The organism is Amycolatopsis minnesotensis (assembly GCF_039529815.1).
In the GTDB taxonomy this organism is placed as follows: Bacteria; Actinomycetota; Actinomycetes; order Mycobacteriales; family Pseudonocardiaceae; genus Amycolatopsis; species Amycolatopsis minnesotensis.
Genome location: NZ_BAAANN010000013.1, coordinates 1 through 56640, shown reverse-complemented (window position 1 = coordinate 56640; position 56640 = coordinate 1). Strand labels below are relative to the sequence as shown.

At 70.0% G+C, this 56640-nt stretch carries 51 protein-coding genes and 1 pseudogene (1 of these 52 only partly in view); 22 read left to right on the top strand and 30 right to left on the bottom strand.

Annotated elements, in window-relative coordinates:
• Together ABD256_RS17700 and ABD256_RS17695 are read left to right on the top strand one after the other, a co-directional pair.
• Positions 1 to 929, top strand: the 3' portion of a protein-coding gene (locus ABD256_RS17700; RefSeq protein ID WP_344419371.1) for an NAD-dependent succinate-semialdehyde dehydrogenase. It extends 535 nt beyond the left edge of the window; the window shows 929 of its 1464 coding nt (coding positions 536-1464); its start codon lies off the left edge, out of view; the stop codon is at positions 927 to 929.
• Positions 926 to 1981: a tartrate dehydrogenase gene (locus tag ABD256_RS17695; protein WP_344419368.1), complete on the top strand. Its 1056-nt coding sequence runs from the start codon at positions 926 to 928 to the stop codon at positions 1979 to 1981. Before ABD256_RS17700 ends, ABD256_RS17695 begins: the two co-directional genes overlap by 4 nt.
• Positions 1982 to 2184: 203 nt before the next feature.
• On the opposite strand, the gene ABD256_RS17690 is transcribed toward ABD256_RS17695, so the two are convergent.
• Positions 2185 to 2760, bottom strand: coding sequence for a dihydrofolate reductase family protein (locus ABD256_RS17690; protein WP_344419365.1), 576 nt, complete (start codon positions 2758 to 2760; stop codon positions 2185 to 2187).
• 433 nt (positions 2761 to 3193) lie between these two features.
• Here ABD256_RS17690 and ABD256_RS17685 point away from each other — a divergent pair, with 433 nt between their 5' ends.
• Entirely contained in the window at positions 3194 to 3688 is a 495-nt protein-coding gene (locus tag ABD256_RS17685; RefSeq protein WP_344419362.1) for a DUF4262 domain-containing protein, read from the top strand.
• A gap of 123 nt (positions 3689 to 3811) precedes the next feature.
• Here the strand turns inward: ABD256_RS17685 and ABD256_RS17680 are convergent.
• The 3 genes and pseudogenes from ABD256_RS17680 to ABD256_RS17670 form a co-directional block, all read right to left on the bottom strand.
• Positions 3812 to 4498: pseudogene (locus ABD256_RS17680) on the bottom strand (GntR family transcriptional regulator); the annotation flags it as partial.
• Entirely contained in the window at positions 4495 to 5214 is a 720-nt protein-coding gene (locus ABD256_RS17675; protein ID WP_344419360.1) for a maleate cis-trans isomerase family protein, read from the bottom strand. The pseudogene ABD256_RS17680 and the gene ABD256_RS17675, both read right to left, overlap by 4 nt.
• A gap of 93 nt (positions 5215 to 5307) precedes the next feature.
• Positions 5308 to 6048: a maleate cis-trans isomerase family protein gene (locus tag ABD256_RS17670; RefSeq protein ID WP_344419358.1), complete on the bottom strand. Its 741-nt coding sequence runs from the start codon at positions 6046 to 6048 to the stop codon at positions 5308 to 5310.
• Positions 6049 to 6202: 154 nt separating this feature from the next.
• Here ABD256_RS17670 and ABD256_RS17665 point away from each other — a divergent pair, with 154 nt between their 5' ends.
• From ABD256_RS17665 to ABD256_RS17655, 3 genes are read left to right on the top strand one after another with little or no spacing between them, the layout of a single operon-like run.
• Positions 6203 to 7120 carry a D-2-hydroxyacid dehydrogenase gene (locus ABD256_RS17665; RefSeq protein ID WP_425546468.1) on the top strand — a complete coding sequence of 306 codons (918 nt, stop codon included), beginning with the start codon at positions 6203 to 6205 and terminating at the stop codon, positions 7118 to 7120.
• A gap of 56 nt (positions 7121 to 7176) precedes the next feature.
• The gene (locus tag ABD256_RS17660) at positions 7177 to 8589 is read left to right on the top strand and encodes an amidase (protein ID WP_344419354.1); all 1413 of its coding nucleotides are present in this window, start codon (positions 7177 to 7179) and stop codon (positions 8587 to 8589) included.
• Positions 8590 to 8637: 48 nt separating this feature from the next.
• Positions 8638 to 9612, top strand: coding sequence for an aldo/keto reductase (locus ABD256_RS17655; protein WP_344419351.1), 975 nt, complete (start codon positions 8638 to 8640; stop codon positions 9610 to 9612).
• Between the two features lie 52 nt (positions 9613 to 9664).
• Here ABD256_RS17655 and pqqB read toward each other — a convergent pair whose 3' ends face one another.
• The 5 genes from pqqB to pqqA form a co-directional block, all read right to left on the bottom strand.
• Entirely contained in the window at positions 9665 to 10555 is an 891-nt protein-coding gene (gene pqqB / locus ABD256_RS17650; RefSeq protein ID WP_344419349.1) for a pyrroloquinoline quinone biosynthesis protein PqqB, read from the bottom strand.
• Positions 10552 to 11637, bottom strand: a complete 1086-nt coding sequence (pqqE, locus tag ABD256_RS17645; protein WP_344419346.1) for a pyrroloquinoline quinone biosynthesis protein PqqE — start codon at positions 11635 to 11637, stop codon at positions 10552 to 10554. The genes pqqB and pqqE overlap by 4 nt, the downstream gene beginning before the upstream one ends.
• A complete protein-coding gene (gene pqqD, locus ABD256_RS17640; RefSeq protein ID WP_344419343.1) occupies positions 11628 to 11882 on the bottom strand; it encodes a pyrroloquinoline quinone biosynthesis peptide chaperone PqqD in 255 nt (84 codons plus the stop codon). Before pqqD ends, pqqE begins: the two co-directional genes overlap by 10 nt.
• Before the next feature lie 2 nt (positions 11883 to 11884).
• Positions 11885 to 12601: a pyrroloquinoline-quinone synthase PqqC gene (gene pqqC / locus ABD256_RS17635; protein WP_344419340.1), complete on the bottom strand. Its 717-nt coding sequence runs from the start codon at positions 12599 to 12601 to the stop codon at positions 11885 to 11887.
• Positions 12602 to 12670: 69 nt separating this feature from the next.
• The gene (pqqA, locus tag ABD256_RS17630; RefSeq protein ID WP_215542011.1) at positions 12671 to 12769 is read right to left on the bottom strand and encodes a pyrroloquinoline quinone precursor peptide PqqA; all 99 of its coding nucleotides are present in this window, start codon (positions 12767 to 12769) and stop codon (positions 12671 to 12673) included.
• Between the two features lie 195 nt (positions 12770 to 12964).
• Here pqqA and ABD256_RS17625 point away from each other — a divergent pair, with 195 nt between their 5' ends.
• Positions 12965 to 13219 carry a hypothetical protein gene (locus tag ABD256_RS17625; RefSeq protein WP_344419333.1) on the top strand — a complete coding sequence of 85 codons (255 nt, stop codon included), beginning with the start codon at positions 12965 to 12967 and terminating at the stop codon, positions 13217 to 13219.
• A 258-nt stretch (positions 13220 to 13477) separates the two neighbouring features.
• Here ABD256_RS17625 and ABD256_RS17620 read toward each other — a convergent pair whose 3' ends face one another.
• Positions 13478 to 14842, bottom strand: a complete 1365-nt coding sequence (locus tag ABD256_RS17620; RefSeq protein ID WP_344419331.1) for a WS/DGAT/MGAT family O-acyltransferase — start codon at positions 14840 to 14842, stop codon at positions 13478 to 13480.
• 140 nt (positions 14843 to 14982) lie between these two features.
• On the opposite strand from ABD256_RS17620, the gene ABD256_RS17615 reads away from it, so the two are divergent.
• Genes ABD256_RS17615 through ABD256_RS17580 form a run of 8 tightly spaced genes read left to right on the top strand, consistent with a single transcriptional unit; the run spans position 14983 to position 25000 of the window.
• Positions 14983 to 15981 (top strand): glutathione S-transferase family protein, encoded by a 999-nt coding sequence (locus ABD256_RS17615; RefSeq protein ID WP_344419329.1) that lies wholly within the window; start codon positions 14983 to 14985, stop codon positions 15979 to 15981.
• Entirely contained in the window at positions 15978 to 17135 is a 1158-nt protein-coding gene (locus ABD256_RS17610) for an NAD(P)/FAD-dependent oxidoreductase (protein ID WP_344419328.1), read from the top strand. The genes ABD256_RS17615 and ABD256_RS17610 overlap by 4 nt, the downstream gene beginning before the upstream one ends.
• 44 nt (positions 17136 to 17179) lie before the next feature.
• Positions 17180 to 18793 (top strand): thiamine pyrophosphate-binding protein, encoded by a 1614-nt coding sequence (locus tag ABD256_RS17605; RefSeq protein ID WP_344419326.1) that lies wholly within the window; start codon positions 17180 to 17182, stop codon positions 18791 to 18793.
• On the top strand, positions 18790 to 20832 hold the full coding sequence (locus ABD256_RS17600) for a hydantoinase/oxoprolinase family protein (RefSeq protein WP_344419323.1): 2043 nt from the start codon (positions 18790 to 18792) through the stop codon (positions 20830 to 20832). The genes ABD256_RS17605 and ABD256_RS17600 overlap by 4 nt, the downstream gene beginning before the upstream one ends.
• Positions 20829 to 22541, top strand: a complete 1713-nt coding sequence (locus ABD256_RS17595; RefSeq protein ID WP_344419320.1) for a hydantoinase B/oxoprolinase family protein — start codon at positions 20829 to 20831, stop codon at positions 22539 to 22541. The genes ABD256_RS17600 and ABD256_RS17595 overlap by 4 nt, the downstream gene beginning before the upstream one ends.
• Complete coding sequence (locus ABD256_RS17590; protein ID WP_344419318.1) at positions 22541 to 23326, top strand: SDR family NAD(P)-dependent oxidoreductase; 786 nt, start codon at positions 22541 to 22543, stop codon at positions 23324 to 23326. The genes ABD256_RS17595 and ABD256_RS17590 overlap by 1 nt, the downstream gene beginning before the upstream one ends.
• A 10-nt stretch (positions 23327 to 23336) precedes the next feature.
• A complete protein-coding gene (locus ABD256_RS17585; protein ID WP_344419315.1) occupies positions 23337 to 24029 on the top strand; it encodes a GntR family transcriptional regulator in 693 nt (230 codons plus the stop codon).
• On the top strand, positions 24026 to 25000 hold the full coding sequence (locus ABD256_RS17580; protein ID WP_344419312.1) for an ornithine cyclodeaminase family protein: 975 nt from the start codon (positions 24026 to 24028) through the stop codon (positions 24998 to 25000). Before ABD256_RS17585 ends, ABD256_RS17580 begins: the two co-directional genes overlap by 4 nt.
• Here ABD256_RS17580 and ABD256_RS17575 read toward each other — a convergent pair.
• Positions 24990 to 26972: an NPCBM/NEW2 domain-containing protein gene (locus ABD256_RS17575; protein ID WP_344419310.1), complete on the bottom strand. Its 1983-nt coding sequence runs from the start codon at positions 26970 to 26972 to the stop codon at positions 24990 to 24992. The two genes, ABD256_RS17580 and ABD256_RS17575, sit on opposite strands and share 11 nt — an antisense overlap.
• 152 nt (positions 26973 to 27124) lie before the next feature.
• Between ABD256_RS17575 and ABD256_RS17570 the strand changes: the two genes are divergently transcribed.
• The gene (locus ABD256_RS17570; RefSeq protein ID WP_344419308.1) at positions 27125 to 28312 is read left to right on the top strand and encodes a CaiB/BaiF CoA transferase family protein; all 1188 of its coding nucleotides are present in this window, start codon (positions 27125 to 27127) and stop codon (positions 28310 to 28312) included.
• On the opposite strand, the gene ABD256_RS17565 is transcribed toward ABD256_RS17570, so the two are convergent.
• Entirely contained in the window at positions 28303 to 29073 is a 771-nt protein-coding gene (locus ABD256_RS17565; RefSeq protein WP_344419306.1) for an IclR family transcriptional regulator, read from the bottom strand. The two genes, ABD256_RS17570 and ABD256_RS17565, sit on opposite strands and share 10 nt — an antisense overlap.
• 392 nt (positions 29074 to 29465) lie before the next feature.
• Positions 29466 to 30182: a TetR/AcrR family transcriptional regulator gene (locus ABD256_RS17560; RefSeq protein ID WP_344419303.1), complete on the bottom strand. Its 717-nt coding sequence runs from the start codon at positions 30180 to 30182 to the stop codon at positions 29466 to 29468.
• Positions 30183 to 30271: 89 nt separating this feature from the next.
• On the opposite strand from ABD256_RS17560, the gene ABD256_RS17555 reads away from it, so the two are divergent.
• Entirely contained in the window at positions 30272 to 31795 is a 1524-nt protein-coding gene (locus tag ABD256_RS17555) for an FAD-dependent monooxygenase (protein ID WP_344419300.1), read from the top strand.
• A gap of 425 nt (positions 31796 to 32220) precedes the next feature.
• Here the strand turns inward: ABD256_RS17555 and ABD256_RS17550 are convergent, their stop codons facing one another.
• Both ABD256_RS17550 and ABD256_RS17545 read right to left on the bottom strand, forming a co-directional pair.
• The gene (locus tag ABD256_RS17550) at positions 32221 to 33477 is read right to left on the bottom strand and encodes an HNH endonuclease signature motif containing protein (protein ID WP_344419297.1); all 1257 of its coding nucleotides are present in this window, start codon (positions 33475 to 33477) and stop codon (positions 32221 to 32223) included.
• Positions 33478 to 33571: 94 nt separating this feature from the next.
• Positions 33572 to 33874, bottom strand: coding sequence for a hypothetical protein (locus tag ABD256_RS17545; protein WP_344419294.1), 303 nt, complete (start codon positions 33872 to 33874; stop codon positions 33572 to 33574).
• A gap of 829 nt (positions 33875 to 34703) precedes the next feature.
• On the opposite strand from ABD256_RS17545, the gene ABD256_RS17540 reads away from it, so the two are divergent.
• The gene (locus tag ABD256_RS17540) at positions 34704 to 36302 is read left to right on the top strand and encodes an alpha/beta hydrolase (protein ID WP_344419291.1); all 1599 of its coding nucleotides are present in this window, start codon (positions 34704 to 34706) and stop codon (positions 36300 to 36302) included.
• 265 nt (positions 36303 to 36567) lie between these two features.
• Positions 36568 to 36759: a hypothetical protein gene (locus tag ABD256_RS17535; protein WP_344419289.1), complete on the top strand. Its 192-nt coding sequence runs from the start codon at positions 36568 to 36570 to the stop codon at positions 36757 to 36759.
• Here ABD256_RS17535 and ABD256_RS17530 read toward each other — a convergent pair.
• The 4 genes from ABD256_RS17530 to ABD256_RS17515 form a co-directional block, all read right to left on the bottom strand.
• Positions 36756 to 37409 carry an LbetaH domain-containing protein gene (locus ABD256_RS17530; protein ID WP_344419286.1) on the bottom strand — a complete coding sequence of 218 codons (654 nt, stop codon included), beginning with the start codon at positions 37407 to 37409 and terminating at the stop codon, positions 36756 to 36758. The two genes, ABD256_RS17535 and ABD256_RS17530, sit on opposite strands and share 4 nt — an antisense overlap.
• Entirely contained in the window at positions 37409 to 38326 is a 918-nt protein-coding gene (locus ABD256_RS17525; RefSeq protein WP_344419284.1) for a glycosyltransferase family 2 protein, read from the bottom strand. Before ABD256_RS17525 ends, ABD256_RS17530 begins: the two co-directional genes overlap by 1 nt.
• Position 38327: 1 nt before the next feature.
• Positions 38328 to 39395 (bottom strand): hypothetical protein, encoded by a 1068-nt coding sequence (locus ABD256_RS17520; RefSeq protein ID WP_344419281.1) that lies wholly within the window; start codon positions 39393 to 39395, stop codon positions 38328 to 38330.
• 193 nt (positions 39396 to 39588) lie between these two features.
• Positions 39589 to 39924, bottom strand: a complete 336-nt coding sequence (locus tag ABD256_RS17515; protein ID WP_344419278.1) for an ArsR/SmtB family transcription factor — start codon at positions 39922 to 39924, stop codon at positions 39589 to 39591.
• 75 nt (positions 39925 to 39999) lie between these two features.
• Here ABD256_RS17515 and ABD256_RS17510 point away from each other — a divergent pair, with 75 nt between their 5' ends.
• On the top strand, positions 40000 to 40812 hold the full coding sequence (locus tag ABD256_RS17510; RefSeq protein WP_344419275.1) for a DUF2804 family protein: 813 nt from the start codon (positions 40000 to 40002) through the stop codon (positions 40810 to 40812).
• A 25-nt stretch (positions 40813 to 40837) separates the two neighbouring features.
• On the opposite strand, the gene ABD256_RS17505 is transcribed toward ABD256_RS17510, so the two are convergent.
• The 4 genes from ABD256_RS17505 to ABD256_RS17490 are packed head-to-tail and all read right to left on the bottom strand — an operon-like array spanning position 40838 to position 42920.
• Positions 40838 to 40996: a maleylpyruvate isomerase N-terminal domain-containing protein gene (locus tag ABD256_RS17505; RefSeq protein ID WP_344419272.1), complete on the bottom strand. Its 159-nt coding sequence runs from the start codon at positions 40994 to 40996 to the stop codon at positions 40838 to 40840.
• A 36-nt stretch (positions 40997 to 41032) separates the two neighbouring features.
• Positions 41033 to 41365 (bottom strand): YciI family protein, encoded by a 333-nt coding sequence (locus tag ABD256_RS17500; protein WP_344419268.1) that lies wholly within the window; start codon positions 41363 to 41365, stop codon positions 41033 to 41035.
• Between the two features lie 17 nt (positions 41366 to 41382).
• Positions 41383 to 42027 (bottom strand): CPBP family intramembrane glutamic endopeptidase, encoded by a 645-nt coding sequence (locus ABD256_RS17495; protein ID WP_344419265.1) that lies wholly within the window; start codon positions 42025 to 42027, stop codon positions 41383 to 41385.
• Complete coding sequence (locus tag ABD256_RS17490) at positions 42024 to 42920, bottom strand: NAD(P)H-binding protein (RefSeq protein WP_344419262.1); 897 nt, start codon at positions 42918 to 42920, stop codon at positions 42024 to 42026. Before ABD256_RS17490 ends, ABD256_RS17495 begins: the two co-directional genes overlap by 4 nt.
• A 118-nt stretch (positions 42921 to 43038) precedes the next feature.
• Between ABD256_RS17490 and htpG the strand changes: the two genes are divergently transcribed.
• A complete protein-coding gene (gene htpG, locus ABD256_RS17485; protein ID WP_344419259.1) occupies positions 43039 to 44958 on the top strand; it encodes a molecular chaperone HtpG in 1920 nt (639 codons plus the stop codon).
• A 108-nt stretch (positions 44959 to 45066) separates the two neighbouring features.
• Here the strand turns inward: htpG and ABD256_RS17480 are convergent, their stop codons facing one another.
• Together ABD256_RS17480 and ABD256_RS17475 are read right to left on the bottom strand one after the other, a co-directional pair.
• Complete coding sequence (locus ABD256_RS17480) at positions 45067 to 45999, bottom strand: SEC-C metal-binding domain-containing protein (RefSeq protein WP_344419256.1); 933 nt, start codon at positions 45997 to 45999, stop codon at positions 45067 to 45069.
• 55 nt (positions 46000 to 46054) lie between these two features.
• Complete coding sequence (locus ABD256_RS17475; RefSeq protein ID WP_344419254.1) at positions 46055 to 46558, bottom strand: MarR family winged helix-turn-helix transcriptional regulator; 504 nt, start codon at positions 46556 to 46558, stop codon at positions 46055 to 46057.
• A gap of 83 nt (positions 46559 to 46641) precedes the next feature.
• On the opposite strand from ABD256_RS17475, the gene ABD256_RS17470 reads away from it, so the two are divergent.
• The gene (locus ABD256_RS17470; RefSeq protein ID WP_425546467.1) at positions 46642 to 47583 is read left to right on the top strand and encodes an NAD(P)/FAD-dependent oxidoreductase; all 942 of its coding nucleotides are present in this window, start codon (positions 46642 to 46644) and stop codon (positions 47581 to 47583) included.
• Between the two features lie 4 nt (positions 47584 to 47587).
• On the opposite strand, the gene ABD256_RS17465 is transcribed toward ABD256_RS17470, so the two are convergent.
• The 5 genes from ABD256_RS17465 to ABD256_RS17445 all read right to left on the bottom strand — a co-directional run bounded on the left by ABD256_RS17465 (position 47588) and on the right by ABD256_RS17445 (position 56558).
• Complete coding sequence (locus ABD256_RS17465) at positions 47588 to 49045, bottom strand: DUF6924 domain-containing protein (RefSeq protein WP_344419248.1); 1458 nt, start codon at positions 49043 to 49045, stop codon at positions 47588 to 47590.
• Positions 49046 to 49286: 241 nt separating this feature from the next.
• Positions 49287 to 52013, bottom strand: a complete 2727-nt coding sequence (locus ABD256_RS17460; RefSeq protein WP_344419245.1) for an AbfB domain-containing protein — start codon at positions 52011 to 52013, stop codon at positions 49287 to 49289.
• A gap of 1095 nt (positions 52014 to 53108) precedes the next feature.
• Positions 53109 to 53912, bottom strand: a complete 804-nt coding sequence (nshR, locus tag ABD256_RS17455) for an NshR/TsnR family 23S rRNA methyltransferase (protein ID WP_344419243.1) — start codon at positions 53910 to 53912, stop codon at positions 53109 to 53111.
• Positions 53913 to 54030: 118 nt separating this feature from the next.
• Positions 54031 to 55146, bottom strand: coding sequence for a cytochrome P450 family protein (locus tag ABD256_RS17450; protein WP_344419922.1), 1116 nt, complete (start codon positions 55144 to 55146; stop codon positions 54031 to 54033).
• The gene (locus ABD256_RS17445) at positions 55128 to 56558 is read right to left on the bottom strand and encodes a cytochrome P450 (protein WP_344419241.1); all 1431 of its coding nucleotides are present in this window, start codon (positions 56556 to 56558) and stop codon (positions 55128 to 55130) included. The genes ABD256_RS17450 and ABD256_RS17445 overlap by 19 nt, the downstream gene beginning before the upstream one ends.
• Between the last annotated feature and the right edge of the window lie 82 nt (positions 56559 to 56640).

The window sequence follows — 56640 nt, the reverse complement described above, 5'->3', positions numbered from 1 at the left end:
GCACCGTGGTGATCAAGCCCGCCGCGCAGACGCCGCTGTCGATGCTCGCCGTCGCCGACATCCTGGCCGAGGCCGGGCTGCCCGAAGGCGTGCTGAACGTGATCACCACCAGCGACTCCGGTGGTGTGATGGAGCCGCTCATCCGGGACGGCCGCGCCCGCAAGCTCTCCTTCACCGGATCGACCGGCGTCGGCCGGAAACTGCTCGAGCAGGCCAGCGAGAAGGTGCTCCGCACGTCGATGGAGCTCGGCGGCAACGCGCCGTTCGTGGTGTTCGACGACGCCGACATGGACGCCGCGATCGAGGGCGCCATGCAGGCGAAGATGCGCAACATCGGCGAGGCCTGCACCGCGGCGAACCGGTTCTACGTGCAGCGCGGCGTCGTCGACGAGTTCGCCCGCAGGCTCACCGAGCGGATGTCCGCGCTGCCGATGGGCCGCGGCACCGAGGACGGCGTCGTGGTGGGGCCGCTGATCGACGAGGCGGCCGTGAACAAGGTCAGCAGCCTGGTCTCCGACGCGGTCGACCGCGGCGCGAAGGTGCTCACCGGCGGCGCGGTCGTCGACGGCCCCGGCAACTTCTACCCGGCCACCGTGCTCACCGACGTGCCGGTGGAATCGAAGCTCGCGTCCGAGGAGATCTTCGGGCCGGTGGCGCCGATCTCGGTGTTCGACACCGAGGACGAAGCGGTCGAGGCCGCGAACGACACCAAGTACGGGCTCGTCTCCTACCTCTACACCAGCGACCTGAAGCGCGCGCTGCGCGTTTCCGAGCGGCTCGACGCCGGCATGATCGGGCTCAACCAGGGCATCGTGTCCAACCCGGCGGCACCCTTCGGCGGCGTCAAGCAGTCCGGGCTCGGGCGCGAGGGCGGCGCCGTCGGCATCGACGAGTTCCTGGAGATCAAGTACATCGCGGTGAGCCTGTGACCGAGTACCGCATCGCCAGCATTCCCGGTGACGGCATCGGCGTCGATGTCACCGTCGAGGCGCGCAAGGTGCTGGACGCCGCCGCGGCGAAGCACCAGTTCGGTCTGCAGTGGACGGAGTTCGACTGGAGCTGCGAGCGCTACGCCCAGACCGGCGCGATGATGCCGGAAGACGGTGTCGAGCAGCTCTCGGCGTTCGACGGGATCTTCCTCGGCGCGGTCGGCTTCCCGGGCGTGCCTGACCACGTTTCCCTGTGGGGCCTGCTCATCCCGGTGCGGCGGGCGTTCGCGCAGTACGTGAACCTCCGCCCGGTGCGGCTGCTCCCCGGCACTGCTTCGGTGCTGGCGAACCGGTCCGCGGACGAACTGGAGATGGTGATCGTCAGGGAGAACTCCGAGGGCGAGTACTCGGAGGTCGGCGGTCGGCACAACAAGGGGCAGCCCGGCGAGTTCGCGTTGCAGGAGTCGGTGTTCACCCGCGTCGGCGTGGAGCGGATCATCCGGTACGCCTTCGAGCTCGCGAAGACCCGCACCGGCCGGGTGTGCTCGGCGACGAAGTCGAACGGCATCATCCACTCGATGCCGTTCTGGGACGAGATCTTCGCGGAGATCTCGGCCGAGTACCCGGAAGTCCGCGGCGAGCAGTGCCACATCGACGCGCTGGCGGCCCGGATGGTGCAGGCGCCGGACCGGCTCGACGTGGTGGTCGGTTCGAACCTGTTCGGGGACATCCTGAGCGATCTGGCCGCGGCCGTCACCGGCGGGCTCGGCATGGCGCCCTCGGGCAACATCAACCCGCCGGGCGAGTACCCGTCGATGTTCGAGGCGGTGCACGGCAGCGCGCCGGACATCGCGGGTCAGGGCATCGCGAACCCGGTGGCGCAGATCCTCGCCGGCGCCATGATGCTCGAGCACCTCGGCGAGAAAGCGGCGGCGGGTGCGGTCAACGCGGCCGTGGAAAAGGTGCTCTCCGAAGGGGCGGTCGCCACCCCGGACCTCGGTGGCAAGGCGACCACCACCGAACTCGGCAGCGCGATCGCCGAGGCTCTCTGAGACGACGGGAAAGGGCCCCGCACCAGTCGCGGTGCGGGGCCCTTTCCGAGGCTCTTCACGTGGTGCTCCAGGCAGGAACTCAAATCTGTCGTGCCCTGAGGCCGGACGGTTCCGTGCGGCAGCACGGTCGAACAGGCCGACGCAAAGGGCGCAGCACCGCGCACGCGGCGATCCCGGTATGGCTCAACGCCGCCCGTCGCCGATCAACCGTGCCGGGCCGGCCGATAGGTCAGCACCTGTGTGTCACCGTCGAAGGTCCTGGCCTCGATCAGTTCGAGGTCGAAGTCGTCCACGCCGTCGAAGATCCGGTCCACGCCGGTCTTTCCGGAGAGCACCGGGAAGACCGTCACCTCGATCGCGTCGATCAGACCGGCGTTCAGCAGCGCCCGGTTGAGCGTCAGGCTGCCGTGGGAGCGCAGCGGCACGTCGGATTCGGCCTTGAGGCGCGTGACCACGTCGACCGGGTCGCCGGACTCGATGGTCGTGCCCGGCCAGTCGAGCGGCTCGGTCAGCCCGGTGGAGAGCACGGTGACCGGGGAGTCGAACATGCGCGTGATCCACTCGTCGAACCGGCCGCGGTCGAAGCCCGCGCCGAGGAACGGCGCGTTCGACGTGTAGGTCTTGGCCCCGAGCACCATGCGCAGCGGGCCGCGGTAGGCGGCGGCGCGATGCGCGAGGAATTCGGGGCCCTGCTTGCCCCAGTAGCCGCCCCAGTCGCCGCTGTGGTTGGCGAAGCCGTCGAGCGTGGAGAAGATGTCGAAGGTGTAGGTGGCGGTCATGGTGTCTCTCCTCGCGGGAAGTCGGTCGCGCCTCGTGGCGGTCTCACCCCTGCTACGAACACCACCGCCCCGATCCGACACGCCTCCGGGACTTCCTGCGAAAAGTTTCTCGGTGCGTGGCTGCCGTCCGAACCCGGCGGCCGAGTAGCCGCCCGGCGGTGATGATCTTCACCAGGCCGGTGGCGGAAGCCGGTCAGCCACCGGTGCGCGACCAGGCGCGCCGAGAGCTACGCCGGGGGACCCCCCGAATTCAACTTTACCGGGTGCTGCCGACAATTTCGGGGCGTGTGATTCCCGGGGTGGTGCGAGCGCGCGCCTTCGGTGGCAGAAACCGCACGAACGGTTCCCTTCGTTCGGTTTTCCCGGAAGTGCCCCGTTTTCTGTCGGCGTTCCCCGCGATAGTGGCTGTCATCGACCACGGAGGGGAGCACCCATGTGCTGGCAATGCGAAAACCGGGGAAAGAGCGTCGGAGACTACCTCGAGTACCTCGCAGGCGAAATCGAGAAGCTGGGCTGGATCGTCCAGTCGGTGGAGGCGGACACCGTGCACGTGAACTGGGCCTACACGGTCGGCCTCACCAGGGCGGGGCTGCCGGAGCTGGTGGTGACCGGGCTGCCAGGCGAGGTCGCGGCCGGGCTCCTGAACGATTTCGCGGGCCATCTCTGCCACAGCGACGAGGCGCCGGAGCCGGGTGCGCGCATCAATTTCGAAAACGGGGCGCCGTCGATCGAACTCGTCGAACTGACCGAGCCCTCGGTGCACCTCCTGATGGCCGTCGGGCTGTACGGCGAGAAGATCCAGGCCCTGCAACTGGTGTACACCGACGACGAAGGGCGCCTGCCGTGGGAGCGCTCGTACAACGACGGCCGGGGCGGTCAGCCGGTCCTCGGCAGCCGTGCGCCCGCGCCGCGCGGTGACGATCCCTGAAAGCTACTTCGCGCCGCGGCCGGACTTCGCCGTCGCGCGGCCGGGCGCCGCGTGGTCACCGTCGCTGGTCACCACCAGGGTTCGTTCGTCCACTGTGGACACGTCGACCGGGCCGAGCGGTGCCGGGGCCTGGCCGGACCGCAGGCTGTTGCCGGGGGCGAGCCGCTGCACCGCGTCTTCCATGTGCGCTTCGAGAAGGGAGAGCACCGCGTCCTCGTCGCCGGCGCGGATCGCCTCGATGATCTGGTTGTGCTCGGTCACCCGCTCTTCGATGCCCTGGTAGGTGTTCTGCAGCGCGGACAGGCACATCCTGGTCTCGATCAGCAGGGTGCGGGCCATCCGGACCAGGCGCTTGCTGCCGGAGGCGGCGATCAGCGCTTCGTGGAAGCGCAGATCCGCCTCGGACAGCGCGGTGGGATCGTCCTGCTCGGCCGCCGTCGCCATTTCGCGCACCGATTCGGCGAGCACCGCGGCGACCGACTCGCGCTCGCCGAAGACGATCCGCAGCGCGGCCGCGCGCTCGATCGCCGAGCGCGCGATGTAGATGTCGAACACGTCCTCGGGCCCGAGGTCGATCACGAACAGGCCGCGATGGCGCTCGCTGCGCAGCAGTCCTTCGGACACCAGGCGCTGCATGGCCTCGCGCAGCGGGCCCCTCGACACCTGGAACTGCGCGGCGAGCTCGGTCTCGCCGAGCTGGGTGCCGGGCGGCAGCGAGCCGTTCATGATGGCGTCGCGCAGCTGGCGGGCGATGATGCCCGCCGTCGATTCCCTGCTGACCGGTTCGATATCGGCAAGCGGCACGGTCATTCGCCCCCTCTGCGGAACAGTGTGCCGAACGAATCTACGGTCTTCGTTTCCCCGGCCAGCCGCAGCCCTTCCCAGATGGTGACCTGGTTGGCCGTGAGCACCGGTTTGCCGAGCCGCTCTTCGATCGCACCGAGCACGCCGAGGGTGCGCATCGCGGTGTCCGGCACGAGCACCGCTTCGGCGTCCGGATGGTCGTGCGACACGGCCAGCTCGACCACGGCCTCGGGGGCCAGCCTGCCGACTTCGGCCGCGGTGTCGATGTCCTCGCTCGACATCGACACCACCTCGACGCCGCCCGCGCCGAGGAACTCGACGAACAGCTTCGCCACGTCATCGGGGTAGCTGGCGGCGACGGCCACCTTCCGCACACCCAGTGCGGCGGCGGCGTTGACGAACGCGAAGGAGGTGCTGGACGCGGGCTTGCCCGCCGCTTCGGCGAGTTTCTCGACCTGCTCGCGGGCGCCGTCGGGACGGTAGACGAAGCTGCCGCTCGTGCAGGCCCAGACCACGGCATCCGGTTCGTGCCCGGCGAGCAGGCGCGCGCCTTCGGCGAGCCGGGCCGGGCTGCCGAGGTCGAGCAGCTCGGGCACGGCGTGCAGGTCGGTGCCGTAGATGTGCGCCACCGGCAGCCGCACCCCGGCGCCGAGCAGGCCCTCGGCCAGCGGGTAGTCGTCCTCGGCCGCGTGGTCGGGGTAGATGAAGCCGATGACCGGCAAGGCTTACCTCCTAGAAAGGCACTGCGAAGAAAGGCACTGCGAACGCTGTAAATTGTCGACAATCCTAACGGACGTGTCGAGCGCGGTCACCTGTCAGCTGACCTCCCGCAGCCAGTTGCCGGGGCCGACGATAGGCAGCCGCATCCGTTTGAGGCAGGCCCACATGGTCAGCTGGTTCGCCGTCAGCACGGGTTTGCCGAGCGCGGTCTCGAGCGGCTCGATGAGGTCGTAGGTGGGGAGGTTGGTGCAGCTGACGAAGATCGCTTCGGCGTCGGGGTGGTCGGCCTTCAGGATCCGTTCGGCGATCGTGCGGTAGCTGACCTTCCAGATGCCGCCGCCGAGCCCGAGGTGCTCGCTCGCCACGGTGTCGACGCCGAGTTCGGCGAGGAACCGGTGCAGGCTGCCGGTGAGGTCGGCGTCGTAGGGGGTGATCACCGCGACGCGCCTGCTGTCGAGCTGCTGCAGCACCTCGGCGAGCGCGCCCGAGGTGGTCACCGCGTCCGGCGCGCCCGCGTCGCAGATCGCCTTCGTGAGCGACCGTTCGTAGTCGACGCCGTTGACGAAGCTGCCCGAGGTGCACAGGTAGGCGACCACCTCCGGTTCGACGTGCAGCACGTCGCGGGTGGCGGTGGCGAGGTGCGCGCTGTTGCTGACCAGCTGCGCCATCTCCATGCTCACCGGAACGGGTTCGTACGGGGTGCGCGCGAGGTGCAGCGAGACCTCCATCGGCACCCAGCGCCACAGCTCGCGCTCCAGTGCGAGGTCGAACGGCGCGATCACGCCGATCCCGCGCTGGGCGAGCGGCCCTTCGAACTCGGGCAGCGAAAAATCCAAGGCTCCAGCCTCCGGCGAACGATGTGGAAGGAGTGCCTCCGGGGTGGCTCCTCGGATTGTTGACAATCATACGACCGACTCATACCGTGTCAATGTGATCGGCACGGATTCTCCGGTGCTGGCGGTGCTGTGCGGCGACAAGCACCCGCCGGACATGCACAGCATCGAACAAGCCGCGGAAGTTCGGTACACCGGCGCCGACGGCCTGGCCGGTGCGCTCGCCGGGGCCGACGCGCTGTTCGTCTACGACTTCCTGTCCACCGCGGTTCCCGGTGCGTGGCACGCCGCGGATCGGCTGCGCTGGCTGCACATCGCGAGCGCGGGGGTCGATCCCGTGCTGTTCCCCGGACTGGTGGACAGCGACGTCGTGCTGACCAACTCGCGCGGCGTGTTCGACGACTCGATCGCCGAGTACGTGCTCGGCGTGATCCTGACCTTCGCGAAGGGGATCGCGCGCTCGCTCGACCTGCAGCGGGAAAACCGTTGGCTGCACAGGGAAAGCGAGCGGATCCAGGGCAAGCGGGCGATCGTCGTCGGCACCGGCCCGATCGGCAGGTCGATCGCGCGGCTGCTGCGGGCGGCGGGCCTGCGGGTGTCCGGCGCGGGGCGGCGGGCTCGCGAGGACGATCCCGACTTCGGCACCGTCCACGCCTCGGGGACGCTCGCCGGGCACCTGCCCGAGTTCGACTACGTGGTGGCGGTGGCGCCGCTGACCGAGCAGACCAAGGGCATGTTCGACGCCGCGGCGTTCGCGGCGATGAAGCCGTCCGCGCGGTTCGTCAACGTCGGCCGCGGCGAGCTGGTGGTGACCGGGGACCTCGTCACGGCGCTGCGGGACGGGCAGCTCGCCGGTGCCGCGCTGGACGTGTTCGAGACCGAGCCGCTGCCCACCGACAGTCCACTGTGGACGATGTCGGAGGTGCTGGTGTCGCCGCACATGTCGGGTGACTTCGTCGGCTGGCGCAACACCCTCGTCGAGGTGTTCGCGGACAACTTCCAGCGGTGGCGCGAGGGCCAGCCGCTTCGTAATGTCGTGGACAAGAGCCTGGGTTACGTACCCTCCGCGCCCTGACGCGAGCGACCGTTGACGGACCAGCCAACCGGGCGAACCGGCGAACAAGGAGACCAATGCCTGCCAACACCGGCACCCTGCTGACCGCGAGTGAACTCGTCGCCGCGTACTCGACGGGCGAACTGTCGCCGGTCGAGGCGACGCAGGCGGCGCTGAAGGCGATCGAGGAACGCGACGGGGAGTGCAACGCGTACTGCCTCGTCGACGCGGAGGCGGCGCTCGAACAGGCCAAGGGCTCGGAGGAACGCTGGCGGCAGGGCAACCCGATCGGCTGGCTCGACGGCGTGCCCACCTCGATCAAGGACATGTTCCTCACCCAGGGCTGGCCGACGCTGCGGGGCTCGAAGGCGATCGACCCCGACCAGCCGTGGGAGGTGGACAGCCCGGTCACCGCGCGGCTGCGCGAGAACGGGCTGGTGCTGCTGGGCAAGACCACGACACCGGAGCTCGGCTGGAAGGGCGTCACGGACAACCCGCTCACCGGGATCACCCGCAACCCGTGGGACACCACCCGCACCGCGGGCGGGTCGAGCGGCGGCAGCGCCGCCGCGGTCGCGGCCGGGATGGGTGAGCTGTCGGTGGGCACCGACGGCGGTGGCTCGGTGCGGATCCCGGCGTCGTTCTGCGGCATCGTCGGGCTCAAGCCGACGCACGGCCGCATCCCGCTCTACCCGGCGAGCCCGTTCGGCGCGCTCGCGCACGCGGGGCCGATGGCGCGCTCGGTCGACGACATCGCGCTCCTGCTCGACGTGCTCGCGCTGGCCGACTTCCGCGATCCCGCGGCACTTCCGCCGCTCGCCGGCGACTACCGGTCGGCCGTCCGCCGCGACGTGCGCGGGATCAACGCCGCGTTCTCGCCCGACCTCGGCTACGTCAAGGTCGACCCCGAGATCGCGAAGATCGTGACCTCCGCGGTCGCCGCGCTCACCGAGGCCGGGCTGAACGTCACCGAGACCGCGCCCGGGTTCAGCGACCCGAAGGACGCCTTCGACGTGCTGTGGTCGACCGGCGCGGCGAAGTGGCTGGACAGCTTCCCGGCCGGTTCGGCGGAGGTCATCGACCCCGGCCTGCGGAAGGTGTGGGAACAGGGCCTCACCTACTCCGCGAGCGACTACCTCGGCGCGAACGCGGAGCGTGCCGCGCTCGGGATCCACATGGGCGAGTTCCACACCCGCTACGACGTGCTGATCACCCCGACCATGCCGATCGCGCCGTTCGAGGCCGGCGTCGACGTGCCGCCGGGCAGCGGGATGAGCGGCTGGCCGGAGTGGACGCCGTTCAGCTACCCGTTCAACATGACCCAGCAGCCCGCGATCAGCGTGCCCGCCGGGTTCACCGAAAGCGGGCTCCCGGTCGGGCTGCAGATCGTCGGGCCGCGGCACTCGGACGATCTCGTGCTCGCGGTGGCGAAGCTGCTGGAGGAGATCCGCCCGTGGCCGGTCGATCGCCCCGCCGGAGTGCTCCGCTGACCGGAACCGCCGGATGCATCGATCCAGAGCCTGTGGTGTGCTGGAGGCATGCGTAGGACGACTTTGGGCAAGAGCGGCCTCGACGTCTCGAGGATCGCCTTCGGGACCTGGCAGCTCGGCGGTGACTGGGGCTCGTTCGACGAGCAGACCGCCATCTCGGCCATCCAGCACGCCAGGGAACTCGGCGTCAACTTCTTCGACACGGCACAGGCATACGGGTTCGGCAAGTCGGAGGCCCTGCTCGGCAAGGCCCTCCGCGACGAGCTGAAGCGGGACCGCGACAGCCTGGTGATCGCCACCAAGGGCGGGATCAACCCCGGTGGCGAGCGGCCGCGCGACGCGGGCCGGGACTGGATCCGCAAGGGCGTCGACGAGAGCCTCGAGTACCTCGGGCTCGACCACATCGACCTGTACCAGGTGCACTGGCCCGACGCGGACACCCCGGCGGAGGAGACCGCGGGGGTGCTGCAGGAACTGGTCGACGCGGGCAAGATCCGCCACGCCGGGGTGTCGAACTACGACGCCGCGCAGCTCGCCGACTTCGACCGCACGCGGCCGGTCGAGACGCTGCAGCCGCCGTACCACCTGTTCCGCCGCGCCATCGAAACCGACCCGCTGCCCTACGCCAGGGAGCACGACATCGGCGTGCTGGCCTACAGCCCGCTCGGCAGCGGGCTGCTCACCGGCTCGCTCACCGCGGACGCCACGTTCGAGGCGAGCGACTGGCGTTCGAAGGCGACCGCGTTCCAGGGCGACAGCCTGCGCCGCAACGTCGAGGCCGTCGCCGAACTGGCCGAGTTCGCCAAGGCCAGGGGCGCCACGGTGAGCCAGGTGGCGATCGCGTGGGTGCTCGCGCGGCCCGGCGTGCACGTCGCGATCGTCGGCGCGCGCAAGCCGAAGAACATCGAGGACAGCCTCGCCGCCGCGGACCTCGACCTGTCGGCGGAGGACCTGGCCGAGATCGAGCGGATCACCGCCAAGGGCGTGCAGGTCGACGGCGCCAGCCCGGAAGGCGTGGCTTGATCGGCGGCACCCGGTCAGCACCGTGTGACGGGCCTTCCGGGCCGGAGGCCCGTCACAGCGTGAGCACGGTCCCGTCGCGCGGGAGGTCGACACCGGTGGCGAGGACCTCCTTGTACTCCGCGGAGTCGTGGTCCACCAAGGGATTCGTGTTGTTCAGGTGCGTGTAGGCCCAGCGCTGCCCCGGCGCGGCGGCCAGGTGCCGCCGGATCCGGGTCAGGCTGCCGTCCGTCCCGGCGACCGGCAGGTGGCCCATCGCGCGCTGGGCGCCGTCGGCGGGCGAGCCGGTGGCCCCGGACATTTCGCCGCCGCCGTAGAACGTTCCGTCGAGCAGTACGTAGCTCGCGCCGCGCACGAAGTGGTCGAAACCGGGCGGCCACGACGCCAGGCACGGTGCGTACACCAGTGAGCCGCCGGTCGCCGGGTCGTCGAACCGGTACGCCACCACCCATGGGCCGTCCACTGTGGACGACGCGGCGTACCTGGGGCGTTTGCTGCTGACCGGCAGCACCGACACCCGCAGGCCGTCGATCACCGCGCCGGAGGCGAGCGGGCGCCACGTCCAGTCGCCGTACCCGGCCACGACGGCCTGCATCGGCAGCGCATGGCGCGTCGCATGAAGCACGGCGGCGGGCGCCCACACGGTCAGGCCGGCGCCTTCCCGCAGCATCAGCAGGCCCAGTGCGTGATCGAGTTCGCCGTCGGTGAGGAAAGCGCCGCGCAGCGGGGTTTCCCTCGGGCCGGGGCCGGGCGCCAGCTCCGGGGCCGCCAGTACCTGTGCCCTGATGTCCGGGGAGGCGTTGACCAGGTACCAGCCCCTGCCGTCGGCGCTGACCGCGAGGCAGTCCTGCGTGCGCGGCGCCGCCTCGCTCAGGCACAACGCGCACGCGCAGTTCCACTGGGGAAAGCCGCCGCCCGCCGCGGTGCCGAGCAGTGCCACCTTCATCGCGTGACCTCCGGATGCCGCATGACCAGCGCTGGTTCGGTCCTTGGCGCGGCGAGGACGAGATCGACGGCGCCGCGATCCGGCGAGCGGGAGCACACCGGGTCCGTCGCCGCCGCGTCACCGGTGAGCAGGAACGCCTGGCACCGGCAGCCGCCGTGGTCGAGTCCGCGGCGGTCGCACGTGCGGCACGGCTCGCGCATCCAGTCCTCGCCGCGGTAGGCGTTGAACGAGCTCGAGTCGTACCAGATCTCCGCGAGCGGCCGCTCGGTGACGTTGTCGAGGTCGAGGGTGGTGATCGCGGTCGCCGCCGGGCAGGGGAGCACGTCGCCGTTCGGTGCGACGGTCAGCTGCCGCGCGCCCCAGCCGTACATGCACGGTTTCGGGTACGGCTCGTAGTAGTCGGCGACGACGTAGATGATCTCCATCCGCCCGCGCAGCCGTTCGGCCGCGGCCCGCACGATCGGTTCGGCGGCCGCGAGCTGGTCCGGGGTCGGCATCAGCGCGTCGCGGTTGCGCAGGGCCCAGCCGTAGTACTGCGTGTTCGCCAGTTCGAGCCGGTCGGCTCCCATTTCCTCGGCGAGCGCGATGATCCCGGCGAGCTGGTCGTGGTTCCGCCGGTGCAGCACCGCGTTCACGCTCAGCGGGAGGTCGTGGGCCTTGACCAGCGCGGCCGCCCTGACCTTGTGGTGGAACGCCTTGGCGCCGGCGAGCCGGTCGGCGCGCTCGGCGTCGGCGCCCTGCACGGACAGCTGGACGTGCGCGATGCCGCGGCGGGCGAGATCGGCGAGCCGGGCATCGGTGAGCCCGAGCCCGCTCGTGACGAGGTTGACGTAGCAGCCGAGGCCGGTCGCGTGCTCGACGAGACGGGGGAGATCGGGGCGCGCCAACGGTTCCCCGCCGGACATGTGGACCTGGAGCACACCGAGATCACGTGCCTGGGTCAGGATGGACAGCCAGTCCACGGTGCCCAGCTCGGCGTCACGGGCGAGCAGTTCGAGCGGGTTCGAGCAGTAGGGGCAGTGCAGCGGGCAGCGGTGGGTCAGCTCGGCGAGCAGGCCGAGCGGCGGTTCGGTCACGTCCATCGGAGCACCTGCCGGTCGGCCAGCTTTTCCAGTACGTCAACGACTTCCTGCGCGCGCACCCCGGAGTACCGCTCGCCGAGCGAGGCGGTGATCTCCTCGACGGTGGCTTCGCCGTCGCAGAGCCCGAGCACCGCGGCGGCGGTCGCGTTGGGCACCAGCACGCCCTCGGGGAACAACAGCACGTGGGTCTGCCTCGTCCGGTCGTAGGTGAGCCGGACTCCGTTGCGCAGCTTGGGTTTCGCCATGATCAGTCCTTTTCGCACGCGCGCTCGACCGCGTCCAGGATGGACCACAGCACGTCGCACTTGAAGGAGAGCGCGGCGATCGCGGCCTCCTGCTGGGCCCGGGTGACCGAATACCGCACGACTATGTCCACTGTGGCCTGTCCTGCACCGGAGACGGCATCGATCCGGTCGGTGAAGTAGGCGAGGTCTTCGGCGCGGATCCACGCGTAGTTCGCCAGCATGTCGCTCACCCGGCGGCGCATGAGGTGGCCCGCGAACATTTCGGTCAGCCCGGACGCGACCGCCTCCACCCACGGTTTGGTCCTCGCGAAGTCGACGTAGGCGTCGACGGCGAACCGCACGCCGGGAACGAGGTGGCGCTCGTCGAGCACTTCTTCGCGGGTCAGGCCGACCGCTTGGCACAGGCGCAGCCAGCGTTCGATACCGCCTTCACCGTCGCGGGCGGTGCCGTCGTGGTAGACGATCCGGTCGAGCCAGTGCCGCCGGATCTCCGGTACCGGGCAGTTGCTGATGATCGCCGCGTCCTTCCGCGGGAGCACGCACTGGTAGTACCAGCGGTTCGCGGCCCAGATCTTCAGTTCGCGCTCGTCGAGGTCGCCGTCGTGCAGGCGGTGGTGGAAGGGATGCGTTCCCCAGTACCGGTGGGACAGCCCTCGCAGCGCGGCGACGAACTCGGTTTCACTGAGCGGAGCAGTTTCCTTGAGCGGTACAGCGGTCACGGTGTCCTCCTCGACCGGCGTTCGCGGGGAAGGTGGAGGACCGGGCGGGCGGCCCTCCACCTCGCACTCCTAGTCCTCCATGCGAGCCGCGTACGCGGTGACTTCCATGGGGGTCTCGTACTCCACGAAGTCCGGGGTGGTCCAGACCTCGACCTGGGTTTCCTTCATGTGCACTCCTCGGATCACTGACGGCACGACGCATCGCCGTCACCCAAAGGGCCGGATGGGGCAGGTCGACAGTAGAAGCACCTGTGCCCGGATATCCATAGCGGAAACGAAGTTCGCGGCTCGCTTGCGCTAGATTCGCTGGTCTGGTCCAATCCTTTGTAAAATATGTTACCTAACGGAGTCGTAATAGATCTGATGTACGATGTTCCGTACGCCCAGAAGGTGGTGCCCACTCCGGCGCCAGAGGTGGTTGGCCGCGTCCAGGTGGCCCCTTCGATGGCGTCGGCCGCGCCGGGGTCACCCGCCGCCGCGCCGGAGAAGGTCGCGAGCGGCCTGCGGGAGGCATGGTCCGTCGGCTTCCTCCCGGACGGCACCGCCGTGTTCGCCGAGAAGGACTCGAAGAAGGTCCGCGAGATCGACGGGGCGGAGAAGGTGCCTTCGACGAGCTGAACAAGATCGAAGCGGGCAAGAACTACGGCCGGCCCCGTGCGAGGGAAAGTGCTCCGCGCCGGGTATGGCGAACCCGGTGAACCAGTGGTCCACTTCGGACGCGACACCGAGTGTAATCGGGAAAGTACCGGGGAAGCTGTGGATCGTGACGCCCGGCGCCCTCTGTGCCGCCGACGGCAACTGACGCTGTTGTCCTTTTTGGACACTCCCGTTCGCGGTGTCCCGAAGGTCACCTTCGGGACACCGCGAACGGAAGTGTCAGCGGGTGGCGAATTCGAGTTCGGCGAGCGCGGTGTCCAGGTGGGTGAGGATGCGCTGCAGGTGCGGGACGCTGCGGCGGCACCCGGTGATGCCGAAGTCGAGATTGTCGCCGTTGCTGGTGAGCGTGATGTTCAGCGCCTGCCCGTCGAGCAGGACCGACGCGGGGTAGATGCCGTCGAGGCGGGCGCCGTTCCAGTACATCTGGGACCGCGGCCCCGGCACGTTCGAGATCACCAGGTTGAACGGCGGCTTGGTGCTGTTGACGACGCCGGGGATCGGGGACGCGCCGAGCGCGGCGACGTTGATGCCCGAGAGCAGCAGCACCTGCAACGGGGTGAGCTGCTTGAACATCCGCTTGCCGTCGCGCATCGACTTGTGGATCACCGCGAGCCGGTCGGCGGGGTCGGCCTTGTCGGTGCCGAGGTTGCACAGCAGCGCGCCGATGTTGTTGCCCCCGGCTTCGCCGTTGTCCGTCTTGGCCCGCAGCGACACCGGGACCATCGCGGTCATCGCGGCGTCCGGCAGCGCGCGCTGTTCGATCAGGTAGTCGCGCAGCGCGCCGGAGCACATGGCCAGCACGACGTCGTTGCGCGAAACCCCGGCCGCGGTGGCGACGGCGCGCACGCGTTCGAGCGACCAGGACTGCGCGGCGAACCGGCGCGCGCCGCCGATCGGCACGTTCAGCATCGTCTTCGGCGCCTGCATCGGCAGGGTCAGCGTGTGCTCGCGGAACGCCTCGTTCGCCACCTTGTACGCGGCGGGCGCGATCCCGGCGAGCTGGTTCAGCGTCTTGCCCGCGGTCTTGAACCACGGCTGCGGCGCTCGCCCGTTCCGGTGGCCGTTGACCGCGCGCGAGCCCCACGGCGGCGGGCAGTCGAGGTCGTCCGGGTCGTCGCTGAGCGTGCCCTGCAGGTGCCGCAGCGCGGAAACGCCGTCGAGCAGCGCGTGGTGGATCTTGCTGTAGATCGCGAACCGGTCGTCCTGCAGGCCTTCGATGAGGTGGATCTCCCACAGCGGCCGGTGCCGGTCGAGCAGCGTGCCGTGCCAGCGCGAGGTCAGTTCGAGCAGTTCCCTGATCCGGCCGGGCTGGGGCAGCGCGGAGTGCCGGAAGTGGTAGTCGATGTCGAGATCGGTGTCGTCCGACCAGGCGAGGTGACCCGCGGTGTTGACCGGGTTCGCGGGCCTGCGGCGGAAGATCGAGCGCATGTTCGTGTCCTCGCGCAGCCGCTGCCGAAGCTCGCTCAGGTAGTTCGGGCCCGCGCCTTCCGGTTTCTCGAACAGTTCGAGACCGCCGACGTGCATCGGATGTTCGCGGGTCTCCACCAGCAGGAACATCGAGTCGGTCACGGGCATCAGGGGCATGGAAACCACCTCGTAGTCCTTCGTCGGGCCCGCGTCTGCACGCCGAGTGCCAGAGTCTAAGCACAGAGTCGGCGCGGGGAGAAAGCCCGCTGCTCCATACGGGAAAGCGAAACGCGGGAACCGCGCCTATCGTCGGGGGCATGACCATCCCGACCGATCCGGACACCGGCGAGTTCCACCGCTCCGCCAACCATTTCGACGCGCGCATCACCGCCGACGGCCGCGACGGCTGGCCGGTCGAGCCCGGCCGCTACCGGCTGGTGGTGAGCCGTGCCTGCCCGTGGGCCAGCCGCGGGTTGATCGTGCGCCGCCTGCTCGGGCTGGAGCAAGCGCTTCCGGTCGCCGTCGCGGACCCGATCCAGGACGAGAAGAGCTGGCGCTTCACCCTCGATCCCGGTGACCGGGACCCGGTGCTCGGGATCAAGTACCTCGCCGAGGCGTACTTCGCCGCGGAACCGGACTACGACGGCGGGATCAGCGTGCCCGCGGTCGTCGACGTGCCGAGCGGGAAGCTCGTCACCAACGACTATCCGCAGATCACCCTCGACTTGTCCACCGAATGGACGGCGCACCACCGCGAAGGCGCGCCCGAGCTGTATCCCGAACGGCTGCGCGACGAGATCGACGAGGTCAACCGCGGTGTGCACGCCGACGTGAACGCGGCCGTCTACGAAGCGGGTTTCGCGGCGAAACAGGCCGCTTACGATGACGCCTACCGGCGCCTGTTCGCCAAGCTGGACGAACTGTCGGCGCGGCTGGAGAAGCAGCGCTTCCTCGTCGGCGACACCATCACCGAGGCCGATATCCGGCTGTTCACCACGCTCGTCCGGTTCGACCCGGTCTACCACGGGCATTTCAAGTGCAACCGGGAAAAAGTCGCGGAAATGCCGGTGCTGTGGGCCTACGCGCGCGATTTGTACCAGACTCCGGGCTTCGGCGACACCGTCGACTTCGACCACATCAAGCGCCACTATTACCAGGTGCACGAGCAGGTCAACCCGACGCGGATCGTGCCGGCGGGCCCGGACCTGTCGGGCTGGGCGAGCCCGCACGGCCGCGAGTCGCTCGGCGGCAGGCCCTTCGGGGACGGCACGCCGCCCGGTCCGCCACCGACGGCAGAGGAGATCGACCCGCGATGACGACCCTTCCCGCGGCCGCGGACATCGTTGTCGTCGGCGGCGGGATCATCGGCGTGAGCTGCGCCCACCGGCTCGCCGAGTCCGGTGTGGACGTCGTGCTCGTCGAACGGGGACCGCTCGGCGGCGGGTCGACGGCGAAGGCGGCCGGCGGGATCAGGTCGTCGTTCACCAGCAGGGTCAACATCGAACTCGGCCTGGCCGGGCTCGAAGAGTACGCGGCCTTCGCGAACCGGTACGGCACCGAGATCGACTTCCGCCGCGACGGCTACCTGTACCTGGTCACCGATCCGGCCGAGCTGCCCGAGTTCGAGCGCGGGGTCGCGCTGCAGAACTCCTACGGTGTCCACAGCGGACTCGTCGACGCCGCGGAGGCCAAACGGGTGTCGCCGCTGATCGACATCGACGGCGTGCTGGCCGCGGTGTGGTCACCGGGTGACGCGAAGGCGACACCGGACTCGGCCGTTCAGGGGTACGCGCGTGCGGCGCGATCGCACGGCGCCACGCTGTGCACCGGCGTGACGGTGGACGGCATCGACCGCGACGGCGACGAGATCACCGGCGTGCGCACGTCGGCGGGGCGGGTGCGCACCTCGGCCGTGCTGTGCGCGGCGGGTGCGTGGTCGCGGGCGGTCGGCGCGTTCGCGGGCGTGGACCTGCCGGTCGAACCGCACCGGCGGCAGGTGGTGTGCACCGGCCCGGTCGCCGGGATACCGGATTCGGTGCCGCTGACCGTGGAGATGCCGTCCGCGTTCTACTTCCACCGCGAGGGCGACGGGCTGGCGATGTCGTTCCCCGATCCCTTCGCCCGGCCGGGGTTCGACACCCGCTACGAAGCGGGGACCTGGCTGCCGCGGCTCGCCGAGCTGGCGCAGCGCCGCGTCCCGTCCGTGCTCGACGCCGGGGTCAAGACCGCGTGGGCTGGGCTGTACGAGATGACACCGGACCACAACCAGATCGTCGGCGAGGCCGCCGGGGTGTCGCGGTTCCTCTACGCCACCGGGTTTTCCGGGCACGGCTTCCAGATGGGGCCCGCGATCGGGCCGGTCATGCGGGACCTGTTCCTCGGCAGGGCGCCCGCCATCGACGTCGCCGACCTGGACGTCCGCCGGTTCGCCGAACGGACCCTGACGGCGTCCGAGCACAACATCGTCTGAACTGCTATTGCTGGATCGTTGAACGATTCGGTACCGTCTCCCCGGTGACGAAAACGGGTGCCGATCGGCTGGCGGACGCACTGGCGACGCTCGGGGTGGAGGTCGCCTTCGGGCTCCCCGGTGTGCACAACCTGCCGGTCTGGGAGGCGCTCGCCGGGCGAAGGCTGATCGGCGTCCGCCACGAGCAGACCGCCGGGTACGCCGCGGACGGGTACGCGAGGGCGACCGGGAAGCTCGGCGTCGCACTGGTGACCACCGGCCCGGGTGCGGCGAACACGCTCGGCGCCGTCGGCGAGGCGCAGGCTTCGGGATCGCCGGTGCTGGTGATCGCCACGGACATCCCGTCCACGCTGCGCAAACCCGGTGTGGTGCGCGGAGTCCTGCACGAGACGAGCGACCAGGCCGCGCTGTTCGAACCCGTGACGAAGGGGACGTTCACCGCCGGTACCGCCGACGAGATCGCGGCGGTGGTCCTCGAAGCGGCCGCGCTCGCGCTGCGCCCGCAGAGCGGCCCCGTCTACGTCGGCATCCCGACCGACCTGCTCCGGAAACCGGCGGGGGAGATCGGCGCGGTACCGGTACCGGAGCCGCTGCCCGTTCCGTCCGAAGTGGACATCCAGCGGGCACGGGAGTCGCTCGCGGCGGCCGAGCGCCCGCTCGTCTGGGCGGGCGGCGGCGCGTTGCGTGCGGGCGCGGGTGCCGAGATCGGCGCGCTCGCGGAGCGGCTCGGCGCGCCGGTCGTCACCACGTTCGCCGCGCGCGGGCTGCTCGGCCAGGCCCATCCGTGCCTGGCGCCGAATCCGGTGCACGCTCCCGAGGTCGGCGCGCTGTGGGACAGGGCCGACGTCGTGCTCGGGATCGGCACCGACTTCGACGGCCTGATGACGCAGAACTGGCTCATGCCGCCTCCGCCGAAGTTGCTCGTGGTGAACATCGACGCGGAGGACGCCGCGAAGAACTACCCGCCCGATCTCACGCTCGTCGGAGACGCTCGCGAGGTGACCGCGCGGCTCGCCGAAGGTCTGCCGAGAAAGGCGCCGCCGCCGCTCGACGACCTGAAAAGCCAGGTGCGGCACCGGATCGAGACCGAGGAACCGCAGGCGGCGGTCTTCCTCGACGCGCTCGCCGAACTGGACCCCGGCACGGTCGTGGTCGCCGACATGTGCGTCGCCGGGTACTGGGCGGGCGGGTTCCACCGCGTGCGCGAGCCGCGCACCTTCGTCTACCCGATGGGCTGGGGCACGCTCGGATTCGGCTTCCCCGCCTCGCTCGGCGCCGCCGCGTCGGGTGCCAGGACGGTGTGCGTCACCGGCGACGGCGGGTTCCTCTACGGCTGCGGCGATCTGGCCACGCTCGCGCAGGAGCGGCTGCCGCTGACCGTCCTCGTCGTCGACGACGGCGGCTACGGGATGCTGCGGTTCGACCAGGACCAGGAGGGCGTCGCCCATCGGGGCGTCGACCTGGACACCCCGGATTTCGTCGCGCTGGCGAGGAGTTTCGGCATCCCCGCCGGACGCGTCGAAGGGTTCGGCGCCGAGTTCCGTGCGAAGTGGACGGAGCTGACCGCCGCCGCCGGGCCGAACGTGCTGGTCGTCGGCGCGGCGCTGCGGCCGCCGGTGAACACCTCGCCCCGCTGGCACCGGAAGGGGGCCAAGTGAGGATCGGCGTCGACATCGGCGGCACGTTCACCGATCTGTGCGTGCTCGACGCGACGGGTGTGGTGGCCGTCGGCAAGGTGCTGACCACGCACGACGAGCCGGCCCGCGCGGTCGAAGAGGTCCTGCGCGCCACGCTGGCGGATGCCGGGCCGGTCACGCAGCTCGTGCACGGCACCACGCTGGTCACGAACGCGCTGATCGAGCGCAAGGGCTCGCGGACCGCGCTGCTGGCCACCGCGGGGTTCCGCGACGTGCTGCAGATGCGCCGAGAGCACCGGTACGAGCTGTACGACCTGCTGATCGAACTGCCGGAACCGCTGGTGCCGCGGCATCTCCGCTTCGACGTGCCGGAGCGGATACTGGCCGACGGCACCGTCGACACCCCGCTCGACGAGGAGTACGTGGCCAGGCTCGGCCGCGAGCTGGCCGTGCGCGGGATCGAGGCGGTCGCGGTCTGCTTCCTGCACGCGTTCACCGACGCCCGCCACGAACGCCGCGTCGCGGAGATCCTGCGCGAGGTCGCCCCCGGCCTGCGGGTCGCGCTCTCCAGCGAGGTCGTGCCCGAGATCCGGGAGTTCGAGCGCGCGTCGACGACGGCGGCGAACGTGTACGTACAGGACCTCACCGAGCGGTACCTGCGCGATCTCGAAAAACGGCTGCACCGCGCGGGAATCGGGCCCGCACCGCACATCATGCTGTCCAACGGCGGGATCGCGACCGTCGACACCGCCGCGCGCCACCCCATCCGGATCCTCGAATCCGGCCCGGCCGGTGGCGCCCTCGCGGCGGCCGCGTTCGGTGCGGGCGCGAGGGAAGCCGATCTCCTCGCGTTCGACATGGGCGGCACCACCGCGAAGCTGTGCATGATCTCCGGCGGCGCGCCGCTGGTGACGCACGAGTTCGAAATCGGGCGGGTGTACCGGCTGCTGCCCGGATCGGGGCTGCCGGTCAAGGTGCCGGTGACGGACATGATCGAGATCGGGGTCGGCGGCGGGTCGATCGCGCGCATCGACCCGCTGGGCCTGCTGACCGTCGGGCCCGATTCGGCGGGCTCCGAGCCGGGCCCGGTGTGCTACTCGCGCGGCGGCACCGAACCGACCGTGACCGACGCCGATCTCGTGCTGGGCTACCTCGATCCCGGCTACTTCCTCGGCGGCGCGATGAGCCTGGACGCGCGCGCGGCACGCGAGGCGATCCGCACCAGGATCGCCGTCCCGCTCGGGGTTTCCGTGGAGCAGGCGGCGTACGGCATCCACGCCAGCGTCGACGAGGACATGGCCAACGCGGCGCGCGTGCACGCGGTCGAGCGCGGGAAGAACCCCGCCGAACTGCCGATGTTCGCCTTCGGCGGAGCGGGGCCGGTGCACGGCGCCGGGGTGGCGAAGGCGCTCGGCGCACCGCGTGTCGTGGCCCCGCCCGCGGCCGGGGTGATGAGCGCGCTCGGGTTCCTCACCGCGCCGCTCGCCTTCGACTTCGTCCGGTCCGCGCGGTCCGGGGTGGACGACCTGACCGGATCGGCCGCCGAAGCCCTCTTCGCGGAGATGGAGGCCGAAGGCGAAGCGCTGCTCGCCGAGTCCGGTGTGGACAGTGCCGAAGTCCGGCACCGCAGGATCGCGGAGATGCGCTATACCGGGCAGGGGTACGAGATCAGGGTCGAGGTGCCCGAGGACACCGGTGACTGGCCGAAGCCGCTCGTGGCCGCGTTCACCCGCACCTATCGCGAGCTGTACCGGCGCACCGGCCCGGACGTGGGAGTCGAGGTGCTCAACTGGCGGGTGGTGTCGAGCGGACCGGCCCCGGAGGTGGCACTACGGGTGCACGGCGGGGAAACCGGCGAGGCGAAGAAGGGCACCAGGGCCGCCTACTTCCCCGAAGCGGGTGGATTTGTCGACACGCCGGTGTTCGACCGGTACGTGCTGCGCCCCGGCGACGGGTTCGGCGGCCCTGCCATCGTCGAAGAGCGGGAGTCCACTTTGGTCGTTCCGCCGGGTGCGCACTGCGTCGTCCGCGAGGACGCCAGCCTGGAGGTGACGGTATGACGGACCCGATACTGGTCGGCGTCGTGGGCAGCAGGCTGCATTCGATCCTCGCCGAACAGCAGAACGCGCTCGTCAACACCGCGTTTTCGTCCGTGGTAAGGGAATCGCTCGACCTCGCCTGCGCGGTGTTCGACTCGCGCGGCGAGATGATCGGCCAGTCCATCGGCGGCACCCCCGGGCACATCAACGCGATGGCCACCGGGATGCACCACTTCACCGCCGCCTACCCGCCGGAGCGGCTGGAACCCGGCGACGTCCTGCTGACCAACGACCCGTGGCAGACCGCGGGCCAGATCAACGACATCACCGTGGCGACCCCGGTGTTCGCGCGCGGCAGGCTGGTGGCGTGGTTCGCGTCCTGCTGCCACGCACCGGACATCGGCGGCAGGCTCGTCTCGGCCGAGGCGGGCGAGGTCTTCGAGGAGGGCCTTCGCCTGCCGATCATGAAGTTCCTGCGCGCCGGCGCGGTCAACGCCGATCTCGAACTGCTGATCAGGGCGAACGTGCGCACCCCGGAGGAGACGATCGGCGATCTGCACGCGCAGGTCACCGGAAACGAGGTGGGCGCGGCGAGCCTGGTCAGGCTGCTGGCCGAGTTCGGGCTCGAAACGCTCGACGACGTGGCGGCCGAGATCATGAACCGGTCCGAACGCGCGCTGCGGGACGCGCTCGCGCGGATCCCGGACGGCACCTACACCAACGAAATGCGCACCGACGGCTTCGGCGACGAGGAGGTCGTGCTGAGGGTGGCCGTCACGGTCGGCGGCGAAGACGTCCACGTCGACTTCACCGGCTCGTCGCCGCAGAGCAGGCACGGCATCAACGTGGTGCTGAACTACACGCGCGCGTACGCGTCGTTCGCGGTCAAGGCGGCTGTTTCCCCGCAGGTGCCGCACAACGCGGGTTCGTTCCGCCCGGTGCGCGTGACCGCGCCCGCGGGCTCGATCCTCAACTGCGCCGAGCCCGCACCGGTCGCCTCGCGGCACCTCATCGGGCACTTCCTGCCCTCGCTGCTGATCGGCGCGCTGCGGCACGCGGTGCCGGAGACCACCATGGCGGCGAGCGCGGACGCGCTGTGGATGCTGATCTGGCGCGGCACCGGCCCCGGCGGCGACTTCATGCTCAACGTGTTCCAGACCGGCGGGATCGGGGCGCGCGCGACCAAGGACGGGCTGGCCACCACGGGATTCCCGAGTGGACTGCGGTCGACCCCGGCCGAGGTGATCGAGACGATGGCGCCGCTGATCCAGCGAGAACGCGTGTTGCGCACGGACTCCGGGGGCCCTGGCCGCCGTCGCGGCGGGCTCGGCCAGTACACCAGGATGGCGGCACTGCCGGAGGTTTCCTGGAGCGTCAACGGGAACGTCGACCGGACGCGGTACCCGGCGTCCGGTGTGGACGGTGGACAGGACGGCGCGCCGGGCCGCTTCGGGCTGACCGGTGGCGAGGACCTGCCGCCGAAGCGCAGGGTGCCCCTCGCGGAAGGCGCGGAGGTCGACGTGGTGCTGCCGGGCGGCGGTGGCCTCGGCGACCCGAAGGAACGGGATCCGGCGGAGGTGCTCGCGGACGTCGTCGACGGGTACGTCTCCGTCGAAGCGGCGCGCGAGCGGTACGGCGTCGAGGTGCGGTACACCGGCGCACCGGAGGCACTCGTCCGGTTGCCGGGCGACTACGAGATCGTGCGGACGACCAGAGGAGAGGAAGACTGATGACGAGGTTGCGGGACAAGGTGGCGGTGGTCTTCGGCGGTGCCAGGGGGATCGGGCTGGCCACCGTCAAGGAGTTCCTCGCCGAGGGCGCGACGGTGTACGCGAGCGACATCCGCGAGCCGGCCGAGGAGATCGACGGGTACCGGCACTCCACAGTGGACGCCACCGACGAGTCGCAAGTGGACGCGTTCGTCCGCGAGGTCATCGCCGAGCAGGGCCGGATCGACGTGCTGTTCAACAACGTCGGCATCCATCTCGGCAAACCGCTCGCGGACACCACGCTCGCGGAGTTCGACAACATCTTCGCGCTCAACGTGCGCGCCGCGTTCCTCGGCACCCGCGCGGTGCTGCCGCACATGATCGAGCGCACGGCGGGCAGCATCGTCACCACCTCCTCCAACGGCGGCGTGATGGGCAGGCCGGGCGACCCGGTGTACAACGCGACGAAGCACGCGCTCGTCGGCATGATGAAGTCCGTCGCGGTCGCGCACGCGCACCAGGGGATCCGCGCCAACACGGTGAACCCCGGCGCGATCGACACCGACATGCTGCGCGGCACGCTCGCCTCGGCCGAGGAGTTCGAAGCGAAGCAGCACCAGCTCGTCGCCAGCACGCCCGCCGCGCGCGTCGGCGAGGCGTGGGAGGTCGCGAAGGCCGTGGTGTTCCTGGCCAGTGACGAATCGCGGTTCGTCAACGGGGTCGTGCTGCCGATCGACGGCGCGAAGGCGGCGGGCGCGATGCCGGGAAACCGGTACAGCCTCGACTTCGAACTCGGCGTCCGGTAGACGCAAGGGCATGGACACTGACGCCGCGGAGACACTGGCCGCCGACCGCGGGCTGCTGGCGCGCAGCGGTACCGCCGAACGGGTCGCGAGCATCCTGCGCAGGCGGATCACCGAGGGGGTGTTCCTGCCGGGCACCAGACTTTCCGAGCCCGCGCTCGGCGCCGCGCTCGGGGTGTCCCGCAACACCCTGCGCGAGGCGTTCCAGCTCCTCGCGCACGAACGGCTCACCGTGCACCAGCTCAACCGCGGGGTGTTCGTGCGCGAGCTGACCGCCGCCGACATCGCCGACCTGTACCGCACGCGGCGCGCGATCGAGTGCGCCGCGATCCGGCTGGCCGGGGAACTCCCGGCGGCGGACCTCGCCGCGGTCGCGCGGGCGGTCGCCGACGGCCGTGGCGGTGCCGCGCAGGGGAACTGGCGCGACGTCGGGACCGCGAGCATCCACTTCCACCAGGCGGTCGCCGATCTGGCCCGCAGCGAGCGGATCAGCGGCACCGCGCGGCAGGTGCTCGCCGAAACGCGGCTCTTCTTCGTGCTCACCGAACCCACCAGCGCGTTCTTCGCACCGTTCATCGAGCGGCACCAAGGAATTCTCACCGCATTGGAAAGCGGGGACCACGATGGTGCTGAGCGGCTGCTCGACGTCTACCTTCGTGAGGCCGAGGTGCAGCTGCTGGACGCCTACGAACGGAGGACGCGATGACCGCGCCACGATTCTTTTCCGCCGAAGAGGTCGACGCCGCGCTGGGAGTCGGTGTCGCGATCGAATCGCAGCGGAGGGCGTTCGTCGCGCTCGGCAGGGGTGACGCGGTGATGCCGCCGAAAACCGTCGTCGAAGGCGGCACCGACGGGTCGCTCGCGCTCACCTACTCGGCGAGGCTGTCGCCCGACAGCGGCCCGGTGTGCAAGTTCGTCAGCTTCAACCCCGGCAACGCCGCGCGGGGCCTGCCGAGCATCCACGGCCTGATCACCGTGCTGCACCCGGAGACGGGCGAGCCGGTCGCGGTGCTCGACGGTGCCGCGGTGACCACGAGCAGGACCTCGGCCGCCAGCGCGGTCGCCGCCGACGTGCTGGCCAAGCCCGACGCGGGGGACCTCGCCGTGATCGGCTGCGGTGCGCAGGGAAAGGCCCACGTGCGCGCGATCGCCGCGGTGCGCGGCCTGCGCCGGGTCCGGTTGTTCGGCAGGGACGAAGGCCGCCGGAGAGCGGCGGCGGCGGAGCTGAACGCCGAGTTCGGGTTCGCGGTCGAAGCCGTTCCGACGATCGGGCAAGCGGTCGAGGACGCCGATCTGGTCGCGCTGTGCACGGTCAGCGCGGAACCCGTGCTCCGCGCGTCCCAGCTCGCACCGGGGTGCACGGTGCTCGCGGTCGGCTCGTTCGAACCGCATCGCCGCGAGGCCGACCGGTCCGTGCTCGCGGCGGCCACCACCGTCACGGTCGACCACGCGCCGACCGCGATCGCGCACGCGGGCCCGGTCATCGACGCGCTGGCCGCCGGTGTGCTGCGCGAACAGGACATCGTGCAGCTCGGCGATGTCCTGCTCGGCAAGGCCACGGCACGCGTGCGCGACCGCGACATCGTGTTCTACAACAGCACGGGCGTCGGGGTGCAGGACGCCGCCGCCGCTTGGGCCGTCATCGAACACGCTGCCGCGCGCCCGGTCAGCAGGTGATCCGCGCGTCCGCCCAGTCGGCGTGATCGGAGTCGACGCCGTCACCGCCGTCGGTCACCGCCAGTTCGAGCACCCGGACCCCGGTGAGGTTCGCTTCGAGCGCCCGCGCGGGCTGCCCGGCGCGCAGGACGCCGGTCCCCGCGAGCCGCTTGCCGTCGCCGAGAACGCCGAAGGTCGCGCTGCCCTTGGCCTTCTCCATGTCCACCCCGGCCGCCGACGAGAACGACGTGCACTTCCCGCCGAGGTAGAACCGGACGCGTGACGGCGCGTGCACGCCGAGGCCGTCGTCGTAGACGGTGCCGCCGATGACCATCCGATGCCCGTCGCCCGCCTTGTCCTCGCCGTTGCTGGTGCCGCGTTCGACCGGCCCGTAACCGTTTTCCGCCGATACCCAAGCCGCCTTCGAGAGCGCGGTGACGCCGGGCGACGGCGCGGTCGCCACGGTCGCCGTGGTGGTGGCGTCCAGTTTCCGCGCACCCCACGCGGTCGCGTAGTGCGTCTGCGCGGTGAGCGCGATCTTCTCCCCGGCAGGCGCCTTCGGCCGCACGGTCCACGAACGCTGCCACGACTTCCCCGGTGCGACAACGGGGAAGAACGCGTCGGTCCGGCCGTCGACCGCCCAGCCGCCGGGCGCGGTGAGCCGCACGGATCCGGCCAGCAACGGGGTGGTGCCGTCGTTCGCCAGCGTCAGCGTCGTGGTGAACGGTTGTGCCCTGTCCGCGAATTCGGGGGCCTGCAAGGAAAGCGTGCCGTGCGGCGCCGCCTGCGGGACGCGCTGCGGCCACACCCGGTAGACCGCCGCGCCGTGCGGCGGGACGGCCGCGCGGATCGTGCCGGTGGTCTCGGATTCGGCGCCGCTCCACAGATCGCGCAGCCGGTAGTCCACCGCATGCCCCAGCCCGGCCTCGGCCGCGCCGCTCGTGATCGTCGTCGCCGTGCCACCCCGGTTGAACAGCACCACCGCCGCGGACCCGTCGGACATCGGCTTCGCCCACACCTCCGCGTCACCGTCGTCGCGGACCTTGTGCCCCTGCTTGCCGCCCCAGTCCTGGTCCACCGCGATCAGGTCGGCGTTGAGCAGGATCTTCTTCGTGGTCTCGTCCATCGAACGGAGGTCGTTGCCCGCGATCAGAGGCGCGTTCAGCAGCGCCCACAACGCGAAGTGCGCGCGGTACTCGTCCGTCGTCATGCCGCCGTTGCCGACTTCGAGCATGTCCGGGTCGTTCCACGCGGACGGGCCCGAGTACGCCTCGAGGCCGGCCTGCCGGTCGAGGATGCCGGTCATGCTCGACCAGTTGTCGCTGATGTCGCCGGTGGTGCGCCACAGTTGCGCGCCGACGTCACGGCCCCATTCCCACGGCTTGTTCTCGCCCCATTCGCACAGCGCGTAGACGATCGGCCTGCCGGTGGCCTTCAGCGCGTCGCCCATCGCGCGGTACCGCTCGATCGCGGGCCTGCCCTGGTTGTTGCAGTTATCGTACTTGAGGTAGTCGACGCCCCAGTCCGCAAACGATTGCGCGTCGTCCTTTTCGTGGTCGAGCGCGCCGGGCATGGTGTCCGCGCAGGTCCGCGTGCCCGCGCTGGTGTAGATGCCGAGTTTGAGGCCCTTGCCGTGGACGTAGTCCGCCAGCGCCTTGATACCGCTGGGGAAGTGCTTCGCGCTCGGCACCAGCCTTCCCGCCGCGTCGCGGTCGGATTCGGCCCAGCAGTCGTCCAGGTTGAGGTACCGGTAGCCGGCGTCGCGGAGACCGGAGCCCACCATCGCGTCGGCGGTTTCCCGGATGAGCTGTTCGTTGATGTTGCATCCGAACTTGTTCCAGCTGTTCCAGGCCATCGGCGGTGACGAGCCGAGTGGCTCGGTCGATGGTGCCGGAGTGCCTGGTGGCGCGGGCACGGTCGTGGCGAGCGCGGGGGCGGTGAAGGCGGTGGCCGCAGCGGTGGCGGCGGCCAGGACTGCGGCGAAGCGGCGCATGAACCCTCCAGAGCGTGCTGCTTTGCACGAATTTGCACAAACTCACTCAACAATCAACACGATCGCGCGTCAGCGGTCAATGCTCCGTCCGGTCTAACGACGCTCACGGCGACCAATAGCCTGGGAGGCAGCCGAGAAGTGAAGGAGGGCGGATGCGACCGCTCGAAGGCCTGCGGGTGCTCGACCTGTCCCGCATCCTCGCCGGGCCGTACTGCACGCAGTACCTCGGCGAGATGGGTGCCGACGTGATCAAGGTCGAACCGCCGGGGCACGGCGACGACACCCGCATGTGGGGCCCGCCGTTCGTCGGGGAAACCGGCGAGGCGGTCTACTTCCTCGCGGCCAACCGGAACAAGCGCGGCATCGTGCTCGACCTCAAGAGCGAGCGCGGGCGGGACGCGGTGCGCAGGCTCGTCGCCGGATCCGACGTGCTGGTGGAGAACTTCCGGCCGGGCACGCTGGAGAAGTGGGGCCTCGGCTACGCGGAGCTGTCCGAGCTGAACCCGCGCCTGATCCACGTGTCCATCACCGGGTTCGGGCAGACCGGCCGGTACCGCGACCGACCTGGCTACGACCTCGTCGCGCAGGCGATGGGCGGCGTGATGGGCCTGACCGGTGAGCCCGACGGCGCACCGGCGAAGGTCGGCCTCCCCGTCGCCGACCTGAACGCGGGCACCTGGGCGATCATCGGGGTGCTCATGGCGTTGCAGGCACGGCACACCACCGGCAGGGGCCAGTACCTCGATGTGTCCCTTTTGGACTCACAACTGGCATGGCACGTTTACGCGGCAGGCGCGTACTTCTACGACGCGCCGCGTCCGGAGCGGATGGGGTCCGCGCATCCCAGCATCGTGCCGTACCAGGCATACGGGGCTTCCGACGGCTGGATCATCATCGCGGTGGGCAGCGAGAAGCTGTGGCACCGGTTCTGCGACGTGCTCGGCCTGACCATCGCCGACGATCCGCGGTTCCGCACCAACGCCAGCCGCGCGGCGCACCGCGAACAGCTCAACAAGATGATCGACGCCGTGCTGTGCCGGAAACCGGCGGCCGAATGGCTCGATCTGTTCGAGGCGGCGAGCATCCCGGCGAGCCCGATCGCGACGATCGACGAGGTCTACACCGATCCGTGGGCCGCCGAACGCGACCAGATCGTCGAGCTGCCGCACGCGGGGGTGGGCACCTACCGCGGCACCGGCTTCCCGGTGAAGGCCTCCGGCACCCCGGCCGCGCCCACCTCGGCACCGCCGCTGCTCGGCGAGCACACCGCGGAGGTGCTCGCCGAACTGGGCTACTCCGCCGAGGAGATCGCGGAATTCACCGCGGGGGATCAGGGGTAGGACGAGACCGCGGAATGCACGCGCGCCGCGGTCACCTGCAACGTGGTCACCGCGATGCGCTTCGCCTCGTCGGTGAGCCGTGCCGACGGTGCGGCCATGGTCAGCACGCTCGGCCGGTGCCCGGAATAGGGCACCGGCACCGAGCAGGCCCAGACGCCGTCGGGTGCTTCGTCCGCGCTGAGCGCGTACCGGTTGAGTGCCGCGCGCTGGATCTCGTCGCGATAAGCCGGGCCCTGCCGCAATGCGATGCTCGAAACGATCCGCTCGCGCTCATATTCGGGCAAGATCGCCAGCAGCATCTTCCCGGAGGCGCCTCTGCCGAGCGCCATCGAATGACCCGCGGTGAACACCGGGCGGACGCCGGGATCGTTTTCCACCAGTTCGGCGCACACCGCGGTGTCACCGAATTGCTGGAACAGCATGATCGACTCGTGGAGCTTCCGCGCCGCCTCTTCCATCGCGGGCCTGGCGAGCCTGGTGAGGTCATTCGCCTGCTGCGCCGCCCTGGCCAGCGGCATCACCTGCGACGTCACCCGATAGCGGCCCGCTCTGCCTTCTTCGAGCAGCTGGAGTTCCTTGAGGAGTGCGACATAGCGGTACGTGGTGGCGACCGGTGTCCCGATGAGCGTGGCCAGTTCGGCGACGCTCGACTCCGCCCGCCCTTCGGTGAACGACAGCAGCAGTTGCAACACCTTTCGCGAGCTGCTCGCACCCGCGGTACGCCGGGGCTGCGACGTGGCGGAATGGGCGGCAGACGACATCCTGGGCTCCCCCGTAGCGGCACGAATCATTTCACGTCTCTGTGGAGAAAATAAATTAGCACAGTTGGGCCGACCGGTGGAGTCTCGATGGCGTCTCGACTCCATTTCACAATATCGGACCGGTGGCTGTCACTTTCCGTATGTGGTCTGGACCATGGGATGTATCCGATCGGATTAGCCAGAATTTAGCGGCCCGCCAATTACCCGAATAATTGTTTCGAGATGCCCGCGTTGGTTGTCAGTTCGTCACGAGCGGGTCTTGTCGATCGTCGGGGCTGGTCATCACGGGTGTCTTGCGGTAAAAGCCGCGGTATTCATCGCGGATGCCCGAATTGTGCGCCGGGGATGGCGAGTGAGGTTTGCCTATCCGTTGTACCGGCGGCGCGGCGCCGTCAGCCGGGAAGGTTCGCTTCGATGCCGTCGAGGAGGCGCTCGATGCCGACGGTGAACCGGGTGTCGCCGGGGGCCCGGTGCGGGATGCTCGCCTCGATCATCACCTTGGCGAGCAGCGGGTACCGGCCGGCGGTGAGCACCGAGTCGCCGTAGCTGCCCTGCGCGGCCATCCACTGCTCGTCGGTGAGGCCGGATCGGCGGCGTGCCTGCTCGTCGGCGAGGTCCATCGAGGCCGCGCCGTGCGCGAACATGGTCGCCACGCCGATCAGCGTGAGCATTTCGTCCGGGTCGGCCGTCGCGCCTTCGACCGTGCTGAGCAGGTACTCCATCCAGCGAAGCCCGTTCGGGCCGAGTGAGGGCCTGCTGCTCCCGGCCGCCGCGAGCCACGGGCGGCGGCGGAGCAGGTCGTAGCACAGCCCGGCGGCGGCGCGGAGATCGGCTCGCCATTTCCCGGTGAGCGCGGGCGGGTCCACTTCGCCGAGCGCGGCGTCCGACATCAGGTCGATCAGCTCGCTCTTGTCGGTGACGTACCGGTACAGCGAGGTGACACCCGAGCCGAGTTCCGCGGCCACCCGGCGCATCGTGACCGCGTCGAGGCCCTCCGAGTCGGCGACGCGCAGAGCCGCTGCCGCCAGTTCGTCCCGGGTGTGCGCCGGTTTCGGCCCGCGGGACCCGCGCTCGGGCCGGGCCCAGATCACCGGGTGTTCGTCGGGCACCGGACCTCCGCTCGTAATTGCGAACAGCGTACTTGGTTGCTAGCCTCCGACCGATACCAGGAACGATGTTCGCGGTTTAAGGGGGAGTCGTGGTCTTCGACGTGGTGGTGGCTGGAGCCGGTCCGGTCGGGCTCGTGCTCGCGGCGGAGCTGCGGCTGGGCGGTGTTTCGGTGCTGGTGCTCGAACGGGATCCGGATCGGGTGAACCCGCTCAAACAGGGTTCGATGGGCGCGCGCGGCTTGAACCTGCCCAGCGTGTTCGCGTTCCACCGCCGGGGGCTGCTGCCCGCGGTACGGAGCGCGGCGCTGATGTGGGCGGGGGACGAGCCGCCTCCCGCCGCCGGGGGCGGTGCCGGAGAGTCCGAAGAGGACGAGTTCCTCGGCGGGGGGTTCATCGGCCACTTTTCCGGTATCCCGATCAGGATCGACCGGGTCGACTGGGCAGATCCCGACCTCGCGTCGAACGGGCTCGGCGGCGGGGTGATCGCGCAGCAGGACCTCTTGGACATCCTGCTGGCGCGGGCGCGCGAACTGGGCGTCGAAATCCGCTTCGACGTCTCGGTGACCGGGTTCGCCGAAGAAGGCGGCGAGGTGCGCGTCGAGGCTGGCGGCTCGCAGGTGTCCGCGCGCTGGCTCGTCGGCTGCGACGGCGGGCGCAGTACCGTCCGTCGTCTCGCCGGTTTCGACTTTCCCGGCACCGCACCGGAAATGGTCGGCCGAGCGGCCATTGTGGACCTGGACGACCCTGCACAACTGTCCACTGGAGACTGGGTCGAGAGCGAGCGGGGAAGCTACGTCGTCGGTGGCTGGCAGGAAGGCCCGTCCCCGAGGGTGCACACGGTGGAGTACGGGGGCGGTGAGGTGGACCGCTCCGCCCCGGTCACCGTCGAAGAGATGCAGGCGAGCCTGCGCCGGGTCAGCGGCACCGACGTGGCCATCACGAAAATGCACCTCGGCACCAGGTACACCGACAACACCCGCCAGGCGAGCACCTACCGCAAGGGCCGGGTGCTGATCGCGGGCGACGCGGCCCACGTGCACTCGCCTGCCGGTGCGCAGGGACTGAACCTCGGACTCGGCGACGCGATGAACCTGGGCTGGAAGCTCGCCGCCGTGGCAAGAAAACTCGCCCCGGAGTCCCTTGTGGACACCTACACCGCCGAACGCCACCCGATCGGCGCAGGCGTGCAACTGTGGAGCAGCGCGCAGAGCGCACTGGGCCGCAGGGACGAGCGGACCGCCGCCCTGCGCTCCGTGGTGGAAGACCTGCTGGACACCACCGCGGGCGCGACCTACGTGGTAAAACGGATCTTCGGCGTCGGCCAGCGCTACGCCCCGCCAGGTGACCTCCCGTTCGTCGGCGCACTGGCACCCGACCTGGACCTGACCGACGGCTCGAAGCTGAGCGACCACGGCCGATCGGGCGAAGCGCTGGTGCTCGGCCCCGTGCCCGTCAGCGAGGGCTGGGAAGGCCGGGTGGTGTCGCTCGTGTCGCGGGACCACCCGGAGGTCGGTGCGCTCGTGCGGCCGGACGGGTACGTGGCCTGGGCATCCGCGTCGCCTTCTCCGGGCGAATTGGACGCCGCGCTCACGCGTTGGCTCGGTAGGCCGTGACCGGTCGATTTCGCTTCTTTGTTCCTCGAGCGTCACTCGCGTGTTTTGGTGGCACGGTGAGGGTTTCCGGCACGCCTTCGGCGCGCCGAGGGCAACTGCCGCCCTCGGTGCGGGTCGCGTCGTGGGTCACCAGCGTGGCGGTGTGGTGAGCACGGCCGGATCACCCGGTCAGGTTGCCGCAGGTGTCACTGCCTGGCTGGGCTGTGGCGGTCGTCGTTGGTTGAGCCTGAATAGGGTTCGTCGTGTACGGGCTTCGTTCGGGCGGCGCGGCGGATGCCCCTTCAGGCCCGGAAGCCGAGGGCGACGTGGAAGTACGTGGCAGGGGCGATCGATCTATTGTGGACACAATGGATCGATCGCCGGGCCCGCGCATACGGGGTATTGGGCGAGTGAGTGTTCCCGCAGGGGCGGGGCGGGGGTTCCGGTTAGGCGGCGCGGGGTTGGGCGGTGTGGATGGTGTTGGTTCTGGGTCTTCGCCAGGGATCGAGGAACGCTGGTGGGGTGAATTCGGGGTGGCCGTTGACCATGCGGAGTGTCCAGTCGCTGTTGTGCAGCAGGCGGTGGTGGTAGCCGCATAGCAGTACGAGGTTACCCAGGTCGGTCTTGCCACCGGCGTGCCACGGCAGCACGTGGTGCGCTTCGCAGTGTCTCGGTTTGCGGGTACATCCGGGGAAGGCGCATCCGCAGTCACGGATGGCGAGCATGTATCGGATCGCTTCGGTGACCAGGCGTTTGGCTCGTCCCATTTCCAGGGGCTGTCCCTCACCGTCGAGGATGGCGGGGATGATTTTGCAGTCGCAGGCGAGGATGCGGGCTTCGCTGGCGGTGATGTCGGTGACCATGTCCAGGCAAGCCTTGCCGAGCTTCGCTTTGAGGTCGTTCAGGGTGATGGTGACGATGAGGTCCGCGCGGGTGCCGCTGCGGTTGGGGGAGTCGGGGTGGCTGGCGGCGAGGGTGACCATTTCCAGGAACGCGTCCCCGTTGCGCTCAGCCTGCCCGCGCACCAAAGGATTGTCACTCGGATCGTCCTTACGAGCCGCCGCGAGCGGTTCCAGCAAGGCAAGGGTCTTCGCCCCGGAGATCGGATCGAGGTAGCCATCGAACTTGACGGAGCCGTCTTTGCGGGTGTGCCACCGCATCGACCGCGCCGGTTCAGGAGTGTCACGGGGTTCCGCGCCATCGGGATCAAGCGTGTCCCGTAGCCGTTGGCATCCTTGGGCAAGCTCGGACATACCGGCGTTGCGGGCGAGGTCGACCAGAGTCTTCTCGGTCCTCTCCCGCTCCTGCGTCGACACGGTGGCCGGGATGGACCGCAGGGCCGCCAGGATCGCGTCCGCGTGCTGCGCCGAGATCGCACCCTCCGCCGCCGCCTCCCCGGTCAACGGCGCGGCTGCCGGAATCTCCACGCCACCGACACCGTGGCTGGGGTTGAGCGCGATCGCCCGCGCGACCATCTTCCGCACCGCCGCCGACGAGGTCCGCGCGATCTCCGCCACCAACGCCGTCGTGGACGCATACCCCAGTTCGCGGGAGCCGCCGTTGTCGAGGTCGGCGATGATCCGGTAGACCCGCGATTCCTGCTGCCACAAGGACATCAACTCGTCCCGCAGCGCGGCGGCTTTCTCACGCGAGGTGAGTTGCCACAGCTCCCGCTGCGGTACAAGGGAAGAAGTCTCGGACACCCCGCCATTCTACCGTGCCCGCACACGTAATCGAACGCACGATCGAGTGAAACGGTCAGGTGGTTACTCGGGCTGTTGTGAGTTTTGTTGGCAGCTAAGGGTTCCCGGTGATGGCGTTGCGGGGTTCGGTGAGGATGTGGATGTCGTTCCTGGGCGAGGGTTGAGCTGTGGGCGCGAACGCGGAGCCGCGTCGGATGCGCCAACTGCCGGAGATTTCGAGCTGGACTTCGATCATGCGCAGGTCGCGTTCGGCCTGGTTGCCGGTGAACGGGACCGTGAGGTCATGGGCGAAATCACAGGGTGTCGTGCTGGTAGTCGCGCAAGCGCTTGTTTCCAGGGCAGCGATCGCGAACCGTGGCCAGCCGTGTTCGAGGTGGGTTTCGCTCGCGGCGATCAACTCGCGCAGATGGCTGTCCGAATCGCCATCGTGACAGGCCCGATCGGGTCAGCAGATCCACCACCTGCCAACGTGTCACACCAACCTTGTCACCTTCACGCAGCCCCGTGCCGCAACCACCACAGGACGACCGAACATGCTCAACGACCTGGTCCGGACCGTCCAAAGCGGACCAAGTAGAAACTGTTGCGAGACAAGAAACAATGCAACCGCAGCCCGAACTGCGAACCGAACACCCCTCCGGTCCAAAGCCATCCTTGAACCGAATGCCGGACACGACGACTGGACAACAGCTCACCGAAGGGCTGGAACCGGCAATGGCCGCAGGGCAGACCGATGTCGCGGCCGGCCCGGCGAAGTCCGAATAGGACTGTCCGGTGTGGACGTTCGCGAGGAGTTCGTGGCCGCCGATGTCGAGTTGCTTCCCTGTGACGGAACCGTAGCGCTCGGTGAACTTCCGAGCGCGGCTGAGTGCACCACGCGCCGGGAAACGGGCTCGGCGGGGCCGCGCACCTGCGGGCGGAGGCGGGGCTGCTGCCCGCGGTCGTGTGCTCCGGCCTGGTCCGCCGGTGGTGCGAACGGTGGCCGTTTGGACCAGGGAAGATCCCGATCCGGTAACGGCCGCGTTCGCGGAATTGGTGGCGCGCAAGGCATGCGTGCTGCCATCGCACGTGAAACGGCAGCTCGGCGGACACTTGACTGGCTGATTCCGGCATACCAGGCGGAAACCGGCCCGACTTTCGGTGCTGCCGTTCTCCCTTCGGCCGGACTAGGGTGCACCCGATCACGTGCAGACGCCTGCACAGCTCATCGGATAGGGGTATCGAGAGTGAGACGTCTTTTCCTCGCCGCGGTAGGTGCCGCGACGCTGGCTTCCTCGGTGCTGGCGGTACCGTCCGCCACCGCCGCGCCCGCGCCGCCGCAGGCACCGTCCGTCGCGACCATCAACTGGGGGCCGTGCACCGACCCGACGCTCGTCGCCGCCGGCGGCGAATGCGGGTACCTCGACGTGCCGCTCGACTACGACAACCCGAACGGCAAGAAGATCCAGCTCGCCGTCGGCCGGATCAAGCACAAGGTGGCGGACGCCCAGTACCAGGGCGTCATGCTGACCAACCCCGGTGGCCCCGGCGGTTCCGGTCTCTACCTCGCGGCGAACGGCGCGAGGCTGCCGAACCACGCGGGCGACTTCTACGACTGGATCGGGTTCGACCCGCGCGGCGTCGGCACCAGCAAGCCCGCGCTGTCGTGCGACCCGAACTACATGGATTACAACCGGCCGAGCTACCTGCCGGTGACCCCCAAGCTGGAGAAGACCTGGCTCGACCGCGCCAAGGGTTACGCCGACGCGTGCGCGAAGAAGAACCCCGAGCTGCTGGACCACATCAAGACCACGGACACGGTCAAGGACATGGACAGCATCCGCGCCTCGCTCGGCGCGGAGAAGATGAACTTCTACGGCTACTCGTACGGCACCTACCTCGGCCAGGTGTACGGCACGATGTTCCCGGACCGCGTGCGGCGCATGGTGCTCGACAGCACCGTCGACCCGCGCAATGTCTGGTACAAGGCCAACCTGAACCAGGACGTCGCCTTCGACGTCAACCTCAAGGTCTGGTTCGACTGGGTGGCCCAGCACGACGACGCCTACCACCTCGGCAAGACCCAGGCCGCGGTCAAGCGCGTGTTCGACGAGCAACTCCTGAAGCTGTCGTTCAAGCCCGCGGGCGGCGTGGTCGGCGCGGACGAGTGGACCGACGTGTTCCAGCAGGCGTCGTACTACCAGGTTCGCTGGCCGCTCCTCGGTGACGCGTTCGCCAAGTTCGTCAACTCCGGCGACTGGCAGAACATGAAGAAGCTGTTCGAGAAGTTCGGCGGGCGTGGCGACGACAACGGGTACGCCGTCTACCTCGCCGTGCAGTGCTCCGACGTGCAGTGGCCGCAGAACTGGAACCAGTGGCGCGTCGACAACTGGCGCACCTTCCTCAAGGGCAACTACTTCACCTGGCAGAACGCCTGGTACAACGCGCCGTGCGTGTTCTGGCACGGCAAGGCGGGCAAGCCGGTGAACGTGAACGGCAGCAAGGTCGAGAGCGTGCTCATGATCGACGAGACGCTCGACGCGCCGACGCCGTACGAAGGCAGCCTCGAAGCGCGCAGCCGGTTCCCGGGTGCGCGCCTGATCGCCGAGCCCGGCGGCACCAGCCACGCGGTCACGCCCCGTGGCAACACGTGCGTCGATTCGAAGATCGCGGACTACCTGACCTCGGGTGCGCTCCCCGATCGTAAGCCGGGGCGTACCGCGGACGTCGAGTGCGCGCCGCTCCCGCAGCCCCAGCCGACGCCGCCCGCTACGGCGGCGTCGGGTCAGGCTCCGGCGAAGGCGGCGGGTGCCCAGCCGCACTACGCCGCGTTGCCGATGAGCTGACGCGACCCGAGAAGGGGGCGTGCCCGGTCACGGGCACGCCCCCTTTTTCTGTGTTCGGCCAGCGGGATGAATCCCGAACCGTTAGTTGACCTGGACTTCACCGGATGAGATGGTGAAGTTGCTTAAGTCATCGTTAAGTCGACTGAAAGGCAACCGATGTTGGCGCCAGTGAGTGGCAGGCCGGACACCTGACGCGGGCTCTCCCGGGTACGGACCGGCCACCGCCTCGATCTGGGGCTCGGCAGTTCGAGATGGGAGACCAGTGATGCTCACGACGTTCATCGTGCTGTGCCTGATCGCCATGTTCTTCTGGCGCTACCTGCTCAAGATCGTGCTCGCCGCGGCGCTCGTGCTGCTGGTGGTCGGCGTGGTGCAGGTAGCCGACATGGCCGCCTCGGTGGTCGGTCCGCCCGCGCACGAAATAGCCTGCTCCGCCAGCGGCGGCACGCTCTGCTAGCCGGACCAGCTCTTGCGACGCAGCCGGCCGCGCCACTCGGCGATCGGGACGAACCTGTTCGTGCCGGTCGCGACGTGGTCGTCCGGCACGTCCTTCGTGACCGTGGCGTTCGCCGCCACGTAGGCGCCGTTGCCCACGACGATGCCGCCCACCACCACCGCGCCCCTGCCGACGAACACCCGGTCCCGCAGGATCGGGTCCGGTTCGAACTGGCCCCACGGAAGATCCGGCTCCCGCACGGAATGCACCAGCGAGCCGAGCATCACGCAGCCGGCGCCCAGCTCGGCGCCGTCGCAGACGAAACCACCGATCACCGTGCCGTGACCGATCCGGACGCGATCGCAGATCTCGGCCCGGTACTCCATCCGGCAGCCGTCGCCGATCTCGCAACCGAACCCGATGTGCACGGCCCTGCCGACGTAGCAGTCCGCGCCGACGGTGCTGCCTTCCTGCACCACGACGTCGTCGAGCAGGAGCGTCCCGTCTCCGACGGATACCTCGCGCGGGTCCGGTTCGCGGCCTTCCCTCGTCATCGCGAGCAGCGTCGCCTCGCTCGCGACCGCGAGCCGCGCCGAGTCCGCGACGAAACAGCGCTGGCCGACCTGGACCCTGCCGGTCGGTACCCGCATGCCGACTGCGGTGTCCGTCATCAAGGACGCTCCGGGGAGAACTCGAAATCGGGGGTGGCCAGCCCACTCGTGTCCATTATGGACTGGGTGGCGTAGTCAAGGTAGGGCGCTTCGACGACGGCGCCCGATTCGGTGGTGTGCCGGTAGAGCGCGGCGTGCGTGCGCGCGCAGCGCCCGATCCTCCCGGTCCGGACGGGTTCGCCGAGCCGGTGGGCCATCTCCGCGGCGAGGATCGTCTCGATGGAGCGGATCAGGCGGGGGTAGAGCGAGGAATGGCAGATCCCGTCGGGATTGTCCCGGTAATGGTAGAGCACCTCCGGCAGGTGCCCGATCCGGAGTGGACGGTCGCGGGAAAGTGTGGCGTGCAGCTTCACTTCGTCGCCGACGAGGTACGACGGGTCGAACGGGCTCGCGGGCAGCGCGTCGCGGCGGAACGCGTGGCAGTGGATGAGGAACGTGGCGTGCAGCATCGGATCCGACGGTGTGCCCGCGTACTGTTCGAGCAGCCGCTGGAACAGGGCCTTGCGCCGCACGTGGCGCACCTCGGACAGATCCGCTGAGCGCTTCTCGTGGTCGGTGTAGACGAGGTCGAGGCCGGAGCGGTCGAGCGCGGCGTGCGCCAGTTCGACGCAGCGGGGCGCGAGCAGGTCGTCCGCGTCGAGCAGCACCACGACCTCGCCGGTGGCGGCGCCGATGCCGACGTTGCGGGCGGTGGCGAGGCCGCGGTTGCCCCGCACGCGGACCAGCCGGACCGGCACCGCCCGCCGCGCTTTCCGCACTATCTCCCGGTATGCCCGGTGTGACCGGGCACCGGAGCCGTCGTCCACGACGACCAGTTCCAGCTCGCCGCGGAAGGTCTGGGCAAGGCAGCTTTCCACCGCCTCGGCGAGGTAGGCCGGGCGGACGTCGTAAGCGGGAATGACGATCGAAGCCGTCACGTCAGCCCGCCGGAACGCAGTCGATGATTTCGTGCGCCAGCCTGGGAGTCGGCACCCGTCCGTCGACGACCTTCACGCGGAACAGCGCGGCGAACGCGCTCGCCTGGCCGACCTGCTCGCGCACCGCCTGGACGTTCTCGTGCGCGATACCCGGGTAGGTGAACGCCAGCGCGGCACCGAGCACGCCCGGGGTGTAGATCCCGCTGCAGATCGTCACGTCGGTCTCCGGGTTCATCGGGTTGGGCGCCCTGACGAACAGGCCGACGTCCTCGATGATCTCGTGCCCGCCGTCGCCGACCTCGATGATCGTCGGCAGCACCGGCGAACCGTCCGGCCGCAGGAAGTGGTCGGGGTGGCCGTCGGGCTGCAGGCTCTGCTGGATCGGCAGGTCGAGCAGGTGCAGCATGGTCCTGGTCAGCGGGTTCCACGCCGGGCCGCCGAGCAGCACGAGGTTGCGCGCGGTCCCGATGCTGCGTTCGCCTGCCGAACGGTGGCTCAGGTTGCGGTAGCCCCGCTTCGTCAGCGAGTTGAACATCGTGAAGAAGGCGTCCAGGTCGGCGTACCTGGCGAGCCTGCTGTAGTTGAAGGCGCCCTTCTCCCTCGCGAACGGCGGGCGCTGATCGATCGGCAGCTCGGAGGCGACCACGAACAGCTTGACGTCGCGGTCGTGGTGCCAGATCTCGTCGGCGGGCACCATGGCGGTGCGCGCGCCCGCCTTCTCGATGCGGGCCTCCTCTTCGGCGTCCTCGCGCAGGGTCAGCAGCTCGGTGCGCAGCTCGTCGTACCGTGCGCGCGTCGAATCGTCCAGTGTGGACTCGCCGGGGATGTGCGGCGCGGGACGCATGCTCGACGGCGTGCTGAACACCAGCGCGTACTGGATGATGCGCGCCTCCGAGGGGCGTTTGTCGATCTCACCGTTTTCCCAGGTGGAGATGGCCGCCGTGCTCAGCGGCTTGCGCCCGCCGAACGCGGCGGCCAGCTCGTCCTGCTTGACCTTGTCCTCGAACGCGCCTTCGCGCAGATCGCGCAGCCTGCGGGCGAGTTGCCGGCGCGCGCTCCTGCCTGCCATCAGGGCCTCCGTCCCACCCGGTGAGGATAACCCAAGCGGAGGTTAAGCAAGTTAAGGGCACGCTATCCGAGGTGAAATCGGGGAACCTGGTCGACGAGCGCGTCCTCGGGGAAGCCAGGTGCCGTAGAACTCTTCCTGCGACACGTCCAGCCTGGCCGCCTGTCCGCAACGATAGTGGCACTGAACTGCGGGTTCAGTCGTTCCGACGGCGTTCGCGGCGGCCACGGGCGAGCTCCGTGCCGAGTGCGTCGAGGTGGTGGCTCCAGAATTGGCGGAACTGCGCAAGCCACTGGTCGACCTCCCGCAGCGGCGCGGATTCGACCGCGTACAGGCGCCGCGTGCCCTCGGCGCGGACCGTCGCGAACCCGTTCTCGCGCAGCACGCGGAGGTGCTGCGAAACGGCGGGCTGCGAGATGCCGAACTCCTCCTGGATGATCGAGGTGACCGCGCCGGACGCGCGCTCGCCGTCGGCCAGCAGTTCGAGGATCCGGCGCCGGACCGGGTCGCCGAGTACGTCGAACGCGTGCATCCGCCGATTATCCCAGGGGAGACTTATATAAGTCAACGCGCGCATGGAATGCTGGGCGGGAGCGAAGGGAGCCGGATGGACGCGGTGGAGACCTTGCCGTGGCGCGGGACGGGGGAAGCGCCGCTCGACCCGGCGCGGCTGCCGAGGATGCGCGGGTTGCGGCCGTTGAAGCGCTGGCGGTACGTAGGCGTCTACGGCGGGCGGGTGCAGTTGTGCGCCGGGGTGGTCCGCATCGCGGGCGCGCCGCAGTCGTTCTGGGCGGTGCACCACCGCGACGGCGGGGTGTTCCGCGAGCGCACCGTGCTGCGGAAGGCGGTCGGCCTCGACGACGGCACCGTGCGGTTCCACGGCCGCGGGGTGACCGCGGAGCTGAAGCTCGTGCCCGCGGGTGAGCGCGTGGCGGTGGTATCGCGGCACGGCGCGCATCCGGTGTGGACGCGCAAGACCCCGCTGCGCGTGACCGGCGAGCTCACCATCGACGGCGTCGCCGTGCCGGTCGACGCGCCGGGCCTGCAGGACGACTCCGCCGGGCACCACGCGCGGGTCACGCGGTGGTCGTGGAGCGCGGGGTGCGGTACCGCGGCGGACGGCGGCGCCGTGACGTGGAACCTGGTCGACGGCCTCCACGACGCGGCCACCTCCTCGGAGCGCACCGTGTGGGTCGACGGCGTCGCGCGCGAGGTGCCGCCGGTCGCCTTCGCGCCCGACCTGTCCTCTGCGGGCGATCTGCGGTTCGAAGTGGAGGCGGAACGCGCGCGCCACGACCGGCTGCTCGTGGTCGACAGCGCGTACCGCCAGCCGTTCGGCACGTTCACCGGGACGCTCCCCGGCGGCGTCGTGCTGCGCGAAGGCTACGGCGTGATGGAGCGGCACGACGTCCGCTGGTGACCTCGGCCGCGCAGCTCGATCCCGCTCAGGTCGGCGCCAACGGCATCGTGCTGTGCGCGACGACCTCGCGCACGCGCCATCCCGCGCACAGCGACGGGGTGTCCCACTGGCCCTCGTCCGGGTCCTCCAGCACGGCCGCGAGCGCGCGGCGGTGTCCGGCGATTCCGGTCTCGATATCGGTCATGCCCTCCCGGCGAACGGGTGCGGGCGGGACGGGCACTCAGCCGGGCGAGGGTTCGAGCACGGGCCTGATCTCGATCGAGCCGTAGCCCGCGGCCGGGTGCTTCGACGCGATTTCGATCGCTTCGTCGAGATCCGCGCACTCGATCAGGCAGAACCCGCCGATCTGCTCCTTGGCCTCGGCGAACGGGCCGTCGGTGAGCAGCACCTCGTCGCCGCGCACCCGCACCGTCGTCGCGTCCGGCGGCGGGGCGAGGCCCGCGCCGCCGCGCACCACGCCGCGCGCTTCCATTTCCCCGCTCCACCCGCCGCACCCGTCCATCGCGTGGTCGGCCGCGGACTCGTCGCCGCAGATCAGCAGCACGTATTTCATCGAAGACCTCCTCAGGCTCATCCAGCCGACGAACGGGGAAGCCCGTCTTCGACATCCTGGCGGAGTTGTTCGGAGAACAGCGGTGGCAGGAACCGCACCATCAGCGCCGACCACACCACGTGCGTGACCGCCGGTGCCAGCACCCCGCCGCTCGCGCGCCGCTGGAACCCGAAGAGCGTGCCCATCACGACCGAGGCCAGCACCAGCGCCGGGTTCCTGGTCGCCGTCGTGGACAGCGCGTAGGCCGCGGTCGAGGCGCGCACGGGCCGGTCCTCCGCCGCCGCGTACAGCGCGCCGCGGAAGAACACCTCCTCGGCGGCGCCGGTGGCCAGCGTGGTCAGCAGCACCGGCGGGGACGAGCCCTGGTGCGCGTACCCGAGCACGTGGCGGAGCGCGCGGTTCAGGAACGGGATCCGCCGTGCGACGAGCGCTCCCGCGTAGAAGGCGCCGAACGCGCAGGCACCGGTCGCCACGGGCAGCGCGATCCGCCGGTCGCCGAGCGGTACCGGACCCGACGCGAGCCCGCCGGCGACCCACGTGGCGGCGACTCCGCCGGTCAGCGCGTAGAACCGCCGCGAACCCGGCGGGCTCGACAGCGACAGGCCCAGCAGGGTCGATCCCGCCAGCGAGGTCGCGGCCACCACCCGCCGTCGCCGCGTCACCGCGCCCGCTTCCGCTTCGCGCGCTCGCCGAGCGCCTGCAGGACGGCGTCGTCGTAGTCCATCGGTTCGAACGGCACCACGGTGCGGATCGCGTCGTCGCGCACCACGACCTCGTTCGTCATCGAGTCGATGAGCGTCCTGCCCGTCCGCGTGTCCACGGTCGTGACCAGGGAAAGCCAGTACGACGAGAGCCTCGGCGAGAGCAGCGGCACCGGCACGATCACCAGGCACCTGCCCTGCAGCGCGGCGACCCGGCGCAGCATGTCCACGTAGGCGAGGACCTCGGCGCCGCCGATGTCGAAGGCGCGCCCTTCCGCTTCGGGCGGTTCGAGGACCCCGACGAGGTAGCGCACCACGTCGGCGAGCGCGATCGGCTGGGTGCGGGTGCGCACCCAGGTCGGCGTGACCATCACCGGCAGGTGCTCGACGAGCTGGCGGGTCAGCTCCCACGAGATCCCGCCGTCGCCGACGACGATCCCGGCGCGCAGCACCGTCACCGGCACTCCGCCGGACGCCAGCAGCCGTTCCACCTCGCGGCGGCTGCGCAGGTGCGGCGACAGGTCGTCGGCGTCGTCGCCGAGCCCGCCGAGGTAGACGATCCGCCGCAGCCCGGCGGCCGCGGCGGCGCGGCCGAACGCCCGCGCGGCGTCCGCGTCCTGCCGTTCGAAATCGCCGCTGCCGAGCGAATGCACGAGGTAGTAGGCGGCGTCGGCGTCCCGCATCGCGTCAAGGAGGGACTGCTCGTCGTGGACGTCGCCCCGTACCGCGGTGCCCGCGCCCCCGTACCGCTCCGGCCGCCGCGTCATGGCGAGCACTTCGTGCCCCGCTTCGGCCAGTGCCGGGCAGAGCCGCCCGCCGACGAACCCCGACGATCCCGCGACCAGTACCCGCATATCCGGTCAGGCTAGGCCACTCCGGGGACCGCCGCTGGCCGACTTGACCCGAACCCGCACGGCCGCTCCCGGGAATTGCCATAATCGGAGGAGTCAAGGCACACCCGAAAGGACAGTGGTGGAAACACAGGTCGAAACCCTCGAGTTCCAGGCCGAGGCGCGCCAGCTGCTGCAGCTGATGGTGCACTCGATCTACTCCAACAAGGACGTCTTCCTGCGCGAGCTCGTCTCCAACGCCTCGGACGCGCTGGACAGGCTCAGGCTGGCGGCCTATCTGGACAAGGACCTGGAGGTGGACACCTCCGATCTGCACATCGACCTCGCGGTCGACAAGGCGGCGCGCGTGCTGACCGTGCGCGACAACGGCATCGGCATGTCGCGTGAAGACGTCGTCCGCCTGATCGGCACGATCGCGAAGTCGGGTACCGCGGAGTTCCTGAAGAAGCTGAAGGAGTCCAAGGAGGCCAAGGACACCGTCGCCTCGGACCTGATCGGGCAGTTCGGCGTCGGCTTCTATTCGAGCTTCATGGTCGCGGACAAGGTCACCCTGCTGACCAGGCACGCGGGCGAGGCCACCGGTACGCGCTGGGAGTCCAGCGGCGAAGGCACCTACACGATCGAGACGGTCGAGGACGCGCCGCAGGGCACCGCCGTGATGCTGCACCTCAAGGACGAGGACGCCGAGGACCACCTCTTCGACTACACCGCGGAGTGGAAGGTCAAGGAGCTCGTCCGCCGGTACGCCGACTTCATCACGTGGCCGATCAGGATGGCCGCCGAGCGCACCGACGCCGAGGGCGAAACCACGACCGAGGTCGAAACCGTCAACTCGATGAAGGCGCTGTGGGCGCGCGCCAAGGACGAGGCGACCGAGGCGGAGTACCACGAGTTCTACAAGCACGTCAGCCACGACTGGCAGGACCCGCTCGAGACCATCCGCATGCAGGCGGAGGGCACCTTCGAGTACCAGGCGCTGCTGTTCATCCCGTCGCACGCGCCGATGGACCTGTTCATGCGCGAGCACAAGCGCGGCGTGCAGCTCTACGTCAAGCGCGTGTTCATCATGGAGGACTGCGAAGCGCTGATGCCGGAGTACCTCCGGTTCGTCAAGGGCGTGGTCGACGCGCAGGACCTCTCGCTGAACGTGTCGAGGGAGATCCTGCAGCAGGACCGCCAGATCCAGCTCATGCGCAGGCGGCTGGTGAAGAAGGTGCTGTCCACCGTCAAGACCATGATGGCCGACAGGCCCGAGGACTACGGCACGTTCTGGAAGGAGTTCGGCGCGGTCGTCAAGGAGGGCCTGCTCGACGACACCGACAACCGCGGCACCATCCTCGAAATCTCGTCGTTCGACTCGACGAACGACGGGGAGAAGGTCACCACGCTGCGCGAGTACGTGGAGCGGATGAAGGACGGCCAGGAGCACATCTACTTCGCCACCGGCCGCACGCGCTCGCTCATCGAGAACTCGCCGCACATGGAAGCCTTCAAGGCCAAGGGTTTCGAGGTGCTCGTGCTCACCGACCCGATCGACGAGATGTGGGTCGACGCGGTCGGCGAGTTCGACGGCAAGCGGTTCCAGTCGATCGCCAAGGGCGAGGTCGACCTCGACTCCGAGGACGAGAAGAAGGGCGACGAGCCCGAGCGGGAGCAGCAGAAGGAGGAGTTCTCCGGGCTGCTGGCCTGGCTGGGCACCGCGCTGGAGGAGAACGTCAAGGAGGTGCGGCTGTCCACGCGGCTCACCACCTCGCCCGCCTGCCTCGTCGGCGACACGAACGACATGACCCCGGCACTGGAGAAGATGTACCGGGCCATGGGCCAGCAGATGCCGAAGGTCAAGCGGATCCTCGAACTCAACCCCGAGCACGCGCTCGTGACGGGGCTGCGGAAGGCGCACGAGGAAAAGGCGGACGACCCCGGTATCGCCGAAACGGCCGAGCTGCTCTACGGCATGGCGCTGCTCGGCGAAGGCGGCGAACTGAGCGACCCGCCCCGGTTCGCGCGCGTACTGGCGGACCGGCTGAGCCGCACGATGTGACCGGCGTGCCCGGCGGGCTCCGGCCCGCCGGGCACTCTCCGCTGTCGCGGGGGCGCGCGATTTCCGGCTGGCCGCAGCGGAATCCGGTTGGCCGCGGTAGTGGGCGCGTCAGCCGGTTCCGGGGCGGCCGCAGCACTTCTTGTACTTGGTGCCGGAACCGCACCAGCACGGGCCGTTGCGCGGCGGCGGCCAGGTGAGCGCGCCGTCTTCGCCGACGACCTTGTCCAGGTATGCCTCGCGGGTGCCCGCTTCGGACGGATCGCCACCGGTGGCCGCCGCGAACTCGGTCAGCCGGGTGACGGACAGCGGCACCATCCGGATGCGGCTGACCCCGCTCGCCGAGAGTCCCCGGTTCACGCCTTCCTGCTCGCGGAACACCGCGTCGTCCTGCACCAGGTCCGGCCAGACCTCGCGGGCGCGCACCAATTCGTCGCGTGGCCAGAACTGCACGGTCATTTCGTTCGACCACAGGCCGTCGAACCCGTCGAACCCGTCGAGGTCCGGGTCGAGGTCCGGGTCGAGGTCGAGGGATTCGTCCTGCGCGGCCTCGTCCAGCTCGTCCGGTGGAAAGCCCATCGCCTGCCGTATCCGCAGGCGCCCGCGGAGGGCTTCCCGTCCCTCCCAGTATCTCGCCGCGCCGGGTTCGGTCAGGTCCTCGTCGGTGAGCCTGGCGACGGCCATGGTGAACCAGGCCAGCGCTTCCTTGGTTTCGCCGCGCTCTTCGAGCATTTCTCCCACGAGGCTGTAGGCCAGGATCGACGCCGGGCGTTCCTGCTTGAGGGCGTCGAGGTACGGGCGGGCTTCGTCGTCGCGACCGGCTTCGAACAGGAGCTCGGCCATCGCGGACTGGGCGAAGGCCCGGTCCTCCCCGCCGAGCGACAGCACGTCGGCCAGCAGTTCGGTGGCGCGCTCGTCGTTCCCGGCGAGGTGCCACTGGTGGGCGGCCTCGAGGAGGATCGCACCCCGTTCCTCGGGATGGCCTTCGAGATCGGCCTCCAGTTCCCTGGCGAACGCCGCGCGGTCCACAGCCTGGTCACCCATGGGCGCCCACTCTAATACCGCCAGGTCGCAGGCTCCTTCGGGTGTCGCCCGCAGGCTATCTTTCGCTGCCGAGCCGGGTTTCCATCGCTTCGGCGAGCCGTGTCAGCGCGTCGAGGATGCGGGCGCGGTCTTCGCCCAGCTCGGCGAACAGCGCCCCGTGGGCTGCCAGTTCGCGCGGGAACACCTCGTCGATGAGGTCCTTGCCCTCGTCGGTCATGCTGATCAACGCGGCGCGCCGGTCGGCTGGGTTGGCCATGCGGCTGATCAGGCCCCGCCGTTCCAGCTTGGCGAGCGTCTTGCTGACCCCGGCCCGCGACATGCCGAGCCTGGCGGCGAGGCGAACGGCGGTCACCGGTTCGCCGGTGTGCCGCAGCGGGACGAGCAGCCCGACCTCGGCCGCGGTGAGCGCCGCGCCGTCGTAGATCTGCTCCACCGCGAGGTCGAGCAGCGAGCTGATGCGCTTGACCTGGGCGACCATTTCCATCGGCGCGGTGTCGAGGCCGGGATTGTGCTCGCGCCACAGCTCGATCGTGCGGGCGCGGAGGGGTAGTGCGGACATCGCCATCGCCTTTTGTTAACCGGTGAACTACCTGCTACCTTTTGAGGGTAGCACGGGTGGACGACCGGAAACGGGGGATCTCGATGGGGTACGACGTGGTGATCGCCGGGGGTGGCGCGGCAGGGCTGAGCGCCGCGGTGCTGCTGGCCCGTTCGCGGCGCTCGGTGGTGGTGCTGGACGCGGGCGAGCCGCGCAACGCCCCCGCGACGCACCTGCACAACTTCCTTTCCCGGGACGGCATGTCACCGGCGGACCTGCTCGCCGCGGGCCGCGAGGAGGTCGTCCGGTACGGCGGTGAAATCGTTTCGGCGCGGGCGCTCGGTGTCGAGCGGTCCGACGATGGGTTCGCCGTGCACCACGACGGCGGAGCCGGACTGACCACGCGCGCCGTGCTGGTGGCCACCGGGCTGCGCGACGAACTGCCCGCGATCCCCGGCGTTCGCGAGCGGTGGGGTGCCGACGTGGTGCACTGCCCCTACTGCCACGGCCACGAGGTGCGGGACACCGCGATCGCGGTGCTCGGCGGGGACAACCGGCCGTTCACCCTGCACCAGGCGTCGCTCGTCCGGCAGTGGTCCGCCGACGTGGTGTTCTTCCCGCACCGCATCGTGCTGACGGCCGACGAGCGCGAGCGGCTCGTCGCACGCGGAATCCGTGTCGTGGACGGGGAAGTGGCGCGGCTCGTGGTGGACGGAGATCGCGTGTCGGGCGTCGAACTCGCCGACGGCACGGTGGTGCCGAGGACGACGGCGTTCGTCGGCCCGCGTTTCGTGCCCGATGACGGCCTGCTGACCGGGCTCGGCTGCGCGGTCGGCGAGAACGGCTGGGTGAGCGTGGACGGTTCGGGGCGAACAAGTGTGCCGGGGGTGTGGGCAGCGGGCAACGTGGTGGATTCGCCGGCGCAGCTGAGCACCGCGGCCGCGGCCGGGTCGTCGGCAGGCATCGCGCTCAACCACCACCTGCTCGCCGTGGACGTCGACGAGGCCGTCGCGAACCACCGTAGATCGTCCACTGTGGACGCTTGACGCGTCACTCGTCGTCGAACGGCACCGGGTCGTACACCGAGATGGCACGGACGATCCCGTCGTCGTCCGCGTTGTCCGCGGAGCTCTCCCAGTCCATGTTGGCCAGCAGCGACACGTTGACTTCGGCTTCGCGCGCCGCCATCGGAGTGGCGCGGAAGGTCTCGCCGTGGGTGTCGTCGTCGAGGCCGATCACCAGCACCGCCCGTTCCGGGGACGTCATGGTCAGCCGGTCGGCGGCGAGCAGCAGCGACCATTTCGCGCCCGCGGGTATCCGCTGGACGAGTTGTGCCGCGGTCAGCCCTTCGAACCGGATGTCGTCGACCGGTTCCACTCCCGAGTGGACGGTGAGGCCGTTGGAGTGCCGCACCGCGGTGGCTCGCTGGCAGGTCGCGGCCCAGGCGCCGTCGTCGGAGAAATCGGTGCGCACCAAGGGAACGCTGCCGCCGGGCAGGTACGGCGTGCCCGCCGGGAGCGCGGGGCGGACGGGGAGCCCGTCGGGCAGCGGTGTGCCCGGCGTGCCCGCCGGTGCCGGTGCGACGCGGGTGCCGCGGTAGGCGGTCGGGGGCTCGCCCGCGCGCTGCCGGTAGCCGACGAAACCACCGCTGCCGACGGACCGGAGCCGCAGGGACTGGAGTTGCACCTCTCCCTCGGAACCGCTGGTGCCTGCGATGTCGAGGCGGTACCGGTCGTAGGGGCCCGGCTCGGCGATCGGGTACTGCTTGGCCTGGTGCCGGTGGTCGAACGACTGGTCCGCGCGGGTGTCGAGCGTGTGCCACAGGTACCCGTCCGGCGAGCCCCGCAGCGTCCATTCGGCCGGGTCGCGCTCGGAGAAGTCGTTGGCGGAGACGAGCGCGTAGGAGGTGACCGGGACCGGTTGGGACAGTTCGAACTCCACCGACGCGCGGTCGTCGAACGCGAGCCACTTGCTCGGCGAGTCGTCCACCAGGTTCAACGCCACCTCGTCCGCGTCCCGGTATTCGGCGCTCGCCCAGACCGAGGAGACCAGATCGGTGACATCGGCGTTGCCGGACGGGCTCGCCGAGCGCAGCATGATCGACCACGTGGTCCCCGACCGGTCCTGCCAGTTCACCCACCGCAGCGCCGCCTGGCCGCCGTCATCGACGAGCACCCGCAGCCGCCCCGCCGGATGCCGGCCCTCGTCGGTTTCGGCCTCGGTGTCGAACTCGTACCACGTCGCCGACGGGATGACCTGCGCACCGGAGAACTGGCCGCGCACCTCCAGCACGTCGCCGTCAGCCGTGTGGCGATGGCCGTACCAGGCCGACCCGCCGGGGGAGAAGGCGATCGTCGACTGCGACCCGTCTTCCGAACCCCAGGAAAGCAGTGCCAGTTCGCTTTCGCCGGACAGCGAGATCAGCCAGCGCGGTCCCGTCGTCCACTCCGCGTTCGCCGGAGTCCGCCACCAGGTGCCGAACGCCAGCACAGATCGAGATTTCTCCACCACGCGGACGGTAGCCGCCCGGCCGCCTCGGCACCGTCATCGTCACGGAGCACTGCCCTCGCCGGTAGCGGACGATGACCGAACGCACACCGGTCACCGAGGTGCGGCCTCGCGGTAGGCCGCGCCGGTCGCGTTCGGTTCCCTGCCGGTGTACAGCCCGGTGGGACCGGTCGCGGTGGACGGCGTGAACCAGGCGTAGCGCTCCACAAAGGATCGAGTGCACGGAATTCCTCCGGACCTCTCAGGCCAGTGGTGCCACCGGCGCCCAGCTGGTGTCCTCGGCGTACGAAGCGGGGTTGTCGTAGGTGTGCCTGCCGCCGTTGTTCGAAACCCAGACCTCCTCGGCGAAGTGGCGGACCGCGGCGCCCAGCTCGTTGACCGAGCGGAACCGGATCGAGCCCGGTGCCTGTCCCGGCTGCGCGCAGAAGGTGGCGTCACGGGCGAACAGGGTGGTGTTCTCCTTCGCTGCCAGCCGGAGCCGGTAGTCGGCGTGCCGGAGGAAATCGCCCGGATAGTTCTTCGACTCCAGTGAGTAGCAGGAGGAGTCCGCGAGCCCGCGCCGGACGACGAACGTGGCGTCGTTCCTGTCCAAAGTGGAGCTTCCGCCGCCGATCACGTCGGTGCGGGCCAGCCCGTCGCGGTGCCGGAGCGCGCGGTCGGTGAAACCGGGCGTGGTCACCTGGAACGTCTTCGCCGCATCGAGCGGCAGGCTCGCCCCGCTGCGCCAGAGCGGGACCGTGCCCGCCCACGTCGTGTCCTCGGCGAAGTGGCTCGCGGTGTCCCACGGGTTCGGCCCGCCCGAGGTCGCCAGGTAGACGTTTTCGTTGTAGTGCCGGATGAAACGGCCCGGCGCGCTCGCCGATTCCAGTGCCGTCCCGCTGCCGCCGAGGCCCGTTCGCGCGCAGAAGGTGGCGTCGCCCGCGAACGCGGGTGTGCCGTCGTTGACGTCCTTTCGGAGCACCGACGCCGCGGAGTGGAGGAACTGGCCGGGGAAGTTCCTCGCCTCGAAGGAAAGGCAGGCCGGGTCGGACAGTCCCGGCCTGGCGCGGAACGTGGCGTCCTGCCGGTCGGCGTCCGAGGCGGAGTCCGTCAGCGCGTCGGTGCGCGCGACGCCGTCGCGGTGCCGCAGGTAGCGGCCGGTGTAACCGGGTGTGGTCACCCGGAACGACACCAGGTCGTCCACGCCGACCTTGGTGCCGTTCGCGACGGCCAGCACCTCGCGGTTCACCTCGCGCACCCGCGACCCGGTCATCTTGAGCACCTTGCGGTCATAGGTGTAGAGGCCGTTGACCTCGTTTTCGACGTCGTACGGTTCGGTGTAGACGGACCCGGACAGCCCTCGGGAGTTGACGAACCGGCTCACCTGCTTGGTGACCTCCGCGTAGCGATCGGTCAGCGAGCTTTCGGTCGGGTACAGCTCGCCGTAGGCGAACCCGGCCCCCGGCTCCCATTCGTGGCCCTTGACCTGCCGGCCGAGCCCGCCGAACTCGCCGAGCACCGCGATCCGGGTGTCCGACGGCGTTCGCGTGCCGTCGGAGATCTGGTAGGCGTGGTCGTCGATCACGTCCCCGTTGCCGGGATCGGGATCGGAGTCGCAGCAGTTCGACCCGGAATTGTGGTTGACCAGCCGGGTCGGATCCCACGAGTGCACGGCATCGGCGATCCGGCCCGCGTCGAACTCGCCCCAGCCCTCGTTGAACGGGACCCACTGCACGATCGAGGTGATGCCCTTGAGCTGATCGACCATCCGGCGTAGTTCGGTCTCGTATTCGGCGCGCGCGGCGGCGTTCGGGTTGGGCCCGCTGCCCAGCGACGGCATGTCCTGCCACACCATCAGGCCCAGCTTGTCCGCCCAGTAGTACCAGCGCGCCGGCTCCACCTTGATGTGCTTGCGAACCATGGTGAAGCCCAGGGACTTCTGCGCCTCGAGGTCCCAGCGCAGTGCCGCGTCGGTCGGCGCGGTGTACGCGCCGTCGGGCCAGAAGCCCTGGTCGAGCGTGCCGAGCTGGAAGGTGAACTTGCCGTTCAGCAACGGCCGCAGCACGCCGCCGACCATGCCCTTGCCCAGTGAGCGCATGCCGAAGTAGCCGGTGGCGACGTCACCGGATCCGGGCAGGGTGACCCGCAGGTCGTAGAGGAACGGGTCGTCCGGCGACCACAGGCGCGCGTCCGGCACGGGGACGCGGAGGTGCGCGCCGACCGCGCCGGTGGCCGAGCCGACGACCTTGCCGCCGCTGAGCACCTCGGCCTCGGCCTGCTGCCCGTTCGGTCCCCGCACGACCAGGTCGAGCGCGCCGCCCGGCACGTCGGGCGTGGTGTCCAGCCTGGTGATGTGCGCCGGTGCCACCGGTTCCAGCCACACCGTCTGCCAGATACCGGACGACGCGGTGTAGAAGATGCCGTCCGGGTCGCGCCGCTGCTTGCCGACCGGGTACCGGTTCCCGTCGAGCGGGGAGGCGACCCCGACCACGATCTCGTTGCGGCCGGCGTGCAGCGCCTTGGTGATGTCGAAGGAGAACGCGTCGTAGCCGCCGGTGTGCGTGCCGACCTGGGTGCCGTTCACCCACACCCTGGTCTCCCAGGTCACCGCGCCGAAGTTCAGCAGCACGCTCCGTCCGTCCCATGTGGACGGAATCTCGGTGGTGCGGCGGTAGAACATGGCGTCTTCGTGCCGCTTGACGCCCGAGAGCGCGGACTCGATCGGGTAGGGCACGAGCACGCCTTCGCCGAGCGCGCGGCCGATCGGCGGGGAGTCGAGGTTCGGCGCGCCGGAGAACTCCCACACCCCGTTGAGGTTCAGCCAGTCGGCGCGCACCAGCTGGGGGCGCGGGTAGTCGGGAAGCGCGTTGGACGGCGAGACGTCCGCGGTCCACGGCGTCGGCAGCGGGGCCGGCTTGGGCTCCCAGGTCGCGGCGGTGGCGGCGGGGGAGGTGAACACGAGGGTCGTCATCGTGACGAGAAGCGCCATGACGGCGGAAAGGAACGATCTCAGCGGCGTCCGGAACAGTGGCGATCGAAACACGGGTGCTCTCCGTTTCTCTACGCGGCGAGGGTGATTTTAACCGATTTGCCGCCTTCTCCCGAGAAAACTGGTGGTGGACCGCAGTTTCGTTTCCACTGCTGCGGTGGGGGTGCGAGAATGCGATCGCGCGCCGGGGGCCCACCCGCGTGGTCCCTGAAGGGCGCCTTCGGGGAATCTGACGCCGCGATCTCGCCCCTCGCGATATGGAGCATGGTGAATCTGATGCCCCGAAGGCGTCCTTCGCGGCATCAGATTCCCTCAAGGGCCCCTTCGGGGCATGAGCGCGGGAGTGCGGCAGAGGCGCGGGAGTGGAAGGCAGTGGGGGCATTCGCGCCGTTGGCTGCCCTGGCTCGTAAATAAGCAGATTCGCCGGGGACAGCAAGATCGCCCCTCCAGCGGAGGCGCGCCCCTATTTTCACCCCTGGCAGGACGTCCCCGCCAGGGGACACAGATGACTGAAGGCGTCCTTCAGGGCAGCCAAGGTCACAACCTCGCCCTTCGCGCGGTCTCGCGCCCGCCTGCTGGGACCTTTCAGCGCGAACCTTTGGCCGCGAAGGGAACTTCCGCGGCACCTGACGCCCTGAGGGTGACCTTCGGGGACCAGGATGCCCTGAAGGACGCGGTGATGACGTGTGCGCCGATTCCGGTGAGGTGGGTGGCGAAGACGCGAGTCCGCCGGGGGCTCACCCGCGTGGTCCCTGAAGGGCGCCTTCGGGGAATCTGACGCCGCGATCTCGCCCCTCGCGATGTGGAGCATGGTGAATCTGATGCCCCGAAGGCGTCCTTCGCGGCATCAGATTCCCTCAGGGGCCCCTTCGGGGCATGAGGACCTCATCGTCCACTGTGGAAGGTCGCGGTGAAGCCGCCGGCCGTGGCAGGCGAGCGGGCACGAACTGCCGCACACCCTCGGCGCAGTCCAGGGCAGCGCATCGCCCGCGACGAGCGACCGGCACTGCCGGGACGACGAGGACATCATGCGCTACTACCCCAGGACGCACTGGAATGCCGCGAACAGCTCCTACCCGATCACCAAGGGGGTGATCACCGCGGCAGATTCCGGTGCGCCCGCGCGTGCAGCGCGATCCCGGCCGAGACGGACACGTTGAGGGACTCGGCGAGCGGGTTCATCGGAATCGACACCGAGTCCGCGGAGATTCCCGCGAAATCGCCCGAGGCCCCGGTCTTCTCGCCGCCGAACGCGAGCACGAGCCGCTCCTCGGCCGCGCCGAGATCGGCGACGGTGAGCGAGCCGCCGGTATCGAACAGGACCAGCCGCATACCGCCGTCCCGGAAGTGGCCGAGCGCCTCTTCCCTGGTGGCGAGGATGATCGGGAGCGAGAACACGTACCCGCGGCTCGCCCTGACCAGCCGCCGGTCCGCGATGGTGGCGAGATCGCTGTCCACCAGCACGATGCCCGCCGCCCCGAGCGCGAACGAGGTCCGCACGATGGCGCCGATGTTGCCGACGATCTTCACGCCGTCGAGCAGGATGACGTCGCCGGTGGCATCGCTCAGGTCCGCGAACCGGCTCGGCCGCGGGACCCGCGCGATCCCGAACGCCTTGGGCTTCTTCTCGGTCTTGAAGACCTGGTTGGTGATCGGGGCGGCGAGCAGCCGGACCCCGATGGCGCGCTCGGCGCACGCGGCGAGCAGTTCGTCCGGCAGCGGGGTCGTTTCGAGGCCGTAGACCTCGGTGAACTCCAGCCCGGCCCGGATCGCCTGCAGGAGCGGCTCGACGTCCTCGATCAGCGCCGTCTTGACCACGGACCGGGAATGCTTGGTGACATCGATGATCCGCTGCACGGCGGGATCGGATCGCTCGGTGATGACGTCAGGGCTTGTCACGGCGAAACGGTAGCACGCGCGTTCACCCGCCCGCGCTTCCGGAATGTCCAATTGCGACGCGGCGATCCTTTGTAGACGGTGGTGTCGCGGGCAATCCCCGCGACACCACCGTTTCCACTCAGCCCGCCGGCTTGGTGAGGAACGCGGGAAGGCTGCGGTGACCGTTGGAGATGAACGAGGCCACCGTCTCCAGCTCCTCGACGGGCACCGCGAGTGCGAGGTCGGGGAACGCGGTGAACAGCGCGGGCAGCGCGATCTCGGCTTCCAGCCTGGCCAGCGGGGCGCCGAGGCAGTAGTGCACGCCGTGGCCGAACGCGAGGCTGCTCTTGTCCTCGCGGGTGATGTCGAACCGGTCGGCGTCCTCGCCGTGGTGCGCGCTGTCGCGCCCGGCCGCGGCGTAGGAGGCGAGGATCGGCTCGCCAGCGCGGATCGTCAGTCCGTCGAGTTCGATGTCCTCGACGGCGTAGCGCAGCGGCAGGTGGGCCACGGGGGCCTGCCAGCGCAGGGTTTCGTCGATCACGTCCGTCCACGAGCGGTCGCCGCCGAGCACGAGCCGGAGCTGCTCGGGATGGGTGAGCAGCGCGGTGATGGCGTGGTCGAGGAGGTTGACAGTGGTCTCGTGCCCGGCCGAGATCACCAGGATCAGCGTGTCGACCAGCTCGGTTTCTTCCAGCCGGGAGTTGTCCTCGTCGCGGGCGGAGATGAGCCCGCTGGCGAGGTCGTCGCCGGGCTCGTCCCGCTTGGCGGCGACGAGTTCGCTGAGGATGCGGTACATGTCCTGGACGTTCGCCGCGGCCTCCTCCGGGGTCGCCGTGGTGTTGAACACGCCGTCCACGGCGCGCTTGAGCCCGGGGCGCGCGTCGTCGGGGATGCCGAAGAGCTGGCAGATCACCTCGATCGGCAGCGGGTAGGCGAAGCTGTCCCGCAGGTCCGCGGTGTCCGGGCCGGCGGCCAGCCCGGCGATGAGGTCGGCGGTGATCTTCTCGACCTGCGGCCGCAGGTTCTGCGTCCGGCGCGGGGTGAACGCCTTGGACACCAGCGCGCGCAGCCGCCGGTGGTCGCCACCGTAGGCGGTGAACATGTTCTTCACCGAGACCCAGATGTGCAACGGCCAGTCGGCGGGCACCTCACCCTTGGTGTAGGCGGGCCAGTGCTGGTTCGGGTCCTTGGAGACGCGGGGATCGCTCAGCAGCCGCTTGAGCAGATCCGGGTTGCTCACCGACCACGCCACCACCTGGCCAGGGAGCTCCACCAGGGTCGCTTGCCCCCGTTCGCGGAGCCGGGCGCCCTCTCCGTGGATGTCGCGTCCAGTGGGGTCGAGGACGACTGGGCTGGCGGTGCGGTCCATACGCGTTCTCCTGACTGCTGGGTGGGCGGAGCGGACGGGGGATGCGGATTGGGGGGCGCGGCCACGGTGACGGGGGTGAACTGGACGGGGAGCGCGGTGAGCGCGCGGTGGAAGGGGCCCTGCCGCCAGACGAGGTCCTCCACCGGCACCGCGAGGCGGACGTCGGGCAGGGCGTCGAGCAGGGTTTCGATCGCGGCGGAGGCGATGATCCTCGCCGGGAGCTGGGCGGGGCAGGTGTGCATCCCGGCGCCCCACGCGAGGTGTGCGCGGTTGCCCGCGCGGTGCTCGATGTTGAGCGCGGGATCGGTGTTGGCCGCGGCGAAGCTGATCACCAGCGGCTGGTCGGCGGGGACGCGGACGCCGAACAGGTCGATATCGGTCCACGGGTAGCTGGCCGAGTAGTTGGCCATCGGCGGGTCGGTCCACAGGATCTCGTCGAGCGCGTCCTCGACGGGCATGCTGCCGCCCGCGAGGTCACCGGCGAACCGCTCGTCGGAAAGCAGCAGCCGCATCCCGTTGGCGATGAGGTTCTGCTGCGGTTCGGTGCCCGCCCCCATCATCAGGACCATCTGGTGCAGCAGCTCTTCGTCGGTGAGCCGGGCGGGGTGGGCCATCATCCAGGACGGCAGGTCCGGCCCCGGGCTCCGCCGCTTGAGCGCGATGAGCTCGGCCATGCACTGGCCGAGGTTCGCGTTCGCCTGCTCGGGGTCCTCCATGTCGAAGATGCCCCGCATGCCGGCGAGCATGCGGTCCCCGAGATCGGGCGGGCAGCCGAACAGGTGGCCGAACACGCCCAGCGCGGTCGATGTGGCGTACTCGCGGAGCAGGTCGGCCGACCCGCGCTGGGAGAACTGGCTGATGAGCCCGCGCGCGATGTGCTCGACGTAGCCGCGGAGCCGGTGCGGGTCGACCCTGCCGAGACTGCTGGTCACCGCGCCGCGCAGCCTCGCGTGCACCGCGCCGTCGGTGAACAGGCAGTTCGGCCGGTAGCCCATCATCGGCAGGACCGGGTTGTCCGGCGGCATCCGCCGTTCCCAGCGCCGGGGGTCGCGGGGGAACGTGCTCGGCTCGCGCAGCACTTCCAGCGCGGCCTCGTAGCCGAGGACGAGGTGGGCGTGCGTGCCGGGGGCCAGCTCGACCGGCGCGATCGCCCCGTGCTTTTCCCGCATGAGCGCGTAGGTCCCGGCCGGGTCGGCGGCGAACTCCGGGCCGTGCAAGCGGGTCGCGGCGTGCGCGGGGCAGCCGGGCGGGGGCACCGCGCCGCCCTGGGGCGCGGGCGCTTCGAAGGCTGAGGTCACGGGTGCTCCTGGCGGGTGGTGGTGAAGAGGTGGTCGACGAGGGCGATCAGCGCGGTGGCCGAGGAGGCGCGGTCGCGTGCGT

What these genes read in the sequence shown, in the direction of transcription:
- pqqD (WP_344419343.1), bottom strand. Translation starts at nt 11,882, where the DNA reads ATGGCGAAACCCAAGCTGCGCAACGGAGTCCGGCTCACCTACGACCGG.
- ABD256_RS17490 (WP_344419262.1), bottom strand. Translation starts at nt 42,920, where the DNA reads ATGCGGGTACTGGTCGCGGGATCGTCGGGGTTCGTCGGCGGGCGGCTC.
- ABD256_RS17535 (WP_344419289.1), top strand. Translation starts at nt 36,568, where the DNA reads ATGCTCACGACGTTCATCGTGCTGTGCCTGATCGCCATGTTCTTCTGG.
- pqqB (WP_344419349.1), bottom strand. Translation starts at nt 10,555, where the DNA reads ATGAAGGTGGCACTGCTCGGCACCGCGGCGGGCGGCGGCTTTCCCCAG.
- pqqA (WP_215542011.1), bottom strand. Translation starts at nt 12,769, where the DNA reads ATGAAGGAAACCCAGGTCGAGGTCTGGACCACCCCGGACTTCGTGGAG.
- pqqE (WP_344419346.1), bottom strand. Translation starts at nt 11,637, where the DNA reads ATGGACGTGACCGAACCGCCGCTCGGCCTGCTCGCCGAGCTGACCCAC.
- ABD256_RS17665 (WP_425546468.1), top strand. Translation starts at nt 6,203, where the DNA reads ATGCACAGCATCGAACAAGCCGCGGAAGTTCGGTACACCGGCGCCGAC.
- ABD256_RS17565 (WP_344419306.1), bottom strand. Translation starts at nt 29,073, where the DNA reads ATGTCGTCTGCCGCCCATTCCGCCACGTCGCAGCCCCGGCGTACCGCG.
- ABD256_RS17575 (WP_344419310.1), bottom strand. Translation starts at nt 26,972, where the DNA reads ATGCGCCGCTTCGCCGCAGTCCTGGCCGCCGCCACCGCTGCGGCCACC.
- ABD256_RS17690 (WP_344419365.1), bottom strand. Translation starts at nt 2,760, where the DNA reads ATGACCGCCACCTACACCTTCGACATCTTCTCCACGCTCGACGGCTTC.
- ABD256_RS17615 (WP_344419329.1), top strand. Translation starts at nt 14,983, where the DNA reads ATGACCATCCCGACCGATCCGGACACCGGCGAGTTCCACCGCTCCGCC.
- ABD256_RS17610 (WP_344419328.1), top strand. Translation starts at nt 15,978, where the DNA reads ATGACGACCCTTCCCGCGGCCGCGGACATCGTTGTCGTCGGCGGCGGG.
- ABD256_RS17580 (WP_344419312.1), top strand. Translation starts at nt 24,026, where the DNA reads ATGACCGCGCCACGATTCTTTTCCGCCGAAGAGGTCGACGCCGCGCTG.
- ABD256_RS17655 (WP_344419351.1), top strand. Translation starts at nt 8,638, where the DNA reads ATGCGTAGGACGACTTTGGGCAAGAGCGGCCTCGACGTCTCGAGGATC.
- ABD256_RS17470 (WP_425546467.1), top strand. Translation starts at nt 46,642, where the DNA reads ATGGGGTACGACGTGGTGATCGCCGGGGGTGGCGCGGCAGGGCTGAGC.
- ABD256_RS17515 (WP_344419278.1), bottom strand. Translation starts at nt 39,924, where the DNA reads ATGCACGCGTTCGACGTACTCGGCGACCCGGTCCGGCGCCGGATCCTC.
- ABD256_RS17590 (WP_344419318.1), top strand. Translation starts at nt 22,541, where the DNA reads ATGACGAGGTTGCGGGACAAGGTGGCGGTGGTCTTCGGCGGTGCCAGG.
- ABD256_RS17595 (WP_344419320.1), top strand. Translation starts at nt 20,829, where the DNA reads ATGACGGACCCGATACTGGTCGGCGTCGTGGGCAGCAGGCTGCATTCG.
- ABD256_RS17685 (WP_344419362.1), top strand. Translation starts at nt 3,194, where the DNA reads ATGTGCTGGCAATGCGAAAACCGGGGAAAGAGCGTCGGAGACTACCTC.
- ABD256_RS17480 (WP_344419256.1), bottom strand. Translation starts at nt 45,999, where the DNA reads ATGGGTGACCAGGCTGTGGACCGCGCGGCGTTCGCCAGGGAACTGGAG.
- ABD256_RS17585 (WP_344419315.1), top strand. Translation starts at nt 23,337, where the DNA reads ATGGACACTGACGCCGCGGAGACACTGGCCGCCGACCGCGGGCTGCTG.
- ABD256_RS17660 (WP_344419354.1), top strand. Translation starts at nt 7,177, where the DNA reads ATGCCTGCCAACACCGGCACCCTGCTGACCGCGAGTGAACTCGTCGCC.
- ABD256_RS17510 (WP_344419275.1), top strand. Translation starts at nt 40,000, where the DNA reads ATGGACGCGGTGGAGACCTTGCCGTGGCGCGGGACGGGGGAAGCGCCG.
- ABD256_RS17625 (WP_344419333.1), top strand. Translation starts at nt 12,965, where the DNA reads ATGTACGATGTTCCGTACGCCCAGAAGGTGGTGCCCACTCCGGCGCCA.
- ABD256_RS17460 (WP_344419245.1), bottom strand. Translation starts at nt 52,013, where the DNA reads ATGGCGCTTCTCGTCACGATGACGACCCTCGTGTTCACCTCCCCCGCC.
- ABD256_RS17530 (WP_344419286.1), bottom strand. Translation starts at nt 37,409, where the DNA reads ATGACGGACACCGCAGTCGGCATGCGGGTACCGACCGGCAGGGTCCAG.
- ABD256_RS17570 (WP_344419308.1), top strand. Translation starts at nt 27,125, where the DNA reads ATGCGACCGCTCGAAGGCCTGCGGGTGCTCGACCTGTCCCGCATCCTC.
- ABD256_RS17475 (WP_344419254.1), bottom strand. Translation starts at nt 46,558, where the DNA reads ATGTCCGCACTACCCCTCCGCGCCCGCACGATCGAGCTGTGGCGCGAG.
- ABD256_RS17500 (WP_344419268.1), bottom strand. Translation starts at nt 41,365, where the DNA reads ATGAAATACGTGCTGCTGATCTGCGGCGACGAGTCCGCGGCCGACCAC.
- ABD256_RS17620 (WP_344419331.1), bottom strand. Translation starts at nt 14,842, where the DNA reads ATGCCCCTGATGCCCGTGACCGACTCGATGTTCCTGCTGGTGGAGACC.
- ABD256_RS17520 (WP_344419281.1), bottom strand. Translation starts at nt 39,395, where the DNA reads ATGGCAGGCAGGAGCGCGCGCCGGCAACTCGCCCGCAGGCTGCGCGAT.
- ABD256_RS17505 (WP_344419272.1), bottom strand. Translation starts at nt 40,996, where the DNA reads ATGACCGATATCGAGACCGGAATCGCCGGACACCGCCGCGCGCTCGCG.